The following is a 56,518-nucleotide window of genomic DNA, read 5'->3' as shown; positions in this document are numbered from 1 at the left end:
AAAGCCCCCCTCATCTTTTCTGCCAGCGTCTGTCCCAGCTCCACCGGCCGGTCAATGGGACCGCGGCAGCTGTCAATGGCAAAGTCGTCGCTGCCCTCACCGGCAAAAAGCCCGGTCAGGGTAATGATATCCCCCTTCACCGTAGCATAGGCCGCCACCGGTGAAGAACAGCCGCCATCCAGTGTCCGCACAAAGCTGCGCTCGCAGTCACAGACTACTTTGGCCAGCGGGTCGTGGGCTGCTCGTACCGGTGTCGCGTCAAAATCGCGCCGGGCCTGCACGGCCATCACCCCCTGACAGGCGGCCGGCAGTATCTGCGTGACCGAGTAGATATGGGCGATGCGCGCCTGTAGTCCCAGCCGCTTTATGCCCGCATAGGCCAGCACCAGCCCGCTATATTCGCCCCGGTCCAGCTTTTGCAGCCTGGTCAAAACATTGCCCCGCACCGGTTTCACCTGCATGTGCGGGTACAGCTTTTGCAGCTGTATGCGGCGGCGGGCGCTGGCACAGCCCAGCGGCAGCGCCGGGTCCAACTCTTTTGCCCCCAGGGGCAGTATCAGCACATCGCGGGGGTCTTCCCGCGGCGACACCGCCACCACTGGCAGCGCCGGGTCCTCCTCCATGGGCATGTCTTTGTAGCTGTGCACCGTCAGGTCGGCCCGCCCCTCCAGCAGCGCCTTGTCCAGTTCCTTCACAAACAGTCCTTTACCACCGATCTTGTCTAGCGTGCGGTCCAGTATCTTGTCACCGGTGGTCTTCATGGTCAAGAGCTCCAGCTCTATTTCTGGGTGCGCCGCTTTTATGGCCTCCATCACCAGCTGCGACTGGATGACTGCCAACCTGCTCTCTCTACTCGCTACCGTTATCTTCATGCCGTAATACCTCCCGGATCTTTGCCGCCGTGCGGGCCACCTGCCGGTGATCTCCGCCGCGCCCCACCAGCGCTGCCGTCTGTGTCTCCCCCAGCGCCAGCGCGGGAAAGTAAAAGTCGCACTGGTGCCGGTCGCCGGCGTTGTTTGCGAAAATGCCGCGATCCTGTGCACAATTGACGACCCATCTGTTTACTTCACTGCTGTCAGTGGCCGCCAGCACCATATCGCTCTGCCTCACGTCCGGCTCGGCAAAGCAGCGCTTACGCCAGCATATCGCCCCCTGCCCGGCCAGGTCTCGCAGATGTTTGCTCACCTGTGGCGCCACCACTGTCACCTGCTGCCAATCAAAGTGCAGCAGCGACTGCACGCGCCTGGTCGCCACCTGGCCGCCGCCCACCACCAGCACCCTCTTGTTCGCTGTTTGCACAAACAGTGGAAAGTAGCACCGCCGCGCCGCCGACACTTCCCATTCTTCTGGCAGCTGCCAAATCGCAGCAATGCGCCGCCACACCTCTGCCAGCGAAAGTCCCTGTTCGCTGGTGGGGCGGTCGATGACCACCACCTGGGCGCCGGCCATCTTTGCCCCCTGCAGCTTTTGCGCAAATCCACCCGCCGCGCCCGAGCTCTTGGTCAGCAGGTAGCGGCAACTGTATTGGCGCAAAAGTGCCGCATTCAGCTCGGCCGAAAACGGCCCCTGCATACACAGGATGTGCGCCCCCGCGAAACCCAGCGCCCGGCAGGCAGACAGGTTTTCTTCCAGTGGCAAAATGCGGGCGTAAACCCGCTTCCGGTAGTCCGGCAGCTGGCACAACTGCTCTAGCTGCTTGCTGCCGACGGTACATAAAATTCCGCCATCGGTATCCCGCAAGTAGTCTACTGCCGCCGCCATATCGGTGCAGTTTATCACCTCTTCGCCCGGCTGCTCGGGCCGCACCAACCGCAGGTAAGGTACCCGCCGCACCGCGCAGGCGGCGGCGATGTTGGCCGTGGCCCTATCGGCATAGGGGTGGGTGGCATCCACCACCAGCCGGTATGTCCCGCCGGCCAGCATCGCCGCTATCTGCCCCTCGTCCAGCCGCCCAGTATGTATCTTTCCGCCCAGCTCCTGCAGCTGGCTGCGGCCGTAATCGGTGGCCACCGCCGCCTCGGCGTCGATACCGCAGTTCAGAGCGCGGGCAAACAGCTCCCGCCCCTCGCTGGTGCCGGCAAACAGCAGCAGCTTACCGGGCGCCATCAGTGCAGTACCCCCGGGGCGTCACCATGCGATTGCCGATCTGCATAGTCTGGCTGTTGCCGATAAACACGGTGGTGAACATATCCGCCGGCATATCCCGCAGCTGTGCCAACGTGCACACCTGGCTCTGCTGCCCTGCGCGGCCGATGTTGCGCACCACACCGCAAACGGTAGCGGGCGATTGATGGCGCAGAACCTCATCGCAGGCCCTCTGCAGATAGTCGTGCCGCTTTTTGCTGGCCGGGTTATACAGGCAGATAACAAAATCCGCCTGTGCTGCCAGCTGCAGCCGCCTGGCGATCTTCTCCCACGGCGTCAGCAGGTCGCTCAGGCTGATCACGGCAAAGTCGTGGATGAGCGGCGCCCCCAGCACGGCCGCACCACTGCAGGCGGCGGTGATACCGGGCAGTATCTCCACCTGCACCGCCGGGTACTCCTGCGCCAGCTGCAACAAGACGCCGGCCATACCGTACACTCCGCTGTCGCCGCTGCACACCAGCGCTACCGTATGGCCGGCCGCCGCCTGTTCCAAAGCCAGCCGGCAGCGCTCCACCTCCCGCCTCATCGGGGTCGAGAGCACCGTTTTGCCCGCTGTCAGGTCAGCTACCAGCTCTACATACAGCGTGTAGCCCACCACCGTGTCGCTCTCTTCTATAGCCCGCAGTGCGTCACCGGTCATAAAACAGCTGTTGCCCGGGCCCAGGCCCACCGCATACAGTTTGCTCATTGCGCCACTACCTCCTCTCTGTATCGCCGCCACTTCTGTAGATCTGCATAGTGCCTTTCGATCAACCGGTCTATCTCCTCCAGCTGTCGGCGGTGGTCAGCGGCGATATCCTGCCCCGACAGCGTATCCACGTTATACAGGGTGATGCCCGGCAGTTGACCGATGCTGCGCTGAATATCCCGCGGCACCGCCAGATCGATGAGCAGCGCCGGCTGACGCTGCAGCTGTGTAAAGCCCTCCAGCTTTATCGTGTGGTGGGGGCTGGAAGTCGCGCTCACCACCGCGTCAAAGCGGGGCATCTGCTCGTAGCGCTGGCTGTAGTCAAAGGCCTGTGCGCCGCTCGGCAGCTCTACCTGGCTGTACTTGTACTGGCGCAGCGTCATGCTCACTCTGTAGCCGCTGTCTAAAAGCGCCTGCGCCACCAGCTTGCCCACTTCCCCGTTGCCGATCACCAGAACCTCTTCTACCGGCTGTCCAAAGCTTTTTACAGCCGCCAGCGTCTGTGCCGCTACCGAGTCCACCGCCCGCGAAAAGCGCACCTTGGTCTTTATATCCTTAGCCGCCGCGATCGCCGTGCGAAAAGTCACCTCTAAATAGCTGTCGATAGCCCCGCAGGCCCGGGCGTGTGCCTGGGCATTTTTCACCTGGGTGATGATCTGGTCCTCGCCCCATATCTGCGATTTGGCCCCGCAGGCCAGCCGGCACAGGTGCCAAAATGCCTCCCGGCCGCGGCGGCCGCGGTACATCTGCGCATACTGCGCCGCATCTTCGCCCATGGCCGCACACAGCAGCAAAAACGGGTCGGGCGCATGGTCCTCCGCACACGAGAGGTACACCTCGGTGCGGTTGCAGGTGCACAGAAGTACCGCCCCCAACACACCGCGCTGCTGCCGCAAACTGTCATACAGTTCCTGACAGCGCGACTTGGTAAATGAAAATTTTTCACGGATGTCAATGCCCGCCAAGCTGTGGTCGATGCCCGCCATACAGATATTCAAAAGCTACAACTCCAATCTGCCGCCGCCAGCGCCAGCGTCATGCCGTCGCACACCTGCTTCGATAAGATCAGCTCTCCGCCGGCAGCCACTGCGCTGCGCTCGCACACGTTGTCCGTCCCGGTGGTGCGCAGCACGAAATCCGATACGGCAAACCGTCCCGGCACCGCCTGCAACTGCGCGGCCGAATAGGTCCAAAAAGGCAGGCTGTACTTTTGCGCCAGCGCACAGATGGCCGGCTCCTCCCGCTTGAGGTCGATAGAGGCCAGCCCCCGCACCGCCAGCGGCGAAACGCCGGCCAGCTGCAGCGACTGTACAAAAAAGCGCTCCAATGCCTGTGCGTCGGTCCCCTTTTTGCAGCCGACGCCCACCGTCACGATGCGGGGGTACAGGTGCAGCGTAGTCGTAAAGGGCTGTCTTTTTCCATCCAGCGAGATGCACAGCCCCACCTGCGCCCCGGTTCCCGTCTCCAGGCCCGACGGCAGCTGTCCGCGCACCTCAAAATCACTGTACAGGCCCACCGTCTGGCCCCGCAAAAGCATGCCCGATACCGCCCGGATGCGGTCGATCTCACCGATGACACAGCCCGCCTTCTGGCTCCACAGGTCCACGGCAAATACGCCGTTCAGGTCGGTGGCCGTAGTCAGTACCGGGGTGGCTCCCAGCTGCCGGGCCAGTTTGGTGGCCAGCGCATTAGCGCCCCCCAAATGCCCCGACAAAATAGGGATGACGAACTGCCCCTTCTCGTCCAGCACCAGCACGGCCGGGTCGCGGTCTTTACGGCGCAGGTGCGGCGCGATAGCCCGCACCGCAATACCTGCCGCCCCCACGAACACCAGTCCCTCACAGTCGGGCATCCAGGTGGCAACGAACTCGTCCAGCGGCATATCGCGCGGGCGCAGCGTACAGCTGTAACCGGGCAGCTGGGCAATATATCGGGCCAGCGCCGCCCCCGCCGCGGTAAAGGCACACAGCGCTAACTTCACTGGCTGGCCTCGCGAAACAGGTGCGAAAACCCCGGGTCATAGAGCTTTGAGCGCTGGTATTCGTCGCCCAAAAACTCCCCCACCAAAATAAGGGCCGTCTTGTCTATCCCGTGGCTGGCTGCCGCCGCTGCCAACTCCCCCACTTTGGTGTGGACGATCTGCTGATCGGGCCAGCTGGCCCGATATACGATGGCCGCCGGCGTATCGGCCCGGTAGCCGCCCTCCAACAGCTGGCGCGATAGTTTTTTTAGCATACTGGCGCTCAAAAACACCACCATGCTGGCGCCATGGGCCGCCAGCGCCGGTATGCGCTCGGCCTCTGGCACCGGGGTGCGCCCCTCCAGGCGGGTCAGTATCACCGTCTGGCTCACTCCGGGCAGCGTGTACTCCGCTCCCACGGCCGCCGCCGCCCCGCAAAATGAGCTCACGCCCGGCACCACCTCGTAGGCGATGCCCAGCTGTTCTAACCGGTCCATCTGCTCGCGGATCGCACCGTACAGACAGGGGTCACCGGTGTGCAGGCGCACCGTGTTCTTGTGCTCCCGCTCTCCCCGCTGCATCACTGCCAATACCTCTTCCAGCGTCATGGCCGCGCTGTTATAGATCTCGCATCCCGGTCTGGTGCTCTTTAGCAGCTCAGGGTTCACCAGCGACCCGGCGTAGATAACGATGTCGGCGGCCGCCAGCTTCTGCTGGCCCCGCACAGTGATGAGGTCTGGTGCCCCCGGTCCCGCTCCCACAAAATCGATCACTGGCTCTCCTCCTTGGCGATCACTACTGTAAAATAGCTGGCGCTTTCATCTATCTGTTTTAGATCTTCATACAGCGCCTGTCCCGGCATCCCACAGCGCTCTACCGCCCGCGCGCGCAGTTGCGGCCTCGCCGCCAGCTGTTTTTTTATCTGCTGCAGGCTGCGCCCCGACTTCATCAGCACTTTGGTGCCGGGGTAATCCAGCGCCAGCTGGCTGTCCGGGTACGAAGCAGGTATCACATGCAGCATCTCGCCCCCCTCACACAACGGCATATCCAAAGCCGCCGCCGCCGCGCAAAACGACGGCACCCCCGGCACGATACGGGTGGGGTACCCCCGCTCTTTTAAAATGCGGTGCAAATACATCGGGGTGGCGTATACCGTGGGGTCTCCCAACGTCAAAAACGCCACATTCTCCCCCCGGTCCAAATAGCCGGCCAGCAGGTCGGCGTTTTGGGCAAATACCGCCTGCAGCTGCCCGCGGTCGCGGCTCATGGGGGCTGGGCAGTAGAGCAGCTCTTTGCCCTCCAGCAACGCCCCGGCAATGCGCGCTGCCGCGTTGTCCCCGGCACCGCTGGCCGGCAGTGCCACCACCCGGCAGCGCTTAATGGTGTCCACCGCCGCCAATGTCAGCAGCTGTGGGTCACCGGGGCCTACCCCCACGCTAATAAAAGTTCCCGTCATCTGTGTTCTCCTCTTATCTGCGCCGCCAGCGCCTGGGCGCCATCGGTCTGGGCCAGCAGCGTCTGCCCGCTGCCAAACAGCAGCACTTCTACTGCCAGTCGCCCTTTGGTGCGGTAGTCGATCTGTCGGCATATCCGCTCTAGCACCACAGCAAATACCGGTCCGGTCAGTGCGTGCCGGTCTAGCAGCTCCACCGCGCGGTCGGTGGTATTACAGCAGAGCAGCTGCTGTACCAGCGCACGCGGTGCCCCACAGGCAGCGGCGTGGGCAGCCAGTATCTCCATGCGGCAGTCAGCCACCGAAGAATGGGTGTTCATCACTCCGCCGGCCACCTTTACCAGCTTTCCCACATGTCCCACCAGCAGCGCCTGTTTAAAGCTCTTATACACCAGGTAATCCAACGTATCACCGATGAAATTCGAAAATTTAATGCTATTTTCCAGGTCTAGCCCCAGCTTTTCCAGGCAGTAATCACGCCCATAATTCCCCGGGGAAAGTACCACTCTCTCCGGGTTGCGCAGTTTGGCCCGGTCAACGAGCAGGTGGATGGTCTCGGTCAGAGCGCGTTCGCTCATGGGCTCCACGATACCAGTGGTCCCCAGAATAGAGATCCCCCCCGCAATGCCAAGCCGCGGATTAAAGGTCTCTCTGGCGATCTCGGCGCCGTTTTCAGCGCCGATGCGCACCTGCAGTCCACCGCTATACGCACAGGTATCGCACAGCCGCCGCAGGTTCTCCTCGATCATCCTGCGGGGCACCGGATTTATGGCCGGTTGGCCCACCGGCACCTGCAGCCCCGGCTGGGTCACTGTGCCCACCCCGGCCCCACCCAGCAGCTCTATGCCGGATGGGATACAGCGTACCTGGGCCGTAATGCCCATGCCGTGGGTCACATCGGGGTCGTCCCCGGCATCTTTAACCACCCGGGCCTCTGTGCAGTCTTGCTGCCAGCACACCTGGGCCGGCAGCTGGGCCGTCTGTCCGCCGGGCAGCGTGATCTGCACCTGGGTCAGGTTCTCCCCGCGCAGCAGCAGCCAAGCCGCGGCCACCGCAGCGGCGGCGGCACAGCTGCCGGTGGTGTAGCCCCGGCGCAGGGCCTGTCCATTTTTTATCACCTGCCGCACCGGTCTACACCCCCATACTCTCTCCCGCTGCCTGGCGGCACAAAAAAGCTCCCTGCCACCCTGTACCGCGCAGAGGGGGGCAGAGAGCCTATCGCCAAGTGCCTGCTGCACCCACAGTATCAAAGATCACACGGGCGCAGCGATCGCTCCAGTCGACGGCATTCCCTGTCCTCCGCAGCAAAATGACATCTCGAGCAGAGCAGGTCTTCTGGCTCAGCATCAGCGCGCCGCCCGGCCTTCCCGGCCCTTCAGGACCAGTGGCACACAGTGGGGGCGCTCCGCATCACAGCAACGGGATTGCGCAGGACTTGCACCTGACTTCCCTTTTCATCACCCAGCGGTGAACTCTCTCGTCTGTTCTCTATTATACGGCATGCAAAGCAGGGCTGTCAAACCGGCTCCTCCCCCCAACACACCGCCGCCACAGCTGTTGTTTCCGGTTTTAATGTGCTGGTTCTCGGCTCTCTGCGGTGCGCGATCCCATCACCAATAAACGCTCTCCCCATCAGCCCTACTTTATCCCAGCATACAAATACAGATGTTCGATTCGATGTCATTGCATCTTCCTCGCAATAACATCGCACCGCGCCAACAATATAAGCACCTGTCTGCGCCGGATCGACCGCCCTTCATCGGGCAAAGATCTGTTTTTGTATACCAAGCCCACCGGAGCAACTGTTGTGCCAATAATCCGGTCATGCGCTGTGGAGCCACAGCACAAAAGCTGCAAAATAAACGCAACCGCAATCGCATCATGTTCTCACGCTCTCTCCCGCCCACCGTCAAGTCGGTGGTCCCCTCCTGACCTGTTTCGCCCAGTCCACAGCACCCGGTCGCACCCACACCACACTACGAACCAATAGTCCACACCTGCGGCAGACCCATACCGCACAGCGGCCACCTCTTTATCTCCCCCATCCTGTCGGCGCTCGTTTGCCGCTCACCACCGCCCCCATAAAAATTCGATGGTACTCATCCTGGCCATCTGTTTGCGTGCCGCACGCCAAAAAAATTGCTCTTTCAGTAATCTCCGAAAAAGCGTCTAAACATCTCCGCGCCCCGCATTTTCGCTCAGCCCACTCCTCAAAATACTTTGCAGCACACAGAGCGCACATAAAAACACCCCGGCAGCGCAGTCGCCACCGGGGTGTCATATTCTCGAGATCTATGCCTTTCAGGCCGCCAGCCGCTCCCGAGCTGCCTGTTCCAGCGAGGCGATCTTTACCGCCAGGCAAAAGATCTCCATGGCTTTTTGCAGTTCTTCCAGGCTGGGGTAGGTAGGGGCAATACGGATGTTGGCGTCGTGCGGGTCCTTGCCGTACGGGTAGGTAGCTCCCACCGCAGTCAGCTTCACCCCACAGTCACCGCACAGCTGCTCCACCCGTTTGGCACAGCCATCCAGGGTGAAAAAGCTGATGAAATAGCCGCCATAGGGCTTGCTCCAACGGCCGATCTCGCGGCCGTCCAGGTGCCGGTGCAGCATCGTGTCCACCAGCTCAAACTTGGGGCGGATAATGGCGGCGTGCTTTTCCATGTGAGCCATAATGCCGTCCACATCTTTAAAAAATCGCACATGCCGCAGTTGGTTGATCTTGTCCGGGCCGATCGTCTGGGCCAAAATGCGCTTTTTCATATAGGCCATAGTGCGGCGGCTGCCGGCCATGATCGCCAGGCCCGAGCCGGGCAGCGATATCTTCGAAGTCGAGGTGAACACCAGCGGCATATCCTCACTGCCGTACTCAGCGCACACGTCCAAAATATTGGGTAAGCTGTCGCGGCGCTCTTTTTCCAGGTGGTGTACCATATAGGCATTATCCCACATCAGCACAAAATCAGGGGCCGCCGGCTTCATGGCCGCCAGGCGCCGCACCGTCTCCGCCGAGTAGGTCGTCCCCTCGGGGTTCGAGTACATCGGTACCGACCACATGCCCTTGATGCTGGCGTCCTGCGCCACCAGCGCCTCTACCGCATCCATATCCGGGCCATCTGGCAACATGTCCACATTGATCATCTCAATGCCCAGTTCCTCGCAGATCCCAAAATGGCGGTCATAACCCGGCACCGGGCAGATGAACTTCACTTTTTCCTCCCGGCACCAGGGGCGCTCGCTGCGGGCATTGCCCAGCAGCATAAACTTGGCCAGCGCGTCATACATCAGGTTCAGGCTGGAGTTGCCGCCTATAAACAGCTGCTCCTCCGGCACACCCATCAGCTCTCCAAACAGCCGCTTGGCTTCCGGTACACCGTCTAGGATCCCGTAATTGCGGCAGTCAAAACCGTCCTCACTAAAAAAGTCCCGGGTGTCTTCCAGCACCTTGTACATGCCCATGCTCAGATCCAGCTGCTGGGTGCAAGGCTTGCCGCGCGACATATCCAGTTTCAGGTCTTCGCCCTGATATATTTTATAGAGCTGGTAAAACTTCTCCAGCTTCCCCTTGATCTCCTCTGTCGACAATGCGCTGTATGGCTGCGCCATAAAACTCGACTCCCCTTCAAAAAATTTGCAAACCAGAAATTCAAATTCCTGCATTTTAGTGACTAACACACCACTTTGCTCCGGTCTCTCTCTTTAGTATATGCACTATTCTACACCCAAAAACACAGCTGTATCAACTGTTCAGAACATCTTTGGACAACGGCACAAAAATGCAAGTATCCAAAATCGTTTTTTGCAAAAACCACACAAAGTTTAGGGAAAAGTTCACCAAAACACAAGAAAAAAGAGCCTGCAAGCAAGCTCTTTTTTCGCGTTTTGTCTCTGTATCAAATACAGCCGTGTATTTGCAGAAAGCACATTTGTGATTTCGTCCAAAAGCAAACGTCACGCCTTATCAAAAACAGCAAAACCGCTGCCACTGGCCTTTGGCAATTTTGCCCTTTAAAACTCGGCCGAACCGGTGGTGCGGGGGAACGGCAGAACATCGCGGATATTCTGGATACCGGTGATATACATGATCAGCCGCTCAAAGCCCAACCCAAATCCGGCGTGCTTGGCACTGCCAAACCGGCGCAGGTCCATGTACCAGCTGTAGTCCTCTTCTTTAAGGCCCATCTCCTGCATCCGCTCGCGCAATACGTCCAGCCGCTCCTCGCGCTGGCTGCCGCCAATGATCTCACCAACACCGGGCACCAGCAGGTCGGTAGCAGCTACCGTTTTGCCGTCGTCGTTCAGGCGCATGTAAAAGGCCTTGATCTCTTTGGGGTAATCAGTCACGAACACCGGTTGGCCAAACACCTGTTCGGTCAGGTAGCGCTCGTGTTCGGTCTGCAGGTCACAGCCCCAGTATACCGGGTACTCAAAGCGGTCTTTTACCTTTTCCAGTATCTCCACCGCCTCGGTGTAGGTGCAGCGGCTAAACTCGGCGTTCACCAGCTTATTCAGCCGCTCCAGCAGACCCTTGTCCACAAACTGGTCAAAAAAGGCCAGCTCGTCCGGGCACTGCTCCAACACATACCCGATGACCGATTTGAGCATCGCCTCTGCCAGATCCATATCGTCCTGCAAGTCGGCAAAGGCGATCTCCGGCTCGATCATCCAAAACTCAGCTGCGTGGCGCGGCGTGTTGGAGTTCTCTGCCCGGAAGGTGGGCCCAAAGGTGTACACCTTGCCAAAAGCCAGCGCCATGCACTCGGCGTTGAGCTGGCCCGATACCGTCAGACTGGTCTCTTTGCCAAAAAAGTCCTGGCTGTAGTCGATGCTGCCGTCTTCGCTGCGGGGCGGGTCTTGCATGTCCAGGGTGGTCACCCGAAACATCTCCCCGGCCCCCTCACAGTCGCTGCCGGTGATCAGCGGCGTATGGGCGTACACAAAGCCGTTTTCATTAAAAAACTTGTGCAGCGCGTAGGCCGCTACCGAGCGCACCCGAAAAGCCGCACTGTACAGGTTGGTGCGGGGGCGCAGATGGGCGATAGTCCGCAAAAACTCCACCGAGTGGCGCTTTTTCTGCAGCGGATAGTCCGGGGTCGAGGGGCCCTCTACCTCAATGGCAGCCGCGTGCACCTCAAACGGCTGACGGGCGTCCGGGGTCAGCACCAGCGTTCCCTCTACCACCAGCGCACTGCCCACATTCAGCTTGGAGAGCTCTTTAAACCCCTCGACTTTGCCGTCCTCAAAAACGACCTGCAGATTCTTAAAGCAGCTGCCGTCGTTGAGCTCAATAAATCCCAGCGATTTCGAGGCGCGCAGCGTGCGCACCCAGCCACATACCTTTACCGGTCCCTCTTTCTGCTCGGCTGCGCGGTACAGCTGAGCAATAGTCTTTCTCTCCATGTCGTCTCTCCTCCAACAAAAATGCTATCCCCCGGCGGCAAACTACCGGTCACGGGGCAAACTACACAGTAATGTTATTAGTATAGTACAAAAACGCGGGTGTTACAAGGTGCGGCGGCAATATCGCCACCGCACTCCGCCTCACAAAAACAGCGCAAAAATATGCGGCGTTATGTATACCTCCACCGGCGCGGCGATCAGTAGCAGCGGCACCGCCACCGTCAAATACAGCCGCAGTGCATTCACAAACACCGCTGTAAACGGCACGCCCCGGCGCTGGCCCACCAATTTGCACACTAGCTCAAAGCACAAATAGGCCCCCAGCGCACACGACAGCACAATGGCCGGCAGTTCAAAGATCCCGTGGGGCAGTATCCCCATCAAATAGGTAAACAGCCCGGCGCCGTAACTGGTATAAGCCGCCCCCAGCACCCCCAGTATAGCGGCATTTACCCCCAGTGAAAAAAGCGGCAAAAACAAAAACGGCACCAGCCCCATCAGCGCCGTAGTGGCGGTGGCGCGAATGTTTCCAAAAAGCACTGCCACCAGCGATAAGCCGCCGTCCGCCCGGTACACGCCTTTGCTGGTAAAGGTGGCTGATATCGCCTCCAACAGCTGGCTCAGCAGTTGGGGGTTCCGGGCGATCACCACCCCCGTCACCAACGCCGCCCCAAAAAATAAAATACTGGCGCCCCAAAAATATCTCTGCAGCCGGTTTTTAAAAAAGTACCAGCTCAGCACATATTGCCGCTTTACAAAACGCATCTGCACCGCTCCTTTTTTGCCAATACTACACTATACTCTACACGTTGTGGCAAAAATGTCAATCACGCACCAAAACCGGCAGAGATTGGCGCCGATAACCGGTGCTCACCGGCAAAAACTACTGTTGGAGGTGAATTTTCATGGAGATGAAACAGCCCATCGATCTGTCATCCAGCACCTGCTTTGCCAAGCTGCCCACCTTTATTCAGGAGTCTATCCGGCAAAACGGGGTCAACTTTTACAGCGAGCAGGAGCTCGTACAGTGCGCCCAGAACATTCTCGACCAGATCTGAGTACCCACCAGGGGCCAAAAGCCCCTGTACATAACCGCCACCCGATATTCTGCCCGCTCTGTGTTGCCATAAGCTGGCAGTATGTGGTAACATGGTGAAAAACTGAAAGGCGGTGCCCCTGTGGCCTACAACGACAAAGTAAAGCTCGACAATTACTACCACTACGTCGAGCCCTGGTGGCAGGATGCCTACCGGGCCAGCCAGCTCACCTACGACTATAACCTCACCCGTATCACCGAGGTACAAAAGCGCGATGAGATCTTGCGCGATCTGTTTGCCAAAGTGGGAGAAAAGCCCCTCATCGAGCCCCCTTTTCACTGTGACCGCGGCTTTTTTACCACCATCGGCAACAATTTCTACGCCAATTTCGGTTTTACCCTGCTGGATTCGGGTGAAGTAGTCATCGGCGACGACGTGCAGATCGGCCCCAACGTCACCATCTGTACTGCCAGCCATCCGGTCCACCCCGAGGAGCGCATCCAGGGCGGCATCATCAATGAACCGGTACATATCGGCAACAACGTCTGGATCGGTGCTCATGTCTTTATCGGCCCGGGGGTGCACATCGGCGACAACGCGGTCATCGGCGCCGGCAGCATCGTCATCCGCGATATCCCAGCCAATACAGTGGCGGTGGGCAACCCCTGCCGCGTCCTGCGCCAGATCACCGATGCCGACCGCATGGACGAAAAGACCCGTCAAAACTACGTCGGCAACGCCGATCTGTAACACGGTGCGGCGCGCACATCGCCGGCAGTTATAAAAAGGAGTACAGCCATCATGCACTTTGACAAATTGACTGTTCGCATCCTGGTGCGAAAAAATTACGGCCAGTGTTTTGACTTCTACACTCAAAAACTCGGTCTCACTCCCGTTTGGGGCGACCGCAACGGCCCCTACACCTCCTTCGCCACAGCTCCGGGCCAGCCGCCCTGCTTCGCCATTTTTTCCGGTGCCAACATGCCCATGTTTCAGGGCTACCAGCCGCCTGTGGGCGCCCCACAGCAGCCCGATACAGTGGTCGCCATCCTCCCCACCAGCGATCTGGATGGCGACTATCAGCGCCTCCGCGCAGCCGGCGTGCAATTTTTGGGCGAGCCGCAGTACATCGCAGACTGGGGCATGCACTGCACCTATTTTCGCGACCCAGAGGGAAATCTCTTCGAACTCAGCGGCGGCGATATCTAGCGCCGAATGTCCGGTACCCAAACGCAATAAAGAGCGGGCGCTCCTCTCTCACAGGAGTGCCCGCTCTTTTTCTTTTTTCAGCTCCATGCACACCCGGCAGCCGCCGAATACACGGCCGCGTCTCGTGCGCCCATCCCGGTCAGGCCAGCCCCAAAAGCCTTGCGGTCGTAGCCACGATAAAGCAGATGACGATACCAAATAAAGTCGGCACCGCAAACGAGACCAGCGTCCACCGCAAGCTCTGGGTCTCCTTTTTTATGGTCATGCAGGTGGTGGAGCAGGGCCAATGCATCAGGCAAAACAGCATGGTACAAACAGCGGTCAGCCAGGTCCAGCCATTTTGTACCAGCAGCTCCTTCAGCTGTACCAAGCTGCTGAACTCCATTATACTACCTGCCGACATATAGGCCATGATCATGATAGGCACCACGATCTCGTTGGCGGGGAAGCCCAAAATAAACGCCAGCAAGATCACGCCATCCATGCCGATGAGATGGGCAAACGGGTCTAAAAATCCGGCGCAATGGGCCAGCAGGCTGACACCTCCCATCTGCACGTTGGCCATCAGCCAGATGATGAGCCCCGCCGGAGCTGCCACCGCTACCGCCCGCCCCAGTACGAACAGCGTCCGGTCAAAGATCGACCGCACGATCACCTTGCCGATCTGCGGCTTACGGTAGGGGGGCAGTTCCAGCGTAAAGCTCGATGGTATGCCCTTTAAGATGGTCTTTGACAAAAGCCGCGACACCAAAAAGGTCATGACCACTCCCAGCACAATCACCCCGGTCAGCAGCAGTGTCGATGAGACCGACTGCCAAGCCCCGGCAGCCGCCCCCACAAAAAACATCGAGATAATTGCAATAAGCGTCGGGAAACCGCCGCCGCACAAAGGTCAACTTCCACCACCGCCATTCTCCTGTCCGGTCTCGCCTCGGTAATAGACATACAGCTTTTCCCCATCCCAATCCATCCGCTGCACCACCGCCCGCACCAGCTGCCGCCGCTGCCGTCTATCCAGGTCCTCCAGCCAGCGCCGTCTCCTAAGCAGCCGGGCAGCCTCTCGCTTTACCGGTGCCGTCTCGGTCCTTTGTCCCTGCCCCTCCAACTGCCGCTGCCAGCAGAGCACCTGCCGGTCCAGCTGCTCTATCTGCCGGGCAATATGCCCAGCTATGGCCGGCGCATTGCCTGCCGACAGTGCCGCTACCAGATTTTGTATCTCCGTCTGGGCGCGCTGTATCTCGCGCTGTAGCTGGGTCGGCGACTGGGGCAGCTGCTGTATATATTCGCGCCGCAGCTGCCCCAGCGCCGTCTGCAGTTGCTCCGGCCGGGCACATAAATAGCCGCACAGGTGCTGCCATACTGCCTGGTCGGTCGCCGGTCCGGCCAAGTTCTGGCTGTCACAATGTCTGGTGCCGGCGGTCAATTTACTACTGCAGATATAGTCGTACTGCCCCTCCCGTTGAGGGCCGCTGCGCTTTTTAGCCAGCAGCTTTTGTCCGCAGCGGGTACAGAACATCAGCCCCGAAAGCATGGCGTAATCGTTGTGCTGCTTACCCGGCCGATCGGTGGCCGGTTGCTCCTCCCGCAAGATCTTTTGTACCCGCACCCACTGCCCACCGCAGATCAGTCCCGGGTGCCGCCCGGCGGCTACCACCCACTGCTCCACTTCCTGTCGTCTGCCGCCGGCGCCGCGCTTGTTGTATACCAGCAGCCCCCGGTCCGGCGCCTGCTGGGGGTCAAAGCACACCGCCGCTCCGCGCGCGGTAAAATAGCTGTGTGCCTCCGCGTCCGCCGCGCAGTACACCGGGTTTTGCAGCATGGCTTTCACGCCCATACGGGTAAACGGTACTCCCCGCCGGTTGCGCGCCCCCAGCATCTCCAGCGCCCGGTGTACCGCCGACAAACTGTGCTCCTGTATGTACACAGCATATAGCTGCCGCACCCACTGCAGTTCCTCCTCCACCGGCTGCAACTTACAGGCGGTCTTTACCCGTCCCTCCAGCACCAGTTCCCGCACCTGGACCGAGCGGTACCCGGTGGGCGTCGTGCCCCCCAGCCAACGGCCCGACCGCGCCAGCAGCAGTATATTGTCCCGCACGCGCTCGGCAATCGTCTCCCGCTCCAGTTGGGCAAATACACTGGCTATGTACATCATCGCCTTGCCCATGGGTTTCGCGGTGTCAAATTCTTCCCGCATACACACCAGCGCCGTCCCCTGCCGCGCCAGTTCCTCCACCAGCGCCGAAAAGTCGCTCACACTGCGACTGATACGGTCCAATCGGTAGCAGATCAGGTAGTCGGGCCGCTGCTCGTACAGGTCGCGCAGCATAAACTGAAACTGCGGCCGGTCGGTGTCCTTGGCCGAAAACCCCTCGTCTTCATACACCGCAATCTGGTGCTCCCCCCCGCCAAACTTTTCTGCAATATAGCGGCGGCACATCTCTACCTGATTTTCTACACTGTCCCCCCGCGCCGACCAGACCGACTTGCGGCTGTAAATAAAAAATCGCATCTTCGCCCCCCTGATTTCGCCCTGCTCCTACCTTATATATAGGCGTGCATACATCCATGCATGACCGCCCTCCATCCGGGTCAGCCCACACCACCCATACCAGCCGCCCATAAAATGAACCTATACCATCTCTCGCCCGGCGGCAAAACCTCTCCCGCGGCACCTTATAAAAAACACGCCGAAAAGCGCAGTCTCCACAGCCCTGGCGCCTCTCCCAAATATATCGCGGCCCCACACCGAATACGCTTCTTTCTCTCTCCACCATCTTTGCAGGTGTCCCCAAAGCGAATAGCGTTCCCAAGCACACATACCTCTCCATCACCACCTCGCACGTATCCCGTCCTCTGCTCCCCAACCGACGATTTTAGAGTTTTCTCCCCCGATCTCTGCAAATAAATGGCAGAAACCACAATTTTTTTGAAAAAGTCTGTCAGATTTGTTCTAAAGCCCTTTTCATCGGCGTAAGTATATGTTATATTATTAACAAGGTCTCGTGCCTATGCCTGCTAAGGGACTGCCGCAATTCGTACCAGCAGCCGACAGCGGGGTCATTTGCCCTGAGATTTTGTTTTTTGCACTATATCGATAAAAATATATCGATAGAAAAATGCCGATTGTACCTACTGCAACATTTACAAAATCTTGTCGAAATGCTATGATGCAAATGAGCGGATCTCCCCTTGCAGAGCCATATAGAAAGGAGTGCTTTCCATGGAGACTGGCGGCGTATCCAAACTCACGCTGGGTCGGTTGCCCACCTACCTCTCCTACCTCAAGTCGCTGTCTGAAGACAGCCTGCCCAACATCTCAGCTGCGGCCATCGCCGCTGCGTTGGGCCTGGGCGAGGTGCAGGTGCGCAAAGACCTGGCCGCAGTCAGCGACGCCGGCAAACCCAAGGTGGGCTACCTGGTGAGCGATCTCATCCGGGATCTGGAGCACTTCCTCGGCTACGGCACCCAAAACAGTGCCGTGCTGGTGGGGGTGGGCAATCTGGGTCTGGCGCTGCTGTCCTACACGGGCTTTGCCGAGTACGGTCTCGATATCGTGGCCGCGTTCGACAAAAACCAGGCCCTCATCGGCACCCCGGTCGATGGCACGCCCATCCTGCCGGCCGATCAGCTGCCCGATTTCTGCCGCACCCACGGCGTGCAGATCGGTATCCTCACCGTTCCGGCCGAGGTGGCGCAGTCCTGCTGCGACACGCTGGTGCAGGGCGGTGTGCGGGCCATCTGGAACTTCGCTCCGGTCCACCTGGTAGCGCCCGAAGGCGTGCTCATCCAGCGCGAGAACATGGCCAGCTCACTGGCTCTGCTCTCCTACCACCTCAAGGGGGCCAAATAGGCCACCGGCAACGAGTCGCAAACAAGTGAAAGTCAGCGGTCAAACCGCAAAAAAATTGGGAGGAACTACTATGGGTAAGAAAGTCACGATTATTGGAGCAGGTAGCGTTGGTTCTACCATCGCCTACACCATGGCCGTCAACGGCATCGCCACCGAGGTGGTGATGATCGACATCAACGAGTCCAAGTCCTTGGGCGAGGCGCTGGATATCCGTCAGGGCGTCTCCTTCTGCCCGCCGATCTCCATCTACGCCGGCAGCTACAAAGACGCGCAGGATTCCGACATCGTCATCCTCACCTCCGGTGTGGCCAGAAAGCCCGGTCAGTCCCGCCTGGAGCTGGCGCAGGTCAATGTGAACATCACCAAGTCCATCGCCCCCGAGATCGTCAAGTACGCGCCCAACGCCGTCTACATCATCGTCAGCAACCCCGTAGACATCCTCACCTACATCTTCAATAAGGTGTCCGGCCTGCCCGAGAAACAGATCATCGGCTCCGGCACCATTCTCGATACTGCCCGCCTGCGCGCCCGCCTGGCCGAGTACTACTCCATCAACCAGCAAAACGTACACGCCTACGTCTTCGGCGAGCACGGCGACACCTCCTTTGTCCCCTGGTCCATCGGCACCATCTCCAACATCGCTATCGACCGCTACAGCGAGTGCCTCACCGATAAAGAGGCGGTCAACCCGCAGTTGGTCCACGACGAGGTCGAGTCCTACATCCGCAAATCCGGCGGCAAGATCATCGAGCGCAAAGGCGCCACCTTCTACGCCGTGGCCGTATCGGTCTGCCACATCTGCAAATGCATCTTCTCCGGCGCCGACACCGCCCTCACCGTCTCCAGCATGATGCACGGCGAGTACGGCATCGACGATGTCTGCCTGAGCACTCTGTCCATCGTCGGGCAGGACGGCCTCGCCGGCAAGATCGTCGCCCCCCTCACCGACGAGGAGGTCGGCCTGCTGCACAGAAGTGCCGACAGCCTGAGAGCGGTCATCGACAACCTCGAGATCTAATCCCCCTCCACCGCGCCCGCAGCTGCTGCCTGTCACCGGCGGGCGGCAGCTCTCGGCGCCCCCATAAACCATAAAGATCACCCACTTTATCACAGAAAGAGAGTGTAGTAAAGTACGATGGAATACCGCATTGAGCACGACTCCATGGGCGAGGTAAAGGTCCCCGCCGACCGCTATTGGGCCGCCCAGACCGAGCGCAGCCACGAGAACTTCAAGATCGGCGTCGGCATCGAGACCATGCCCCGCGAGATCACCCACGCTTTCGGCATCCTCAAAAAGGCAGCTGCTATCGCCAACCACCAGTTAAAGCCCGAGAAGATGACCGACCAGAAGCTGGCCGCCATCTCTAAGGCCTGCGACGAGGTCATCAGCGGCAGTTTAAACGACCACTTCCCGCTGGTCGTCTGGCAGACCGGCAGCGGCACCCAGTCCAATATGAACGCCAACGAGGTCATCGCCAACCGCGGCAACGAGATCGCCGGCGAAAAGCTCTTGCACCCCAACGACGACATCAATATGAGCCAGTCCTCCAACGACACCTTCCCCACCGCCATGCACATCTCGGCAGTGCTGGCCATCGAGGATAAGCTCTTCCCCGCCATCGATATGCTCATCGATACCTTTAAGCGGCTGGAAAAAGAGCACGAAGGTATCGTCAAGAGCGGCCGCACCCATCTGCAAGACGCCACCCCCATCCAGTTCTCACAGGAGATCAGCGGCTGGCGCTCCTCTTTGGAAAAAGATAAAAAGATGCTACAGATCGCCCTGCCCGAGCTCAAAGAGCTGGCTCTGGGCGGTACCGCTGTCGGCACCGGGCTCAACGCCCCCGCCGGCTTCGACGCCAAGGTGGCCGAGGCAGTGTCCGAGATCACCGGCAAGCAGTTTTTCACCGCCCCCAACAAGTTCCACGCGCTCACCAGCAAAGACGAGCTGGTCTTTGCCCACGGCGCACTAAAGGCGCTGGCGGCCGATATGATGAAGATCGCCAACGACGTGCGCTGGCTGGCCAGCGGCCCCCGCGATGGTCTGGGCGAGATCTTTATCCCCGAAAACGAGCCCGGCTCCTCCATCATGCCCGGCAAGGTCAACCCCACCCAGTGTGAGGCCGTCACCATGGTGGCCGTCCAGGTCATGGGCAACGACGTGGCCGTGGGCATGGCCGCCTCGCAGGGCAATTTCGAGCTCAACGTGTTCATGCCGGTGTGCATCTACAACTTCCTGCAGTCCGCGCGCCTGCTGGCCGAGTCCATCGTCTCGTTCAACAACAACTGCGCCGTGGGCATCACCGCCAACCGCGAAAAAATGCACCACAACCTGCACAACTCGCTGATGCTGGTCACCGCCTTAAACCCTTATATCGGATACGAGAATGCGGCTAAGACCGCCAAAAAAGCCTATAAGGAGAACATCTCCCTCAAAGAGGCCTGCATCGCGCTGGGCTTCCTCACCGAGGAGAAGTTCGACGAGGTATTCCACCCCGAGCATATGGCCTAGCGCCCCGCAGCGGGTATATAAAATCAGCGCCTGGAGCACGATGCGCTTTCCAGGCTGCAGTTTCTGCGAAAGGAACGATAGAACCTATGATTTTTAGTTACTATCCTGGCTGTACCTTAAAAAACAAGGCCCAGGACCTGGACAGGTACGCCCGCCTCTCGGCTGAGGCACTGGGCTTTACGCTCGAAGAGCTCGACGAGTGGCAGTGCTGTGGCGGTGCCTACTCCATGGCTAAAGACGAGATCGCCAGCAAGCTGTCCTCGGTGCGGGCGCTAAACAGTGCCAAGGCCCAGGGCCGCGACCTGGTCACCCTGTGCTCGGCCTGCCACAACGTGCTCAAACAGGCGAACGCCGACATGGCCGGCGATGCCGAGTTCTCGCTGCACGCCAACAACTACATGCAGCTGGATGAGCCCTATCACGGCGAGACCAAGGTGCTGCACTACCTGGAGGTACTGCGCGATGTAGTGGGTTTCGACGCGCTCAAAGCAGCGGTCAAAAATCCTCTCACCGGCAAAAAAGTGGCCTCCTACTATGGCTGTCTCCTGTTGCGCCCGGGTAAAGTGATGCAGATGGATAACCCCGAGAACCCCCAGATCATGGAGGACTTCATCCGCGCGCTGGGCGCCACACCGGTGCTGTACCCCTACCGCAACGAGTGCTGTGGCGGCTATATCGCCATGGAGGACCCGGCTCTGGCACAGAAAAAGAGCACCGCCGTCATGGAGAGCGCAGCCGATATGCAGGCCGACTGCATGGTCACCGCCTGCCCCCTGTGCCTGTACAACCTGCAAAAAAATGCTGTGACCAACAGCCAGGTGCCGGTGCTCTACTTCACCGAGTTGCTGGCCGAGGCACTGGGCGTCAAGGGGTAAGAAGGGAGAGCGAACAATGAGCGATTTTGACAGAGAGCAGATCCTGCGCACCAGCGGCGTCGACGTGCTCAAATGCATGCGGTGCGGCAAGTGCTCAGCCACCTGCCCCTCTTACGACGAGATGGAATACCACCCCCACGAGTTCGTGTACATGGTGGAAAAAGGCCAGATCGATAAGCTGATGGCCTCCAAATCCATATATAAGTGTCTCTCCTGCTTTGCCTGTATCGAGCGCTGCCCCCGCGGGGTAGAGCCCGCCAGGCTGGTAGAGGCCGTGCGTCTGCAGGTCATCCGCCAGCAGGGCAAAAATCACCTGCGGGCCGACGATATCCCCGCGCTGCTGGACGACGATATGCCCCAGCAGGCCATCGTCACCGCCCTGCGCAAATACAGCAAGTAACAAGGAGGAGAAACCATGCAGAGAATTGGCGTATTCGTCTGTTGGTGCGGCAGCAACATCGCCGGTACCGTAGATGTAGCCGCGGTGGCCGAGGCCCTCTCCCACGAGCCCGGCGTCGTCTACTCCACCAACTACCAGTACATGTGCTCCGAGGCGGGGCAAAACATCATCAAAGACGCGATCAAAGAGCAGCAGCTCACCGGTGTGGTGATCTGTTCCTGCTCCCCCCGTATGCACGAGGCGACTTTCCGCAAAACAGCCGCCGCGGCCGGTCTCAACCCCTATATGGTCGAGATCGCCAACATCCGCGAGCAGTGCTCCTGGATCCATAAAGACATGCCCACCGCCACCGAAAAGGCCATCATCTTGGGTCGGGCGGCCATCGCCAAGGTGCAGCTCAACGCCCCGCTCATCGCCGGCGAGAGCCCGGTCACCAAGAGAGCGCTGGTCATCGGCGGCGGCATCGCCGGCATCCAGACTGCGCTGGATATCGCCGAGGCCGGCTTTGAAGTCGACATCGTTGAAAAGCAGCCCACCATCGGCGGCAAAATGACCCAGCTCGATAAGACCTTCCCCACCCTCGACTGTGCCGCCTGTATCCTGACCCCCAAAATGGTCGACTGCGCCCAGAACGAAAACATCAATATCTTCGCCTACAGCGAGGTGCAGGAAGTCAAGGGCTTCGTGGGCAACTTCACCGCCAAGATCAAGAAAAAAGCCCGCTTTGTCGACCCCAATAAGTGCACCGGCTGCGGTGAGTGTACCGAAAAGTGCCCCATGAAAAAGATCCCCAACGAGTTTAATCTGGGGATGGACAACCGCCGCGCTATCTATATTCCCTTCGCACAGGCAGTTCCCAAGATCGCCACCATCGATCCCGATCACTGCAACATGCTCAAAAACGGCAAATGCGGTCTGTGTGCCAAGGTCTGTGGCGCCGGCGCCATCGACTACAAGCAAAAAGACGAGATCGTCGAGCGCCAGTACGGTGCCATCGTGGTAGCTACCGGCTACAACCCCATCAAACTCGATAAATTCGACGAGTTCGGTTACTCGCTGAGCCCTGATGTGGTCACCTCGCTGGAGTTCGAGCGGCTCACCAACGCCGCCGGCCCCACCAGCGGTACCCTGCTGCGCCCCTCCGACGGCAAGCACCCCCACACGCTGGTATTTGTCCAGTGCGTCGGCTCCCGCGACACCTCCGGCTGCGGCAAGCCCTACTGCTCCAAGATCTGCTGTATGTACACCGCTAAACACGCCATGCTGGTGCGCGAAAAATACCCCGATACCGAGGTGTACGTGTTCTACATAGACGTGCGTACCCCCGGCAAAAACTTCGACGAGTTCTACCGCCGGGCGGTGGAGGAGTACGGCGTGCACTACATCAAAGGCATGGTCGGCAAAGTGGCGCCCCGCGCCGACGGCAAGCTGATGGTACAGGCATCCGACCTGATCTCCAATGAACAGCTGCACATCGAGGCCGACATGGTGGTGCTGGCCGCCGCCATCGAGCCCGATAAGACTGCCCGCTCGCTGGGCACCATGCTCACCGCCAGCATGGACACCAACGACTTCTTTACCGAGGCCCATCCCAAACTGCGCCCGGTCGAGAGCCCCACTGCCGGTATTTTCCTCTCCGGTGTCTGTCAGGGCCCCAAAGACATCCCCGAAACGGTGTCCCAGGCCAGTGCCGCCGCCGCCAAGGTCATCGGCCTGCTGGCCAAAAACAAGCTCACCGGCAACCCCTGTGTGGCAACTTCCGACGAGATGATGTGCAACGGTTGCTCCTCCTGCGAGAAGGTCTGCCCCTACGGCGCGATCACCTATCAGGATAAAGAGTTCCGTATGCCCGACCGCACGGTGGCTATCCGCCGGGTGGCCTCGGTCAACGAGGCAGTCTGTCAGGGCTGTGGTGCCTGCACCGTGGCCTGCCCGTCCGGCGCTATGGACCTGAAAGGATTTTCCAACAGCCAAATCATGGCGGAGGTCGATGCGATATGCAAGATGTAAAGACGACATTCAAACCCAAGATCGTGGCGTTTTGCTGCAACTGGTGCTCCTATGCGGGCGCCGACTTGGCCGGTACCAACCGCCTCAGCTACCCGGCCGACGTCAAGATCATCCGTGTTCCCTGCTCCTGCCGGGTCAACCCCATGTTCATCCTGCGGGCTTTCCAGCGCGGTGCTGACGGCGTCATCCTGTGCGGCTGCCACCCCGGCGACTGCCACTACACTTCCGGCAACTACTACGCCCGCCGCCGCATGACGCTGCTGTTCTCTATGCTCGACTATCTGGGCATCGAAAAAGAGCGCACCCGTGTGGAGTGGGTGTCGGCCGCTGAGGGCGCCAAATTCGCCGAGACCATGAACAGCTTCGTGGAGACGGTGCGCAGCCTGGGCGAGAACAAGAGACTGGAGGATCTGAGATGCAAAAAATAATGATCGCCAAAGCCAAAGAGCTGCTGCAGAGCGGCGCGGTCGATCGGGTCCTCGGCTGGAAGACCGGCGAGTTCGCCTACGACATCACCCCCGCCGTTTTCGAGACTATAGAGGAGCTCGAGCAGAGCTTCGTCTACGACGACTTCTGCGGCGCCAACCTCTCCAAGTACCTCATCAAGGCCTCACGCCTGGATGGCAAGACCCTGGTCTTTTTAAAGCCCTGCGACACCTACAGCTTTAACCAGCTCATCAAAGAGCACCGCATCCTGCGCGACAACGTCTATGTCGTCGGCGTCCCCTGTGAGGGAAAAACCGACGGCGAGACCCTCAAGCAGCACGGTATCAAAGGCATTCTGGGCATCGGGAGTCAGGGGGACGATTTTATCATCGACACCCTCTACGGCGAAAAGACCGTCAAAAGAGCTGACGTACTGCCCGAGCGCTGTCAAAACTGTAAGAGCAAGCAGCACGTGGTCTACGACGAACTGCTGGGCGAGGACGGTCAGGTGCTGGACAGCCACCGCTTTGACATGGTCGAGAAGATCGAGGCTATGACCCCCGACGAGCGCTTTGACTTCTGGCGCGGCGAGCTGTCGCGCTGCATCCGCTGCAACGCCTGCCGCAACGTCTGCCCGGCCTGCTCCTGCGAAAAATGTGTGTTCGATAACGACGCCTCCGGCATCGCCCAAAAAGCGGCCGCCGACAGCTTCGAGGAAAACATGTTCCACATCATCCGGGCCTTCCACGTAGCTGGCCGCTGCACCGACTGCGGCGAGTGTTCGCGGGTCTGTCCGCAGAATATTCCCCTGCACCTGCTCAACCGCAAATTCATCAAAGACATCAATGAGCTGTACGGCGATTTCCAGGCCGGCGCCGATACCGAGAGCCGCGCCCCGCTGACCAACTATCAGGAGAGCGACGTAGAGCCCAGCATCGTATATCACAAAGGGGGGAACCGCTGATGTTAAAACTCTCCCTCGATCGGTTAAACGACCTGTTTGCCGCCGTCGCGGCCGACCAGGTACTCTACATCCCCGCTGACGACGCCTCAGGCCAGGCCCGTTTCCAGCGCTGGCACGACGGTCTCGAGATGACCGGCGCACTGAACACGGTGCGCAGCGCCAAAGATTTCTTCTTCCCCCAGACCGAAAACCTGGTAGACTTTAAACTCAAGGGCAAAGAGATCGAGATCATCGATCCCCGCACCGAGCACGAGGACTTTGTCATCTTCGGCGTGCGCGCTTGCGACGCCCGCAGCTTTACCATTCTCGACAAAGTCTTTTTGGTCGACCCGGTCGACAGTTATTACCAGTCCCGCCGCGAGCACGGTACCGTGGTGACCATGGCCTGCACCCAGCCGGAGGAGACCTGTTTCTGTACCGCTTTTGGTATCGACGCCGCCGCTCCGGAAGGCGACTGCAGCTGCTGGATGGACGATACATCCCTGTACCTACAGCCGCAGACCGATAAGGGCCAGCGCCTGGTCGACCATCTCGGCGACCTGCTGCAGACGTGCGACGACAGCGCTGTCGCCGCCCAGCAGCAGAGCACCCGCGCGGTCCTCGAAAAGCTGCCTTTTGCCAATCTGTCGCTGGATGGATTTGACGGCGAGCACCTGCTGGAGCTGTTTGACTCCGAGAAGTGGGCCGAGCTGTCCGAGGCCTGCCTGGGCTGCGGCACCTGCACCTTTGTCTGTCCCACCTGCCAGTGCTACGACATCAAAGATTTCGATACCGGCAGCGGTATCCAGCGCTTTCGCTGCTGGGATTCCTGCATGTATTCCGATTTCACCAAAATGGCTCACGGCAACCCCCGCCTCACCCAGCTCGAGCGCTTTAGACAGCGCTTTATGCACAAACTGGTATACTTCCCCGCCAACAACGAGGGCGAGTACGGCTGTGTGGGCTGTGGCCGCTGTCTGTCCAAGTGCCCCATCTCGATGAACATCGTAAAAGTGGCCAAATCGCTGGGAGGAGAAAATCTATGAGTCCCGAGACACTAATACCCAAACTGGGTGTCGTCACCGACATCCGCATCGATACCCCCGATGTAAAGACCTTCCGCGTGGTGGGCCTGGACGGCAAAAAAGTATTTGAGCACATGCCCGGTCAGTGCGCCATGCTCTCTATCCCCGGCGTGGGCGAGGCGATGTTCTCCATCACCTCCTCCCCCACCAACACCGAATTCATGGAGTTCAGTATCAAAAAGTGCGGCTGTCTCACCAACTGGCTGCACGCCATGGATGTGGGCCAGCAGATCACCATCCGCGGCCCCTACGGCAACAGCTTTCCGGTAGAGGGGGCCCTCAAGGGGCAGGATCTGCTGTTCGTGGCCGGCGGTATCGGTCTGGCTCCGCTGCGCTCGGTCATCAACTATGTGCGCGACAACCGGCAGAACTACGGCAAGATCCAGATCGTCTACGGCTCCCGCTCTAAAGATGACCTGGTCGATTACAAGGAGATCCTCGACGAGTGGATGGCCGACGACGGTATCGAGGTCAACCTCACCATCGACCAGCCCCAGGAGGGCTGGGACGGCCACGTGGGCTTTGTCCCCAACTACGTCAAAGAGCTCGAGCCAGACCTCAACAAGACCGTTTTGATGTGTGGGCCGCCGATCATGATCAAATTCACTCTGGCCGGCCTCAAGGAGCTGGGCTTTAAAGAGACCCAGGTATACACGACCATGGAGCTGCGCATGAAATGCGGTGTGGGCAAATGCGGCCGGTGCAACATCGGCAGCAAATACGTCTGCAAAGACGGCCCCGTCTTCCGGTTTGACGAGCTCGACGAGCTCCCCAACGAGTACTGAGTAAGGAGAGTAAGCACAAATGGAGAATATGGTTCATGTTTTTCTGATGGGGAAACAATACGAAGTCCCCGCCAACTTGACCATCATGGGCGCTATGGAGTACGCGGGCTATCAGCTGGTCCGCGGCTGTGGCTGCCGCAACGGTTTTTGCGGTGCCTGCGCCACCATCTACCGCATCAAGGGCGACCGGGAGCTAAAAGTTTGTCTGGCCTGCCAGACCCAGGTAGAGGACAACATGTATGTGGCTACCCTCCCCTTCTTCCCGCTGGTCAAGCAGGTATACGACATTAACGAGATAAAACCCGAGCAGCAGGTCATGATGCAGCTGTACCCCGAGATCTACGCCTGCATCGGCTGTAACGCCTGCACCAAGAGCTGCACCCAGGAGCTCAATGTCATGCAGTATATCGCCTATGCGCAGCGCGGCGACTTTGAAAAATGTGCCGAGGAGTCTTTTGACTGCGTCATGTGCGGCGTCTGCTCCTCCCGCTGCCCCGCCGGCATCTCGCACCCGCAGGTGGCCATGCTGGCCCGCCGCTTAAACGGCAAGTACCTGGCCCCCAAATCGCAGCATCTGGAAAACCGGGTCAAAGAGATCAAAGACGGCGACTTCACCGAGCTCATCGAGAATCTCATGCAAAAACCCATTGAGGAACTGCAGGAGCTCTATAACCACCGCGAGATCGAGAAATAGGGAGGGATGCGCTGATGTACACAAACGAAATGGTCGAGTCCATGAAAAAAGTGGCGGCCGCAAGAGAGGCCAATGCCGACCTGGAGCCCCGCCGCATGACTGCCGAAGAAAAAGACACACTGCTCAAGACCTACCACCCCGACTACAAGCAGGGCGAGTTTGCCGAGCTGGCTGTCGGCCCCAACAAAGGCGGTAAAGTCCCCACCGAGCTGGCCGCGCTGCTGCAGGCAAATAGCCGTATCGATCCCGCCGATGTCGATCTGGCCCAGGTCGATTACGACACCGACGTTCTGATCATCGGTGGTGGCGGTGCCGGTGCCTCGGCCGCTATCGAGGCTGACAACGCCGGCGCCAAGGTAATGATCGTTACCAAGCTGCGCATGGGCGATGCCAACACTATGATGGCTGAGGGCGGTATCCAGGCTGCCGACAAGGAAAACGACTCCCCCGCTATCCACTACCTAGACGCTTTCGGCGGCGGCCACTTTGCCGCCAAGCCCGAGTTGCTGCGCACCTTGGTGACCGAGGCCCCCGAGGCCATCCAGTGGTTAAACGACCTGGGCGTCGAGTTCGATAAGGCCCCCGACGGTACCATGGTCACCACCCACGGCGGCGGCACCTCCCGCAAACGCATGCACGCGGCCAAAGACTACTCCGGCGCCGAGATCATGCGCACCCTGCGCGACGAAGTGCTCAACCGCCAGATCCCGGTAGTCGACTTTACCGCCGCCATCGAGCTCATCCTGGACGAAAACGGCAGGGCCGCCGGTGCAGTGCTCCTAAATATGGAGACCCACGAGATCCTCATCGCCCGCGCCAAGACCGTTATCATGGCTACCGGCGGTGCCGGCCGTCTGCACTACCAGGGCTTCCCCACCTCCAACCACTACGGCGCTACCGCCGACGGCCTCATCCTGGCCTATCGCGCCGGGGCCAAGCTGCTCTATCCCGACACGCTGCAGTACCACCCCACCGGTGCCGCCTACCCCGAGCAGATCTTCGGTGCTCTGGTCACCGAGAAAGTCCGCTCGCTGGGCGCCAAGCTCATCAACGTCGACGGCGAGGCCTTCATGCACCCCCTCGAGACCCGTGACGTAGCTGCCGCCTCCATCATCCGCGAGTGCTCTGATCACGGCAAAGGTGTCAAGACCGCCGACGGTATCGGCGTCTGGCTCGACACCCCCATGATCGAGCTGAAAAACGGCGAGGGAACGATCGAGAAACGCATTCCCGCTATGATGCGCATGTTCGGCAAATATGGTATCGACATCCGCAAAGAGCCCATTTTGGTCTACCCCACCCTGCACTACCAAAACGGCGGTATCGACATCGCCAAAAACTGTGAGAGCGGCGTCGAGAACCTGTTTGTGGCCGGTGAAGCAGTCGGCGGCATCCACGGTCGCAACCGTCTCATGGGCAACTCGCTGCTGGATATCATCGTTTTCGGCCGCAATGCCGGCAAAAATGCCGCCGCCAAAGCCGCCGATACCAGCGTGGGCGCGCTGTCGCTGCAGCACGTGACCGATTTTGCCAAGGAGCTGAGCGCAGCCGGCATCCACAGCGATGTGGTATCGCCCAAACTGCTTCCCGACTACCGGCGCAAAAAATAAGTTCGTCTTTACGGCAGCGCCGCCCGGCCTAAGAGGAGCCGGCAGTACCGCCACTTAAACAAATATTTTGGAGGAAAGTTACATGCCCCAGCTCGCAGAAATTTTTGAGACCATCATGATCTTGTGCTTTGGTCTTTCCTGGCCTATGTCCATCGTCCGCTCGGTCAAATCCCGCTCTACCCAAGGTAAAAGCCTTATGTTCATGTGCTTTATCGTATTTGGCTACATCTGCGGTATCATTTCCAAATGCATCACCCACACCTATAACCTGGCTTTTTGGTTCTACTTCCCCAACGTGATCATGGTCTCGGCAGATATCTGCCTGTATTTCCGCAACCGCTCGCTCGAGCGCAAAGCTGGTAAATAAGCTATCACACCACCGTAACCAATAATTTGGAGGAATGCATCATGACCATTACCGTCTGTCTGGGCAGTGCCTGCCACGTAAAAGGTTCCCACTATGTGCTCGAAGGGCTGCAGTCGCTCATCAAAGAGCACCACGTCGAGGGCGATGTCAAACTTGCCGGTACTTTCTGCACCGGCAACTGCCAAAAAGGTGTATGCGTGACCATCGGCGACACGCTGTACTCGCTCACCCCCGAAACCACTACTCAGTTTTTCGAGACCGAAGTGCTGGCCAAGCTGCACTAACTGAGCCACATGCATTCGCTGCACGTGTCAAAGTAAAAACGGTACATACTTAAAAAAGCCTGCGCACCTCTCCTCCGGGAGAATGCGCGGGCTTTTTTCTTTCGCAGCCACAATCTATCGAGTTCCTCCTATTACGCTCATAAACTTGCAGCCAGGTATCCGATACCGAGAGCACAGGTGCTCTCCCAGAGCAACATTTATGCGGCACGTCACCGTCTGTTACCCACTCCCCTGCTCTTTTGCGTGCCGATCTGTGCCTTTTTTACAAGAACTCAAAAGAACATGCGCCAAAATGCCCGAATTTACAATTTCGTAACATTTTATTTTCCGCCCCTATCTATCCCTATTTATATATCGCCATTAAAAAAAGAGCCCCTGTCAAGGCTCTCCGGTCTCTACCATACGCAGCATAGCCTCCACAATGGCCAGCCGCTGTTGGGGCGCATTGTGCTGCAGCTGCCGCCGTATATACTGCTGATACGCCTCTGCCACCTCCCGCTCGATCCGTGTTTTCTCGCCCTGCGGCCAGCAGTCTATCATTTCCTGCACCTCGTTTCTCTTCACCGGATATCCCCCCTGCTTACAGGATATGTACTGCATGGCCCGTCCTATACCGCCTTCAAATATCCGCACGGCAAAGCCATTTCTTGTATATACAGCTTCTCCTTGTTAAAGTTTCCCTTTGTCTGTCGGCGGGAAACGGCCGTTGCAGGGGACAAAATTGTTGGTGATGGTAGCGATGAGCCGTTCTCGGGGCGAATCGATGATGCGGCAGCCCACGATGCCGGCGGCATTACAGCCAAACCCCATGCACATGGTCAGCGCCTGCTTGCCACAGGCACAGGCTTTTTTAAACTGGTGGTCCAGGTTGAACGCCACCCGCGGCAGGTAGCCAAAATCCTCCAGCAGCGTAAACAGTGGAAAGAAGATCGCCATTGGTGGCAGCATCACCGACACTACCCACGCCAGCACCCGATATACCCCCAATATCAGCGCCCCGTGCAGCCAAGCCGGCGCATGCAGCCACATAAACAGGTCGGTCAGTCGGTCCTGTACCCAAAATAGTCCGTCGGCCAGCATCTGTGACGGGTAGTTGGCCCCGGTAATGGTCAGCCAAAACACCGCCGCCAGCAGAGCCAACATAATGGGGATACCGGTCCACTTACCGGTGAGGATCTTATCCAGCTTGCGGTCATAGCCGCCCGACCGTTTGGTGGTCGTGATACAGTCCCCGCAGATCTCCTCGGCCGCCAGCACGATGCACGATACCGTATTATCTAAAAACTTGTCGCGGTCGATCCCCTGCTCCTGCAGCTGCCGCCAGGCCCCGGTCACTGCCGTGCCGATTGCGCTGTCTGGACCTATGTCTACCTGCAAATGCCCGGCCAGCGTAGCGCAGAGCACCGGTTCCCCCTCCAGTAGCTTCAGCGCTACCCAGCGGCTCGAGAGATCTTTGAGATCGACCTGATCCAGCACTGGGCTCAGCTGCGCGATAGCCGCCTCGATAGGTGCTGTGTAGCGGATGGGGCGTGGCGCGGGGTGTATTTCTCTGTGCGAGACCTGTTCCACCACCCCCACCAATTCTTTAAGTCCCTTGCCGCTGCGGGCAGCAGCGCCCACCACCGGTAGACCCAGATTTTGCGACAGCTTTTTAAGGTCGATCTGCACCTTCTTTTTCTTGGCCTCATCCATCAAATTGGCGCATACCACTACGTTGGGCGTAATCTCAGCTGTCTGCAGTACCAGGTTCAAGTTGCGCTCTAAACAGGTGGCGTCGCACACTACTACCGCTGCATCCGCCCCGCCAAAGCAGATAAAATCACGGGCTACCTCCTCCTCGGCAGAGTGGGCCATCAGGGAATATGTACCCGGCAAATCTACAAACACATAGCTGTTTTTACCGTGTTGGTGGCGTCCCTGAGCGTTGGTCACTGTTTTTCCCGGCCAATTGCCGGTGTGCTGGTTGAGCCCCGTCAGTTCGTTAAACACTGTACTTTTACCCACATTGGGGTTGCCCGCCAGAGCGATGACTTTTTCTTCTGGGCTGGTGCGCTGTATCACCAGCCCCTGATCTACTGCACCGTGGCCGGTGGATTCGGCTGTTAGGCCCATATGGTATCCTCTCCTATCTGCTTTACCAGTATTTCTATGTAAAGCGCCTGCCTATGGGGCCTTTTTACAGGCCGCAGGCGCAAAGTTAAGCGGTGATAATGGTTCAGCTGAGTACCTTCTCCCGCCCCCGTTCAAAGCTGGTGGCCTCGACTAAGATGCGCTCACTGTCCTCTTGCCGCAGGGCGATCACCGCCCCGCGGATAAGGTAGGCGACGGGGTCGCCAGAAAAGCTCTTTTGCAGGCACTGTACCTCTGTGCCCTCGATAATGCCGATATCCTGCAAGCGGCGGCGCATGCTGCCGGCTGATTCTATGGCGTGGACTCTGCCCAATTGGCCCTCGTGCAGGTGATCGAGCGGTAGGTATCTATCTTTCACGGTAATCTCTCCTCTAGTCGCAGCGGCATAGGTATGCCGCCAAAATCATAAGTATGGTCTGTGGCACTGACCTACAAGACACGCGGTTGACCCGGCAGAAGCCGGAGAAATATTGATGATCTCCCCAAAAAGTTAGACTGGGGAAACTCTCACTTTCTGCTACAGTATATTCGCATACCCGTCAGGGTGACACAGAGGTAAAAATACGGAGGTACTGCCGTGCACAGCCAAGACCAATTTTACACACCCACCGGATATGACCGTCTCATCCACCGCGAATTGTCGGCGGCCATGGAAGATTATTTAGAAATGATCCTGCGCATGCAGCCACAGAGCGGCGAGATCGGGGTGAATGCGCTAGCGGCTCTCCTGCACGTACAGCCGTCCAGTGCGTCAAAAATGGTAGCTCGGTTGCGTCAAGAGGGCTTTATAGAGCCGGGGCGGTACGGGCCGATCTCTCTTACAGCTAAAGGCAGCGACTACGGCAGCTACCTGCTGCACCGCCACCAGGTGTTGTGTGAATTTTTTTGTGCCCTCAACCAGAGCGAGGATGAGCTGGAACAGGTGGAGCAGATCGAGCACTATATCACCCCTAAAACAGTGGCCAATATGCAGCGTCTGCTGCCCCTTATCAAACGATTTTCCCCTACCGAGTGACCAGCGTGCACCGGGGGACAAGATATGCTATAATAATTTATTATATAATCCGCGCGGGCCTTGGTCGCCCGCGAAACTCGTCACATGCGAAACTTTGCTGTTAAGGAGCCCCCATCGTGAAAAAATTTTTAAATATGCTGTTTAGTCGGGTGGTCATCATCAGCCTGTCTATTGCCATACAGGCCGCATTTTTGGTCCTCCTCATCTGGCGTTTTAACAACTATTACGTCTATGTGCACGCTGCCTGTGTACTGTTAAGCCTGGTCGTGACGCTGGGCATTATCGGCGGTCGTTCAAACCCCGGCTATAAGATCGCCTGGCTGGTACCTATTTTGCTGTTCCCCATTTTTGGCGGGCTGTTTTACCTGATGTTTGGGCGCAACCAACTCAGTGCCCGCGAGCGCAAGAAAATGGCCGAGATACAGCGCCACACCGAGAGCGTGGTGGACCTGAGTGGACAGATGTCGGACGAGCTGTACCAAATAGACGCCGATGCCGGCAGCATCTCCCGCTATATTGCCCGCAACGCGCTCTCACCACTGTATCAAAACACTGCCGCCACCTATTTTCCCATTGGCGAAGCCAAATTTGCCAGCCTGCTCGAAGAGTTACAAAAGGCTCAGCACTTTATTTTTATGGAGTATTTTATCATCCAAGAGGGAAAGATGTGGGACCCGATCTTGGAGATCTTGATCCAAAAGGCAAAGCAGGGTGTTGAAGTGCGGGTGATCTACGACGATGTTGGCTGCATCGATACGCTCCCCTACCACTACGACCGCGAACTGGAGAAACTGGGGATCGCCTGCTGCGCCTTTAACCCCTTTGTGCCGGTGCTCTCGGCGCGGCTCAATAACCGCGACCACCGCAAGATCGTAGTCATTGACGGACACACCGGCTTTACCGGGGGCATCAATCTGGCCGACGAGTACATCAACGCCTACCCCAAACACGGACACTGGAAAGACGCCGCTATCATGCTTAAAGGCGACGCCGTGTGGAGCCTGACGGTGATGTTTTTGAGCATGTGGAACTACCTGCGACACACCGACGAGGACTATACCCGCTACCGCAGCACTGGTACTACCGGCCATCAGCTGGCGGCGCCGGGCTATCTGCAGCCCTTTTCAGACAGCCCACTGGACCACGAGGCGGTGGGCGAAACAGTCTACATGCAGCTGATAAGCCGGGCCAAAAAATATGTGTACATCAATACCCCTTATCTGATCATCGACAACGAGATGGTCACTGCGCTGACCACTGCGGCCAAGTCGGGCGTGGACGTGCGCATTATTACCCCGCACATCGCCGATAAATGGTATGTGCATGCGGTGACCCGCGCCTACTATAAAATTCTGGTGGAGAGCGGGGTCAAGATCTTCGAGTACACCCCCGGTTTCGTTCATGCTAAGACCTTTGTAGTGGATGATATCTACGGTGTGGTGGGCACCATCAACTTAGACTACCGCAGCCTGTACCTGCACTTTGAGTGTGGAGTGTGGATGTATAAGACACCCTGCTTGACCGATATGAAGCGCGACTTTTTAGAGACGCAGCAAAAATGTCAGTCCATCACATTGCAGCAGTGCCAAAAGGTATCGCTGCCCACCCGTATATGACGCGCGCTGCTGCGGGTATTTGCACCGCTGATGTAAATGATAAACGAAACATACGCGTATTCGGGACGCACTTTAAATGTGAACAAATTGTAAAAACTATCGATAGAGTGAGCAAAAATGAGAGAAATACGGAAGAAAAGAGCAGTCGCAACGGCAACGAAAAATACAGATGGAGGTGATAAGGAGAAAAAATAGGAGGCATTTTCGTATGCAGATACCAGACCCAAACGCGATCTTTCCAAACGAGTATAAGACATCTTGTTTTATAAAAAATGTGATAACTGCTCCCAACATTCAAGTTGGCGACTATACCTATTATGACGATTCGGTAGACCCCACTGCTTTTGAGCGAAACAACGTGTTATTTAACTGGCCGGAGTTTGGCGACCGGCTGATCATTGGCAAATTTTGTGCTATAGCCAGCGGGACCACCTTTGTTATGGGCAGCGCCAATCACCGACTGGACAGTGTGAGCACCTACCCCTTCCACGTGTTTGGCGGTGCGTGGGCCCAGAACACGCCGCCCCACCTGACCCAGCTGCCCTTTAAAGGCGATACGGTGATTGGCAACGATGTGTGGATCGGGCGGGAGAGCGTGATCATGCCGGGGGTGAAGATCGGTGATGGGGCCATTGTCGCCGCTTGCTCGGTGGTGACAAAAGATGTAGCCCCCTATACGCTGGTGGGCGGCAATCCGGCCCGATCTATTCGCAAGCGCTTCGATGACTCACTGATCCGGCAGCTGTTGGATCTGCGCTGGTGGGATATGGAGCCCAACCGGCTCGCCGCCTTTTTGCCGGTGCTATGTAGCAGCGATCTGGCAGAGGTGCGCCGTGCGATCGAAACACATTTAGACACATAAAAATGTGCCGGCACCGGCGGCTAACAGGCCAGCAGTGCTTCATCAAAAATGTTATGACCGAGAGGGGGCCGGCAGCCGTATTTGGCTGTCGGCCCTCTCTTGGCGTAGAATTAAAGACGTTTTGTTTACAAACTGATGTGGGTGATGGGACAGTACGTTATCTATCGGTCTGTGGGGGCGCCAAATGAGCCCTATCTTTTAAAAAAGACGCAGCTGATCTCGCTCTTGATCCAGCGTGTGCAGATAGGTAAATATCTGCCGGTTGTCGTGCATGACACCGTGCGCTGCACACTGCTGATGAAAAAACTGCATGAGTTCTTTATTGCGTGGGCTCACTATACTATACTGGCCGCCATAGGTCTGGATATAGCGCTTCTTCAGGTGGGGAAACAGCTTATCGAGCTGTGCGTAAAAGTACTCGCGGCTCCCTTCGCGCAGGGTGAGCCCCATGCCAAAGCAGATGATACCGCGCACCTTGGCCTGCACGCAGTAATCCAGGATACCGGCGATATTTTGATGGTCGTCGTTTATAAAGGGCAGGATCGGACACAGCCACACCACAGTTGGTATACCTGCTGCACGCAGCGCTTGCAGGGCCGCAAATCGCCGGCTGGTAACGCTCACCCGGGGCTCCAGCTTTTGGCACAGCACATCGTCATAGGTGGTCAATGTCATCTGCACCACGCATTTTGTCTGCCGGTTTATTTTTTGCAGGAGATCGATATCGCGCAGCACCAGATCGGACTTGGTGATGAGAGTAAAACCGCAGCCGTACCGATAGGCGAGCTCCAGGGCTTGGCGAAGATGCTGCAGCTGCTGTTCGGGTGGAATATACGGATCGGTCATGGAGCCGGTGCTCAACATACAGGGGCGGCGTTTGCGGCGCAGTGCATCCTCTAGAAGCTCGATGGCATTTTGCTTGACCTCGATATCGGTAAAATCGTGGTCCATGTGGTAGCACCGGCTCCTGGAATCACAGTAGATACACCCGTGGGTGCATCCTCGGTATAAATTCATGCCGTTTTTAGCCGACAGTATCCCTTTTGTCTCTACAAAATGCATGGCTGCCCCTCCCCGCTCTTGATCCTGGCCCGTTTTGTGGTCTGTAACTGCAGTATAACAGATAGAACCTGACATCTGCCGTCAGGTTCTATCTGCTGTGCTATAAAATTATACGGAGCCCATATCGGGCAGTTTGCCAATATGCCGCCTTTCAAAAAACAGATCCCGGTTGCAGAGCACGATCGCCACAGCCGCCGCGGTGATCACGACCGTCTCGACACATTTGGTGAGCGGGGTCATGGCGATCTTTTCCTGAAAGAAATTTACAAACAGATGAAAGATGATACAGGCCAGCATACTGCGGCCATTTTTTACGTATACCCAGGTAGTGATAAAGCCCAGCGGCACCACACTAACCAAAAAATTGAGCGCATAGAGCGGTCCCAGCGCCCGCAGCCCGGCGTGGTAGGTACCGGGTACCCAAAACAGCGGCAGGTGCCACGCTGACCAGATAAGGCCAAAGAGGATAGACTCTTTAAACCAACTGTGGTATTGGGCGATCGCGTCCTCCCCATACCCGCGCCAGCCAAGCTCCTCGATGACCGCGGCCAGAAGGATCGTCAGCAGCGCAGAGCTGCCGCCGACTGAAAAAGAGAAATCGGCGGTGAGTGAAAATTGGGAGATCGGTTGCCCCACCAACAGCGACACCAGAATAGAGACCACTACAATAGCCGCAAACAGCGCCACTGCCGCCAGCAGATTGCCGGGGTGGATACAAGCTGCATGGAGCAGCTTGCGCCAAAGATCTGCCCGAAGTGCCCTGCTGCCTGAAAAGATGACAAAGCACACTGCGGTCACCGCCGGCACACACAGCCCCAAAAACATGAGTGGCAGTGCGGCCCGCCCGTTGGCGGTAAAAATGGCGGCGAACCAAAATGACCAGGTCAGCACAAAGACGAGCAGGTAAAAGAGCGCCGGGCGATACCGGTACCGCTGCGCCACGGCTATGCCTCTCCCCGACTGGCTGAGACACTGCTGATGATCAGTTCACTTTTGATCCCGTTGAGCTCCACGATATTCTCACAATTTTGCGCCGCCTCTCCCGAAAGGGAAAAATCGGCGGTGGGCTGTCCATCAAGCTGATAAAAAACCCGGTTGCGAATACCTTTTACCACCGCGATAAACGGCGTTTTGGCCGGTAGAGAGAGCTTGGAGGATGCCGATAGCTGGTTGATATCTAACCGCCCGGAAAGTGATCGGCACTGTATCTGCATATCGCGGTTGCAGTTGAGCTCGACATGGCCCACGCCCGGCTCCAACACTACCTGGCCAGCGCTGCCGGAATACTCGAGCCTATCGGCGCACAGCCCCTTTACCACGAGCTGTTCGGTATTGCCACTGAGCTCGATATCCTTTACATAGTGGAGGGGAAACTGGATGGACAGGCCCAGCACCTCTTTTGCCCTGGACTCGGTCAGGTCGCCAAAGCGGCGCACGTCGATATCGATGCGCTGTTTTACATCGTCGATCTTTACTTTCAGCAGTTTTTGTATATCGGGCAGTTGTTCGGAATAGAGACGCACCCGTATCTTCTCTCCGCTATAGCTGCTCAGCTCGGTCTGTTTGGCCCCGGCTATGGTGATATCGTAGCTCTTTAGGCGGTCGATATCGTATTCAGTGATGCTCTCGAACCGAGCGGTTTTGGACTCGGCCGGCGGGGTACTATTTCCCAGCAGCTCATCCACCGAGACAGCGAACAGCTGGGCGATGGCCCGCAGGTTCTCTATATCGGGCACACCGCCACCGGTCTCCCATTTGGTCACCGCCTGCCGTGACACGTGCAGCCGGTCGGCCAGCCCCTCTTGCGACAATTTGGCCTGCTTGCGCAGTGCTTTGATCTTTTCGGCGATCATACTCTCGTCCCTCCTGATTAAGTCGATAGCGCCAGCATAGCAGACTTAAGGCGGCAAGACAAGCAACCGCTGTTTGCAGCGGTGCATTTTTTGCTACGCTGCGTAGCAAATGCCCCCAAAAGGGCTTTATAGAGCCGATCTTCTTTAAAATGGGCGTTGCCTATAACATGCCAACTACCTGTCCTATTAAAAATGGCGGCGGTATAAAGGACAAAGGGCTCCGCCCGAGTGCCGCAAAAAAAGAGCAGTTGGGCAGCTCATTTTTTGGGCAGGCGCAGATCGGCGGCGGATACCGGTGGGAACCAGGGCGCTATATCGCCGCTGGGGAGCACAATCTTTTTAGATGGAGCACTCTGCTGCCGCATCTCGACCATGTTGTGCCAATAGCGCTTGGGCATATGCCCCATTTGACAGTGCAGATTTTGCCGTGGCACGATGTTGACGGCGGCACAAAAGCCTTTCCATAAACGCTGGTAGGTGCGCTCCTCATCCTCTTCGTCGGGCAGTTGTAAGTCCTGCATCGACACGATCTTAGAGCGGTGCGGCTGGTATACCAGGCCCATTTGATGGGATCGGTCGTAGATGAGGAACTGCTCTTCGTGATAGCGGTCGGTAAAGTGGTCCCTGATGAGGGGCAACACATAGTGCTTGGGGTCGATCACCGACACCAAACTGCCGCGGTAGTCGGCAAAACGGATGAACTGGATCATCTGCCCGGCCTCGTTTTGGGCGGCCCGGGCCAGCTGATGCAGTGCCGCTACCCGGTCGTCGGCCAGCATGTCGACCACGGCCGGCCCTACCCGGTACCCCAGCTGTAAAAAGGCACAGATCGTCAGCGCCTTCTCTTCGCCGCCGTATAAAAAGCAGGCGTGTACCAGCGCAGCGGCCCGGGGCCCCAGCTTTTTAGGGATCGAGCGCTCTACCCGGCGGGCCTTTTCCGGCTCGGTTGGGATCTTGTGCACCGCAAACAGGCTGGTCTGCCCCTGCTGGGGGGTGCAGATGTCGACCGGCAGCTGTTTTGCTGCTACGCTGTGAAACACACAGCACAGCAGCCCGGCATAGCTGCCGTCGTATTGGTACACTACATCTGCCCGGTCAGGCATTGGGTCACATCCTCTCTGGTGATGGGGGCCGTATCGAAAAGCGACAGCTGTTGGGGCGTATCCTGTGGCAGCATAGCGGCACTGCGGTCGCTGATCAGTGCCCGAAAAGCCGACTGAGGGGTAATCTTTAGGCCCGGGGTGATCTTGCCGCGACAGGTGATGAAGTACTGGGCCCGCTTGAGCACGACGCCGATCTTTTTGAGGCCGCTGTAGTCCAAATTGCCGGTACGGCGAGCGGCCACGATGCGCTGTGCGCTGTGCACGCCGATGCCCGGTACCCGCAGCAGCATTTCGATAGGGGCACGATTTATCTCGACCGGAAAGTGCTCCATATGGTGCAGCGCCCAGTTGCACTTGGGATCGAGATAGGGATTAAAGTAGGGGTGGCCATCATCGAGCAGCTCGGAGGCGTCGAAGCCGTAAAAGCGCAGCAGCCAATCGGCCTGATACAGCCGGTGTTCCCGCAACAGGGGCGGTTTGGTACCGATGGCCGGCAGCAGCCCTTCGTCGCGCACCACCGGCGTATAGGCCGAGAAAAACACCCGCTTTAGCCGGTACTTGCGGTACAGCCCCTGGGTGAGCTGCAGGATCTGGTAGTCGGTATCCGGGGTGGCGCCGATGATCATTTGGGTGCTCTGCCCGGCGGGGGCAAATTTTGGCGCCTGCCGGTAGCGCACCAGGTCGGTGCTGTTTTGCTGCACGCCCTGTTTGATCAGTCCCATGGGGCGCAGAATATCGGTCTTGGACTTTTGCGGAGCCAGCGCCTGCAAACTCTTTTGTGAGGGGAGCTCGATATTGACGCTGAGCCGGTCGGCCAGATAGCCCAGCCGGGTGATGAGCAGGTCGCTGGCGCCGGGGATGGCCTTGGCATGGATATAGCCGCCAAAGCGATATTCCTCCCGCAAAATGCGCAGCGTCTCGATCATCCGCTCACAGGTATGATCGGGATCTCTGATGATACCGGAGCTCAAAAACAGCCCCTCGATATAATTGCGGCGGTAAAACTGGATGGTCAGGTCGGCCAGCTCCCGCGGGGTAAAGGTGGCCCGGGGCACATCGTTAGAACAGCGGTTGACGCAGTACTTACAGTCGTAGGCACAGGCGTTTGACATGAGCACCTTGAGCAGTGAGATACAGCGCCCGTCGGCCGAAAAGGCGTGGCAGATGCCCGCCGCCACTGCGTTGCCGATGGTGCTGCCGGCACCGCTGCGCTGCACCCCCGAGGAAGTACAGGCCACATCGTACTTGGCCGCGTCGGATAATATTGAGAGTTTTTGATAGAGGTCCACTGCGATCGCCCCAAACTAAACATTTGTTTGTTTTAGTATAGTACAAGGAACTTGTTCTGTCAACCCAAAGTAAGCAGGCCCGCATCGCACTGCGGCAGCAAGAAAAAAGAGCAGCGGCTCAAAGCGCCACTGCTCTTTTTAGGTATTTACCTCACAGGTGTTTGCCCCGCAGCACATCGCGCTTGATCTTGCCGCTGATCGTTTTGGGCAGCGCGTCGACGAACTCGATGATACGGGGATATTTATAGGGGGCGGTCTGGTGCTTGACAAAATCCTGCAGCTCGGCGATGAGCTCATCGGAGGGCTGATACCCCTGGGTGAGCATGATGGTGGCCTTTACCACCTGCCCGCGGATGGGATCGGGGGCACCGGTGACGGCACACTCGAGCACGGCCGGGTGCTCCATGAGGACGCTCTCGATCTCGAACGGGCCGATGCGATAGCCCGAGGCCTTGATGACATCGTCGGTGCGGCCCACATACCACAGATATCCGTCCTCATCCTGCCAGGCGATATCGCGGGTGTGGTAGTAGCCGTCGTGCCAGATCTCCTCGGTGCGCTTATCGTCTTGATAGTAGCCGCAGAACAGTCCGGCCGGCACCCCGTCGCGGGTGTCAATGACGATCTCCCCCTCCTCACCGGGGTCGACGATATTGCCGTCCTCATCCATCAGCTGGATGCTGTACTGGGGCGAGGGCCGACCCATCGAACCCAGCCTGAGCGGCATGTTCTGGATGTTGCCGATGAGCAGGGTCGACTCGCTCTGGCCAAAGCCCTCGGTGAGATCGAGTCCGGTGTACTCTTTAAAGCGGCTGAATACCTCGGGGTTCAGCGCCTCGCCGGCGGTGGTGGCGTGCTGCAGTGAGGAGAGATCGAAGTCCTGCATCCCCTCTTTGATAAAAAAGCGGAAAATAGTCGGCGGGGCGCAAAAGGTGGTGATGCGGTACTTCTCGATCAGCGCCAGCAGGTCTTTGGGCTTAAACTTGTTGTAGTCGTAGACGAAGATACCGGCTCCCATAATCCACTGTCCGTAGATCTTGCCCCAACTGGCCTTGGCCCAACCAGTGTCGGCCACGGTGAGGTGCAGCCCGTCAGGGTCGACTTTGTGCCAGTACTTAGCGGTCACGATATGGCCCAGCGGGTAGCGAAAATCGTGCAGGACCATTTTGGGCATTCCGGTGGTGCCGGAGGTAAAGAAGATGAGCATGGGGTCGCCGGCGGCGGTGGGGATGCGCTCCAGTGTGCGGGGCATCTCGTGCAGGCGGGCGTGAAACGGCACCCACCCCTCTCTGGCGCCGCGGGCGATGATCTTGTGTTTTAAGCTGGGGCACTGTTTTTGAGCGGCATCGATATCGGCGGCGGTGTCGCCGTCGGCTGTACAGATAGCCGCCACTGCCTGACAGGCCTTGATGCGGTACACCAGGTCGGGCGTAGTGAGCATGTGGGTGGCCGGCACGGCGATGGCCCCAATCTTGTGCAGCGCCACGATGGTGAACCAGTACTCGTAATGGCGCTTCAAGATGACCAGCACCGGGTCGCCTTTTTTGATGCCCAGCTCTAAGAGCATGTTGGCCACCTGATTGGAGCGCTTGGAGATATCGGCAAAGGTGAAGCGGGAGGCACCGCCACGGTCGTCGGTCCAGACCAGAGCGCGGCGGCGGGGCTCGGCCGCGGCGATGCGGTCGACGATATCATAGCCAAAATTGAAGTTTTGGGGGCAGTGGACCGAAAAATTGGTGAGCGCACCGTCTTCGCCAAACTGCTCGGTGCAGAATTCCCGGTAAAAAGTATGGATATCAAAGGCTTTTTTCATCGTACAAACCTCGCTTTGCGCTTTATTGGGGTGCTTGTTTTGTGCCCTACTGAGCCAGCGCGTCTAGTGCCAGCTGGGCGTACAAGGCAACGCCGGTCTCGAAGGCGCTCTCATCGATGGTGAAGCGGTCGCTGTGCTGGGGCCACTCTCCGCCGCCGCCCAGACTAAAGAACCCGGCTTTGGTGTAGGAGGTGTACTCGGAGAAGTCCTCACCGCCCATCTGGGGCTCAAAATCGGCTACCATATCGGCATCGGTGATCTTGCGGGCGGCGGCCAGGCCCAGGTCGGTGGCCTCCTGGTCGCAGATGAGCACATCGGTGATCATGTCGTACTGTACCTCGGCCTCACAGCGGAAGGCAGCCGCGGTCATTTTGGCGATGCGCTCGACGACGCCGGGCAGCTGCTGATGGATGTCGCGGTTAAAGCTGCGGATGGTGCCCTCCAGTACCGCCTCGCCCGATACGATGTTGAAACGGCTGCCCGAGTGCATTTGGCCGATGGTCACGACCAGCGGCTCCATGGGAGAAAACTCGCGGCTGACCATGGTCTGCAGGTTCATGATGAGCGAACCGGCGGCCACGGTGGCGTCGATGCCGGTGTGAGGGGCGGCACCGTGGCACACCTTTCCTTTGATGGTGATCTTATACTGGTCGGTGGCGGCGTGGGTGGCGCCGGCGCGACCCATGATCTTACCCACCGGCTGCTGGGCGATGATGTGGATGCCGTAGGCGTAGTCGACATCCTGCATGGCTCCCTGCTCGATCATCAGCTTAGCCCCTTCGCAGACCTCTTCGGCGGGCTGGAACAAAAGGCGGACGGTGCCGCTATACTGGTCGCGGATCTCGCTGAGCAGCCGGGCCGCCCCCAGCAGCATGGCGCCGTGGGTGTCGTGGCCACAGGCGTGCATAAAGCCGTCGTTTATGCTCTTAAAGGGCAGATCGGTGTGCTCGGTCAGCGACAGCGCGTCGATATCTCCCCGCAGGGCGACACATTTGCCGGGGCCTTTACCCCCCTGTATCTCGGCGATAACACCGGTGGGCTCGGTACGGCGGTAGGAGATACCCAGCTTGTCGAGCTCCTCACAGATGCGGTCGGTGGTGCGAAACTCCTGCAGGCTGGCCTCGGGGTGCTGGTGGATGTCGCGGCGAAAAGTCACCACATAATCTTGCAGTTCGCGTGCTCTGTTTCTGATATCGTTCATTATACTCTTCCTCTCTCTACTCTCTACTGATACTGGTGTGTGGAACTATGGATTATCTGGTCTCCTATTTTTCTCCGCTGCCGCCGTGGATGACGATGGCCAGGAAGGTGCAATCCTGTCCGCCGACGGCGATCATCCCATGGGGGTAACTGGAGTCGTAGTAGATGCTGTCCCCCTCATTGAGAATAGTGGTGTGGCCGTCCACCTCGACTTTGAGCGAGCCCTTGAGCACGAAATCGAACTCCTGGCCCTTGTGGGTCGACATGGAGATGGGGCCGTCTTCGGTCCCCTCCTCGTAGGGGGCGGTGACGTAGAGCGGCTCTGAGAGCTTGGAGCGGAACAGGTGTGCCTTGTGCAGGTACTCAAAACCGCTGCGGCGCTCGATAGGCAGCCCTTTATCGCGCCGGACGATGGTGTAGATGTTGAGTTTGGGGCGCTCGCCGGTGAGCAGCTCGATGACATCTACCCCAAAGATGTCGGCGCATTTGTTGAGGAAGGTGACGGCGAAGTCCTCCTCCCCATCCTCCAGCCGGGCATATTCAACGGCTGTTTTGCCGGTCTTTTGGGCCATCTCCTCGATGGTGATCCCCAAAATCTCGCGCATCACCCGGATGCGCATTGCGATCTCTGCGATCTTGCTGTCCATACTTGCGACCTCCCAATCGAACTTAGCAACAAAAAAAGACCCGTCCCTCAAAAGGGACGAGCCGTAAATACAATTACTACCCGCGGTACCACCCAAATTGCACGTATAGCGTGCCACTTAGCAGGGTTCCAACAAACCCCGGACCCCTAACGCGGTCCATTCGGGAGTGACTTACTGGCCGCCAAAGCAGTGTTCTGCCCTCCAACTCGGGAGCGACTGATCGCTTTACCACCTGCCGGTTTTCACCAACCACCGGCTCTCTGTAAGGAGGCTTGGGAGCGACCCCTCTCCGTCACTGTCGTTGTGTTTATTATAGCGCAGTGATTTCGTTTGTCAACAGATTTTTTTGATCTATCGCCGGATATTGGAAAATCTCACACAGTTTTTGCTGTACGCGCTGCTATTTGTTGTGTAAAACGAATGGTTTTTAGTAAAAAATATACTGTAACACGACGGGGAGGCTTTCGGTGTCGACACCATAGATCTGCAAGAGGTCATCTTCTTTTCTGAAATAGCCGCGCTTTTGACGCAGGGAGAGCGCCGAGTCGACCAGTTGGGGGTAAAAGATATCTACTTCCAGGAGCTGTTCGCGCGTGGCCACATTGATGTTGAGGCGCCCGCGGCCATCTTGCAGCTGGGTGCTGGGGGGCACCGACTTGAGACGCGCCCCTTGCCAGATGAGCAGTGCCCCGGCTATAATGAGTACGAGCGACAAAAACAGGCGGATCTGCCTGGTCTCTCCGGGTAATTTCACGCCTGTCCCCCCTCATTATGATCGGCTAGTACCAGTGTAGCACAGTTGGGGGCAAATAGACAGCGCTATAAGCAGAGGAGGAACACAGATGTTTTTGCAAAAGTACCAGCTGCCCACCGGGCGGCACAGCTTTCACGACATCACCGCCACGGTGCGCCGGGCCATTGGCGAGAGCGGTGTACAGGAGGGGGTGGCGGTGATCTTTACCCCGCACACCACGGCCGGCATCACCATCAACGAAAATGCCGACCCGGACGTGCTGCACGACCTGGAGTACGGGCTGGACCACACCTTCCCCAACCTGCCCCAGTACCGCCACGCCGAGGAGAACTCCGACGCACACATGAAGTCGAGCCTGGTATCGGCTTCGCTCTCGGTCATCATTACCGGCGGTAAGCCCATTTTAGGTGTTTGGCAGGATATCTATTTTTGCGAATTCGACGGCCCGCGCCACCGCACCTACTACATAAAGGTGCTGGAGGGATAAGAAGAAAAAAGCGCTGCCGCTCCCCCGTAAAATGGGGGGTGGCAGCGCTTTTTTGCGCTCGTGTAGTTTGTGTAGTTATGACCAGGGCGGCCTATCATGGCGCCAGAGCCCCACTGTGCCGACCCGCTAAAGCTGAGCGGGCGGCGAGCTGTCGCCGGGGGTACCAAAAGGACTGGGCGCACAGCTTTTTTGCAGGTAGCGGGCGGCAGCCTGATCGCGGTAACCGCACTTTTGGTACAGAGCCTGCGCCGGGCTGTTGTAACCGGCTACCAGCAAGCGCAGGTCACAGCAGCCCTGTTTTTTTGCCCGCTGCTCGGCTTTTTTGAGCAGTGCGCTGGCTACGCCTTGGCGGCGGTTGTTGGGGCGCACCCACAGCTCGTCGACAAACAGGCTGCCCCGGCCCTGATAGCGCCCCAGCTTGGGCAAAAAGAGCAGCGTGCACCAGCCGATCATCCGCTGGTCCTCACAGGCGGCGTATACCCAGCAGCCGGGATACTGCAGCTGAGCCAACTGGGTGCGCCGGTCCTGGCGGTCTGCGGTGCGGCGCTCCTCCTCGGTGCGGGGGCGGCCGTTGGCGCGCTCGAACAGCATATCGCTGAACTGGGCATAGTTTTTTTCTGTTACCCGGACGATCTCCAAAAGCCGTCTCTCCCCTCTTTTTGACTTATTTACGGTTGCTGCCAGGTATTTAGGACTGCAGCGCGCGGATGAACACCTGCTCCACCTTTTCCAGTGTGGGGACGCCTTCGAGCACCTTTTCATTCCCCACAAAATAGGTGGGTACATACCAGTAGTTGAGGCCTTTTGTCTTTTCGGGCTCGCGGCTCTCCTCTACCGTCTCGATCTCGACCTGGCCGTACTCCGGGTGCTGGGCCACCAGCTGCTCCACCATAGAAAAGGCCTGCTGGCAGTAGGGACAACTCTCTAAATACATCATTTTTACCGGTCTTGCCACCGAAAATTCCTCCCCTCAAAATGTAAACGAATTGTAAATTCGAGCATTTTTCGGCCGATCGGCACCTGTTATGCCGGGCAGGTCCCCGCCGCAGGTGCTGTGGCCGCTCTCTTTATAAGTATGGCCTGCATGGGCGCCGCGTACCTATTTTGGCGGCTGGCGGTCCCCTTTTTTAGCGGCGTAGAGGGTGATAAAGTATGTGCCGCCCATAAACAGGAGCAAAATGCCCAGCGCCAGCGCGCCAAAGCGCAGGGCCGTCCACCGAAAGTACTGGAACACAAAGGACAACAGCAGCGCCAGCACGGCCAGCACCAATGTGCGCAGGCCCGACTTTTTGTAGGCGGCGCGATCGATGACCGCCCCGACCGCCGGCTGGGGCTGGGACTCGTTTGGGCGGGGCGGCGTACCGGCAGCGGCCCTGAAAAAGTGGCAGCCCTCGCCGCAGGAGGCCACGTACGCCCAGCCAGAGCGGGCAAAGCCGGAGACGTAGTCGCTCATGTCGGCGGCGCGGGGGCGCGCCACATCGTAGCAGTACACACAGTTTAGCGGCTGGCCCTGCTCGAGCACGAAGCCGCGGTCGCCAAAGCCGCGCAGGTGCCAGCCCTGAGCGGCATAGTAGGCCAGCATCTCCATCTCGTCATCTGCCCCTTCGGCGGGCAATTTGCCGGGCTGAAAGCTGCCGGAGGGGATCACTTTTTTGCTGTTCAATATCACTTGCTCCTTTTGCTGCCGAGATCACCGGCCATTACCGGAACTATAACACCTTTTACAGTAGCACAAAAGCACCGGCCCCGTCAAATAAAAAGGGCGGGCTCCCCGACGGGGAACCTGCCCTTTTTTGAAGGAAGTAAAATTACTTTTTGGCAATAGCCTCTTTGACCTTGTCGACGATGTTGGCAGCGCGCAGGCCAAAGATATCCAGCAGCTCGGCGGCGGGGCCGGACATGCCGAATTTGTCGTAGATACCCAGCTTGACGACCGGTACCGGGCACTCCTCGGTGACGACCTCGGACACGGCCGAGCCCAGTCCGCCGATGACGCTGTGCTCCTCGGCGGTGACGATGGCGCCGGTCTCTTTGGCGGCCTTGACGATGATGTCGCGGTCGATGGGCTTGATGGTGTGGATGTTGATGACCCGGGCGCTGATGCCGTCGGCTTTTAACAGCTCGGCAGCCTCGAGAGCCTCGGATACCATGAGACCGGTGGCGACGATGGTCACATCGCTGCCGTCGGCCAGCTGGATGCCTTTGCCGATCTCGAATTTATAGTCGGCACCGGTGTTGATGACCGGGGCGGCCAGACGGCCAAAACGCAGGTAGACCGGACCGTAGTAGTTGATAGCGGCCTCGACAGCGGCTTTGGCCTCGATATCGTCGGCGGGGTTGATGACCACCATACCGGGGATGGTGCGCATGAGGGCGATATCCTCGTTGCACTGGTGAGTGGCACCGTCTTCGCCCACGGTGATACCGGCATGGGTGGCGCCGATCTTCACGTTGAGGTGGGGGTAGCCCACGGCGTTGCGGACCTGCTCGTAAGCGCGGCCGGCTGCAAACATAGCAAAGGTACTGGCAAACGGGACCTTGCCGGTGGTGGCCAGACCGGCGGCGATGCCGATCATGTTGGCCTCGGCGATGCCGCAGTCGATAAAGCGGTCGGGATAAGCTTTTTTAAAGGTGCCGGTCTTGGTGGCGGCAGCCAAATCTGCGTCTAATACAACGACCTCGGGGTACTTCTCGGCCAGGTCTCTCAGGGCCTCGCCATAGCTCTCGCGCGTAGCCTTTTTCACTACATCTGCCATGTTACTGCACCTCCAGTTCTGCCAGGACAGCGCCCAGCTCTTTCATCGCGATCTCGTACTGCTCGTCGTTGGGGGCGGCACCGTGCCAGGAGACATTGTTCTCCATATAGGAGACGCCTTTGCCCTTGACGCTCTTCTGAACGATGGCGACGGGCTTGTCGGTGACGGCTCTGGCCTCGGCAAAGGCGGCCTCGATCTGGTCGAAGTCGTGGCCGTCGATCTCGATGACATGCCAGTTAAAGGCGGCAAATTTGGCGCCGATGGGGTAAGGCGAGCAGACTTCCTCGACGGTGCCGTCGATCTGCAGGTTGTTGTTGTCGACCACGACCGTTAAGTTGGTCAGCCCCTTGGCACCGGCAAACATGGCGGCCTCCCAGATCTGGCCCTCCTGGATCTCACCGTCGCCGCAGATGGCGTATACACGGTAGTCTTTGCCCGACATTTTAGCCGACAGAGCCATACCGCAGGCAACCGACAGCCCCTGACCCAGCGAGCCGGAGGACATGTCCACACCGGGGGTGCCCTTCATGTCGGGGTGGCCCTGCAGCATCGCGTGGGGCTTTCTGAGCTTTTTGAGCTCCTCGAGGGGGAAGTAGCCGCGGTTGGCCAGTGCAGAGTACAGAGCCGGAGCGGTGTGGCCCTTGGAGAGCACTAAGCGGTCGCGATCCTCCATCTTGGGGTTCTGGGGATCGATGTTCATCTCTTTAAAATAGAGATATGTCATTGTATCCGCGATAGAAAGAGAGCCACCCGGATGACCCGATTTTGCGTTGTAAACCGCCTCGATGGCACCCATACGCACTTTACATGCGGTAGCGGCAAGTTGCTTTTTTGTTGCCTGGTCCATAACTTTACCTCCTAATATTTTGTGCAAAAACGCCGCAGGGCGGCGAATCGACCTGATTTACAGCTGGGTGTAGTTGCGCTGCAGATAGCTCAAAAACTGGGCTACGCCCCCCTCGAGACAGGGGCCGGTCACCATGTCGGCCTCGACCTTAATGTCGTCGGGGGCCTCTTGCATGGCGACGGAAAAATGCGCGGCCCGCAGCATCTGCAGGTCGTTGTAGTAGTCCCCGATGGCGATGGTGCCGTCTTGACCCAGGCCCAGCAGACCGGCCAGGTCGTGCAGTGCCTCTCCTTTATCCACCCCTTCGGCCATCACCTCGAGGTAGTCCTCGCCGGTACGCACATAGTACACGCCGGGGATGTTTTGGGCCTGCAGGTGATCGCAGAGCGGCTGCACCTGGGCCGGCGGCAGACAAAACAGAATCTTATACCAGTTCTGGGGGATATTCTCTACATCCGTTACTATATATTTTAATCTATCTACGCTTGTATGTCTATGGGTAATCGCATTGTTTTTGACCACGTAAATCTTTTTTTCACACATGATCTCGGCCCCGATACCGCCAAAAGCGGCGATGGCCGCCGCCAACACCTGGCGGGCCGCCGGCTGGGGCAAAAAGCGCTCGCGCAGCGGTCGGTCGGCGGCGTAGTCGTAGATGAGCGCGCCGTTGTTGAGGATGGCCGGGGCCGAGATATCTACCTGGGAGAGGTAGCGCAGCGCCGAGGGGTGGTGCCGCCCGGTGGCGATGGTGAAACGGCCGCCGGCGGCGGCAAAATCGGCCACTGCCCGACGGTTCTCCTCCGGTACGCCGATACCGGCTTTGAGCAGGGTGCCGTCCATATCGGACACGACGATAAAGTCCTGTAAGTTGCGCTCCATAAAGAGGTCCTCCTGTACAAATGGTGGTGGTATGCCGACGGGCTCAGCGGCCGGCCCGGCAGAGTGCCAGCGCCCGGGTAAAGTAGGGCGGCAGCGGGCTCTCGAACGCCATATACGCGCCGCTGCCGGGGTGGATAAAGCCGATGAAAGCGGCGTGCAGACACTGACCCTGCAGACCCAGTGCCGGCTTTTTGGGGCCGTAGACCACATCGCCGGCCACCGGGTGGCCGGTGTGGGCCAGCTGCACCCGTATCTGATGGGTGCGGCCGGTGTAGAGCTTGAGCTTTAAATAGCTGTAGGGGCCCAGATGCTCGAGCACCTGCACATCGGTGCGGGCATAGCGCCCCCCCTCCCCGACTACCGCCATTTTTTTGCGGTCTTTGGGGCTGCGGGCGATCTGCCCCTCGAGTGTGAAGGCATCGCTTTGAAAGCCGCCGTGGCAGATGGCCCGGTACTCGCGGTCGAAGGTGTGGGCCTCTATCTGCTGCGCCAGCTGGCGGTGGGCGCAGTCGGTCTTGGCCACCAGTAAAAGGCCGCTGGTATCTTTGTCGATGCGGTGCAGGATACCCGGGCGCAGCGGCCCGTTTACCGACGACAGCCCCCCGCGCCCATAGCGGCTGAGCAGGGCGGCGGCCAGCGTGTCGCGCTCGCCGCCGGCACCCGGGTGCACGACCATGCCCCGCGGCTTGTCGACTACCGCCAGACAGTCATCTTCGTAGAGGATGTGCAGTGGGATATCGGCCGGGAGGAGCTCGGGCTCGGGCGGTCGATCGGGCAGCGCGAGCGCGACCTGCTGCCCGGGCTGCAGGCGGTACTTTTTATTTTGCTGGCAGGCGCCCTGGACAGACACACAGCCAGCGCCGATGAGCCGCTGGGCCTGGGCGCGGGAGGAGACCGGCGGCTGGGCGGCCAAAAACACATCGAGCCGGGCGGGCGCAGAGACAGTAAAGACATGTGTGGTGCCACTCACGAGGACTGCTCCTTTTTGGTGAAGGTGCGGTCGATAAACAGCACGTAGATGAGCATGCAGGCCACCCCGCAGCAAACCAGACAATCGGCCAGGTTAAAGACCGGAAAGTCAAAGGGCAAAAAGTGCAGATAATCTACCACGAAGCCCCGGCATACCCGGTCGATGAGGTTGCCGATGCCGCCGGCCATGACCACCAGCAGACAGCGGTTGATGACCCGATCTTGAAAGACGTTTTTGTAGAGCACCCAGCCGCCGATGACGATGATGGCGCTGGTGAGGACGACTAAAAACAGCACGTTGCCCTGAAAGATACCGAAAGCCGCCCCCCGGTTCTCGACATAGGTGAGCGAGAAGATACCGGGGATGAGCGGCACGCTGCCCACCGGCTGCAAAAAGGCCAGAACGGCCAGCTTGATGAGTTGGTCTGCGGCGATCAGCGCCGCGGCGCTGAGCACGATGGTCAAAAGCGACATAGTCCCTCCCGATAAACAGGCCCCATAATGGGGCCATTACAAAGAAAACAGCTAACCGACCGTTAGCTGTTTTTTCCACTGTGAAACACCGCTAGGCCTGTGCGCCCTCCTCGGTGTGGGTGCCAAAATCGAAGTTGCTCTCGAAGAGGCCGGGATCGATCTTGTTATCGACGGCGGGCTCTTCGCTCTCGGCGGCTGGGGCCTCGGCCTCGGCTGCCTCGGGCTGGGGAGCGGGTTCTTCGCTCTCGGCCGGCTCTTCGGCCGGGATCTGGCTGATGAGCTCGATATGGTCGCGGTACAGGGAGAGCATGGCATTTTTAAAGGCGCTGACCTCGGCCTTCATGCGCACCAGCTCCTCTTTGTAAAAGCCGATCTTATCCTCGGCTTTGGCCAGCATGCTGTCGCTTTTGATGGTGGCGTCGCGCAGGATGATCTCGGCTTTTTGCCGGGCCTCGCTGACCACCGAGTTGCCCAGCTTTTGAGCCCCCAGCAGCGCGGCGCGCAGGCTGTCTTCATCCTTGCGGTAGTCCTCCAGCTTTTCGGCCAAGATCTCTAATTTGGCCTCGGCGTCTTCTTTTTCGGACTGCAGTTTCTCTACCGTCTCGATGACGTTGTCGATAAAGTCGTCCACCGAGTCGGCTTTATAGCCCTTGAGGCCCGCACGCTCGAAGGTCGCATTTTTGATCTGGTCCAGTGTCAGCATGAAAATATCCTCCTGTATCTCGCACACAAGCGCCGCCGGTGAGCGGCAATTCAGATATAGCGTTTATAGACCGCCAACAGGCGTCCTTTTTTGGTGCTGCCCTCTACCCCGCAAAATATGTACTTGCCGCGGTGGCGCACCGACAACACATCACCCGGCGCCACCTGGGCGCTGGGCGAGAGCACCTCGCGGTGGTTGAGCGCCACCTGGCCGGACAGGATGATGGGCTTTAGACCGCTGCGGCTGCCGCCCAGCGCCCCAGCCAGCACACAGTCGAGCCGCGGGGCGGTGATCACGGCAGTAAAGGTCTCGGTCTTTTGGGTGAACAGGTCGGGGTCGCTCCCCTGCTGGGCGCGCACACCGACCCGGCCCACCTTTTGGAGCGAGAGCGCGATCTGGGCCGCATTTTGGTGCACCAGCACACAGGTCTTGCCCGCACCCACACAGATATCGCCCACCAGTGAGCGGGCGATCTGCTGCGCCATGAGACTGCCCAAAAAATCGCGGTGGGTGAGCACGTCTTTTTCGCGGTAGGTGTAGAGCACCGGCACGATGGGAAAGTCGCCGTCGTCGATGGGCACCCCAGTGCCGCTGATGCACAGCACCGTGCGCACCGCACCGCTGTAGCCGCCAAAAAAACGGTAGTCGCCGTCTTTTTGGGCGCGGAGCATCTCCTCGGCCAGCGCGCGCTGGTGTTCGTCTAAAAACTGGGTGGTCTTGAGCGCGCTGCGACCGGTACACAGCCGCAGCATATCCTGCACCGAGCGCAAAAAGAGCTGCTGACTATCTTGTGCCATGACAGCCTAGAAGAATACGCCGCTGGACTCCAGTTCGTCGATCAGCTCGCCCACCAGCGCCACGTTATAGGGGGTGATGATGAAGGTGGAGTTAGCCACTCGCTGGATCTGGCCGTTGTTGGCGTAGGCCACACCGCTGAGAAAATCGACTAAGCGGCGGGCGATATCTTTATTGGTGGACTCCAGATTGAGCACCACGGTGCGCTTGGCGTTGAGGTGATCGGCCACGGCCGAGGCGTCGTCGAACTTTTCGGGTTTGACCAGTACCACCTGCAGCTGGGCGGTAGCGTTGATGTTGACGACCTTGTTGCTGCGCTTGGAGGCCACCTCGTCGTAGCCGATCACCGTGTCGTCGGAGCGATCTTTGGCACTGCTGCCCGAGACCATCTCGACGTTCTCATCGTAGCTGTCGTCATAGCTCTCGTCGTAGTCGTCCTCGGACTCCATGCCCATAAAATCTTTGAATTTATCTACCAGTCCCATAGTGTTTTCCTCCTAAAATCTTATGTTAATCTCGGGCGCCAAAGAGGGTGCGCCCCAGCCGGACCTGCGTACTGCCACAGGCGATAGCGGCCTGAAAGTCGCCCGACATGCCCATTGACAGAGTTTCCATAAAGACATTATCTATTTTTTTATCTTTTATGTCAACAAAGAGTTTGTACATTTCATCAAAATAGTGCTTTTGCACGGCGATATCCTCTGAAATCGGGGGAATTGCCATCAAGCCGGCCACCCGCAGGCCCGAAAAACTGGATATTTCTGTTAAAAATTCCGTTAATTTCCCCGGCAATATACCGCCTTTGCTGGCCTCGCCGCCGATGTTCACCTCTATCAGGACATCCATTTTTTTGCCGATAGCCGCGCAGCGCTTGGAGATCTCGCGCGCCAGCTCCAGACTGTCGACGCTCTCGATCATGTGGACCTTGTCGACGATGTACTTGACCTTGTTGCGCTGCAGCTGGCCGATAAAATGGATCTCGAGCCCCTGCTTGTGGTAGGTGGGGTACTTGTCTAAAAATTCCTGTACCCGGTTTTCGCCGATCAGGTCGAGCCCGGCGTCGATATAGGCGTTGACCTTTTCGGCCGGCACCGTTTTGGTGACCCCCATCAGCCGCACCGCGCCGGGACCGCGGCCGGCGGCCGAAGCTGCCTGGGCCACCTGCGCACAGAGCTGCCTATAGCGGTCAACTGAGTAGTTTTCCATCGTAGATATCCTTCCCTTTGATGATGACCTCGTCGTATACCTTTAAGGCATTGGGGTCGGAGACCACCTCTTCCACCAGCAGGTAGCCGTTCTCCTGCAGCAGGATGTTGATCTCGCGGAACACCGCTTTGCCGCCCTTTTTTACGTATACGCCTTTTTTGTTGTCCTGTACCCGCAGCGCCTCTTCGGGCACCCGGATGCCTTTTTGCAATTTTTGACTGATCTGCACGTTTTGGATGCGCAGGTTGACCAAGTCTTTGGTGATCATATCGCAGCTGATGATGACCAGCATCTCGTCGCCGCTGGGCACCACCCGTAGGACCTGGCCGGGAATAGACTCGCTGGTGACGCCCAAAAAGTCCATATACAGCGTTTTTCCCTCGCTCACCCAGGTGTTGTCGCTGGGCAGCACACAGGCCAGATACCAGTCGAAATCGGCCACCAGACGGCCAAAATTGCCGTGTTCATCGGGGGTCTCTTCGCCGTTTATGATCTTCTTCACCTCGTCGGCGGTGAGCTGCTGCACCGTTTCGGGGGTGAGCTTTCCCTCGAACCCGTCGACGACGCTGGAAAAGTAGCCGGAGCTCTGGGCGTATTCGTAGGCTACCTGGCTGGGCGCCTGGGCCTGCAGCGCATCGAGCTCGGCCTGCAGGGCGGCGATCTGCCCCGAGAGGTCGACTACTTTGCCGGTGGCAGCCTGACGGCGGCTGATCTGGGTGATGAGCTGGTTTTTATAGGTGGCGGCACCGGTAAAGGTGTTTTGGTGGAACGCCCCCTGGGCGCTGGCGGCGGTATTCAGGATCTGGTTGCTGAGGCTCTCGGGGTCGCCGAAACTGGTCTCGGTATTTTGAAACTGGGTCATGGTTGCCAGCTCGCTGCGCACCTGTTCGGTGCGGGTGACCACCGCCGAATCTTCGGCGCTGCCGTACACCGAGGCCAGCAGCTGGCCGCCGGATACTTTGGAGCCGTCGGTGACCGCATAGCCGTAGTAGCCCTGATTTTGCGGAGTGAGCACCGACTCCTGCCGGATGATGACCGACTGGGCGGTGACCGAATCGGCCATGACGTAGCTGACGGCCACCTCGGTCTTGTAGCCGGTGGCGAAGATGGAGACCGCCTGTACCCCCAGGTACAGCACGGCCAGCCCCACCAGCGCCACGGTGCCGATAATCTTGAGTGCTTTAGACATGTGCTTTCCTCCCTGTGGGGCTGATGGGGCCAGCCAGATGCTCACGGCAGAGGGCTATGGCCTCCGCGGCGATCTGCGGCGGTGTTTTTTCGTCGGCGGTGATCCAGCAGATATCGGGATTGCGGCGAAACCAGGTGAGCTGCCGCTTGGCGTAGTTGCGGGTGCGCCTTTTCAGGTTCTCCAGACACTGCTGCAGCGTGTCCTCCCCGTCGAAGTAGTCGCGCAGCTCTTTGTAGCCGATGGCCTGCGCGGCGGTGCGGTACTCGCTCTGCTTGCTGTAAAAGTCGAGCGCCTCCCCCACCAGGCCGGTCTGGGCCATCTGGTCTACCCGGCGGTCGATGCGGTCGTACAACAGCTGGCGGTCGCGGTAGGCGATGCCGATATAGCGGCAGTCGTAGAGCGGCCGGCGCGACACCGCCTGCCGCTGCAGCTCGGTCATGCTTTTGCCCGACAGGATACAGCACTCCAGCGCCCGCAGCACCCGGCCGGTATTGTTGGGGTGCAATTTGACCGCCAGATCGGGGTCGAGGGCCATCAGCCGCTGATGCATGTGGGCCGGTCCCATCCGCGAGAGTTCCTCCTGCAGCTGCTTTTTGAGCGAGTCGTCGCCCAGAACAGCGTCAAAATCCATATTCTTGATGAGCGCATCTACGTACAGGCCGGTGCCGCCGGCCACGATAGGCAGCCTGCCCCGGCGGTGGATATCGGCGATGACCGCCTGTGCGTCGCGCACATAGTCGGCCACCGAATAGGCGCAGCAGGGCTCTAAAAAGCTGATGAGGTGGTGGGGTACGCCCTGCATCTCCTCGGCGGTGGGCTTGGCGGTGGCGATGTCCATCCCCTTATAGATCTGCATCGAATCGGCGCTGACCACCTCGCCGTCCAGCGCCTTGGCGATCTCGACAGCCAGGCCGGTCTTGCCCGAGGCGGTGGGGCCCACGACAGCTATGACTTTTATCATCTGCTCATCCATCTTGCATTTTCCTCGTTTTAACTGTTTTTTATCGCGGTGCGCTGCACGGACGCCCCCTTTGGGGCTTTTTACTGGCGGCCGAACTGCCGCTCAAAGTCGGTGCGGGTCATCTCGATGACGATGGGGCGGCCGTGTGGGCAGTACTTGATGATGCCGGTGCGGT

General features: G+C 58.7%; 59 protein-coding genes, 2 pseudogenes and 1 riboswitch (2 of these 62 cut by a window edge). Of the genes and pseudogenes, 21 read left to right on the top strand and 40 right to left on the bottom strand.

All coding sequences use genetic code 11. From position 1 onward, the window contains the following. From hemC to C6Y32_RS03805, 11 genes are all read right to left on the bottom strand, one after another. Nucleotides 1-872: the 5' portion of a hydroxymethylbilane synthase gene (gene hemC, locus C6Y32_RS03855; RefSeq protein WP_105203855.1), read on the bottom strand. The gene continues 16 nt to the left of window position 1, outside the view; 872 of the gene's 888 nt are visible here — the first part of the coding sequence; its start codon is at nt 870-872; the stop codon falls past the left edge of the window. Next, nucleotides 850-2,106, bottom strand: a complete 1,257-nt coding sequence (gene cobK, locus C6Y32_RS03850; RefSeq protein ID WP_105203853.1) for a precorrin-6A reductase — start codon at nt 2,104-2,106, stop codon at nt 850-852. The genes hemC and cobK overlap by 23 nt, the downstream gene beginning before the upstream one ends. Beyond that, entirely contained in the window at nt 2,093-2,833 is a 741-nt protein-coding gene (gene cobJ / locus C6Y32_RS03845; RefSeq protein ID WP_105203851.1) for a precorrin-3B C(17)-methyltransferase, read from the bottom strand. Before cobJ ends, cobK begins: the two co-directional genes overlap by 14 nt. Next, nucleotides 2,830-3,831: a glutamyl-tRNA reductase gene (locus tag C6Y32_RS03840; RefSeq protein ID WP_105203849.1), complete on the bottom strand. Its 1,002-nt coding sequence runs from the start codon at nt 3,829-3,831 to the stop codon at nt 2,830-2,832. The genes cobJ and C6Y32_RS03840 overlap by 4 nt, the downstream gene beginning before the upstream one ends. Continuing rightward, nucleotides 3,828-4,814, bottom strand: coding sequence for a cobalt-precorrin 5A hydrolase (locus C6Y32_RS03835; RefSeq protein ID WP_105203847.1), 987 nt, complete (start codon nt 4,812-4,814; stop codon nt 3,828-3,830). Before C6Y32_RS03835 ends, C6Y32_RS03840 begins: the two co-directional genes overlap by 4 nt. Then, complete coding sequence (cobM, locus tag C6Y32_RS03830) at nt 4,811-5,566, bottom strand: precorrin-4 C(11)-methyltransferase (protein WP_105203845.1); 756 nt, start codon at nt 5,564-5,566, stop codon at nt 4,811-4,813. Before cobM ends, C6Y32_RS03835 begins: the two co-directional genes overlap by 4 nt. Next, nucleotides 5,563-6,249, bottom strand: a complete 687-nt coding sequence (gene cobI / locus C6Y32_RS03825; RefSeq protein WP_164998126.1) for a precorrin-2 C(20)-methyltransferase — start codon at nt 6,247-6,249, stop codon at nt 5,563-5,565. Before cobI ends, cobM begins: the two co-directional genes overlap by 4 nt. Next, nucleotides 6,246-7,373: a cobalt-precorrin-5B (C(1))-methyltransferase CbiD gene (cbiD, locus tag C6Y32_RS03820; protein ID WP_164998125.1), complete on the bottom strand. Its 1,128-nt coding sequence runs from the start codon at nt 7,371-7,373 to the stop codon at nt 6,246-6,248. The genes cobI and cbiD overlap by 4 nt, the downstream gene beginning before the upstream one ends. Nucleotides 7,374-7,554: 181 nt before the next feature. Further along, a riboswitch (cobalamin riboswitch) is annotated at nt 7,555-7,738 on the bottom strand. 809 nt (nt 7,739-8,547) lie between these two features. After that, the gene (locus C6Y32_RS03815; protein WP_105204112.1) at nt 8,548-9,849 is read right to left on the bottom strand and encodes an aspartate aminotransferase type Ic; all 1,302 of its coding nucleotides are present in this window, start codon (nt 9,847-9,849) and stop codon (nt 8,548-8,550) included. Nucleotides 9,850-10,251: 402 nt separating this feature from the next. Beyond that, nucleotides 10,252-11,643 (bottom strand): asparagine--tRNA ligase, encoded by a 1,392-nt coding sequence (gene asnS, locus C6Y32_RS03810; protein WP_105203839.1) that lies wholly within the window; start codon nt 11,641-11,643, stop codon nt 10,252-10,254. 141 nt (nt 11,644-11,784) lie between these two features. Continuing rightward, nucleotides 11,785-12,408, bottom strand: coding sequence for a stage II sporulation protein M (locus C6Y32_RS03805; protein ID WP_105203838.1), 624 nt, complete (start codon nt 12,406-12,408; stop codon nt 11,785-11,787). 140 nt (nt 12,409-12,548) lie between these two features. Between C6Y32_RS03805 and C6Y32_RS15265 the strand changes: the two genes are divergently transcribed. From C6Y32_RS15265 to C6Y32_RS03795, 3 genes are all read left to right on the top strand, one after another. Beyond that, on the top strand, nt 12,549-12,701 hold the full coding sequence (locus C6Y32_RS15265) for a hypothetical protein (protein WP_164998124.1): 153 nt from the start codon (nt 12,549-12,551) through the stop codon (nt 12,699-12,701). Nucleotides 12,702-12,821: 120 nt separating this feature from the next. Beyond that, on the top strand, nt 12,822-13,430 hold the full coding sequence (locus C6Y32_RS03800; protein ID WP_105203837.1) for a sugar O-acetyltransferase: 609 nt from the start codon (nt 12,822-12,824) through the stop codon (nt 13,428-13,430). 51 nt (nt 13,431-13,481) lie between these two features. Further along, complete coding sequence (locus tag C6Y32_RS03795) at nt 13,482-13,889, top strand: VOC family protein (protein WP_105203836.1); 408 nt, start codon at nt 13,482-13,484, stop codon at nt 13,887-13,889. A 139-nt stretch (nt 13,890-14,028) separates the two neighbouring features. On the opposite strand, the pseudogene C6Y32_RS03790 reads toward C6Y32_RS03795, so the two are convergent. Then, nucleotides 14,029-14,775 (bottom strand): annotated as a pseudogene (locus C6Y32_RS03790) (nucleoside recognition domain-containing protein); the annotation flags it as partial. 6 nt (nt 14,776-14,781) lie between these two features. After that, nucleotides 14,782-16,401 (bottom strand): recombinase family protein, encoded by a 1,620-nt coding sequence (locus C6Y32_RS03785; protein WP_105203835.1) that lies wholly within the window; start codon nt 16,399-16,401, stop codon nt 14,782-14,784. 711 nt (nt 16,402-17,112) lie between these two features. Between C6Y32_RS03785 and C6Y32_RS03780 the strand changes: the two genes are divergently transcribed. From C6Y32_RS03780 to C6Y32_RS03715, 14 genes are all read left to right on the top strand, one after another. After that, nucleotides 17,113-17,742: a redox-sensing transcriptional repressor Rex gene (locus C6Y32_RS03780; protein WP_105203834.1), complete on the top strand. Its 630-nt coding sequence runs from the start codon at nt 17,113-17,115 to the stop codon at nt 17,740-17,742. A 70-nt stretch (nt 17,743-17,812) separates the two neighbouring features. Next, nucleotides 17,813-18,760, top strand: a complete 948-nt coding sequence (locus tag C6Y32_RS03775) for an L-lactate dehydrogenase (RefSeq protein ID WP_105203833.1) — start codon at nt 17,813-17,815, stop codon at nt 18,758-18,760. Between the two features lie 117 nt (nt 18,761-18,877). Further along, nucleotides 18,878-20,254, top strand: coding sequence for a class II fumarate hydratase (gene fumC / locus C6Y32_RS03770; protein ID WP_105203832.1), 1,377 nt, complete (start codon nt 18,878-18,880; stop codon nt 20,252-20,254). 86 nt (nt 20,255-20,340) lie between these two features. Continuing rightward, nucleotides 20,341-21,129: a CoB--CoM heterodisulfide reductase iron-sulfur subunit B family protein gene (locus C6Y32_RS03765; protein WP_105203831.1), complete on the top strand. Its 789-nt coding sequence runs from the start codon at nt 20,341-20,343 to the stop codon at nt 21,127-21,129. Between the two features lie 16 nt (nt 21,130-21,145). Next, entirely contained in the window at nt 21,146-21,529 is a 384-nt protein-coding gene (locus C6Y32_RS03760) for a 4Fe-4S dicluster domain-containing protein (RefSeq protein ID WP_105203830.1), read from the top strand. Between the two features lie 15 nt (nt 21,530-21,544). Then, a complete protein-coding gene (locus tag C6Y32_RS03755) occupies nt 21,545-23,539 on the top strand; it encodes a CoB--CoM heterodisulfide reductase iron-sulfur subunit A family protein (protein WP_105203829.1) in 1,995 nt (664 codons plus the stop codon). Next, a complete protein-coding gene (locus C6Y32_RS03750; RefSeq protein WP_105203828.1) occupies nt 23,527-23,967 on the top strand; it encodes a hydrogenase iron-sulfur subunit in 441 nt (146 codons plus the stop codon). Before C6Y32_RS03755 ends, C6Y32_RS03750 begins: the two co-directional genes overlap by 13 nt. Beyond that, complete coding sequence (locus tag C6Y32_RS03745) at nt 23,955-24,929, top strand: 4Fe-4S dicluster domain-containing protein (protein ID WP_105203827.1); 975 nt, start codon at nt 23,955-23,957, stop codon at nt 24,927-24,929. The genes C6Y32_RS03750 and C6Y32_RS03745 overlap by 13 nt, the downstream gene beginning before the upstream one ends. Then, nucleotides 24,929-25,954 (top strand): 4Fe-4S dicluster domain-containing protein, encoded by a 1,026-nt coding sequence (locus tag C6Y32_RS03740; protein ID WP_105203826.1) that lies wholly within the window; start codon nt 24,929-24,931, stop codon nt 25,952-25,954. The genes C6Y32_RS03745 and C6Y32_RS03740 overlap by 1 nt, the downstream gene beginning before the upstream one ends. Then, nucleotides 25,951-26,778, top strand: a complete 828-nt coding sequence (locus C6Y32_RS03735) for an FAD/NAD(P)-binding protein (RefSeq protein ID WP_105203825.1) — start codon at nt 25,951-25,953, stop codon at nt 26,776-26,778. The genes C6Y32_RS03740 and C6Y32_RS03735 overlap by 4 nt, the downstream gene beginning before the upstream one ends. Before the next feature lie 19 nt (nt 26,779-26,797). Further along, complete coding sequence (locus C6Y32_RS03730; RefSeq protein WP_105203824.1) at nt 26,798-27,472, top strand: 4Fe-4S dicluster domain-containing protein; 675 nt, start codon at nt 26,798-26,800, stop codon at nt 27,470-27,472. Between the two features lie 14 nt (nt 27,473-27,486). Further along, nucleotides 27,487-29,082: an FAD-dependent oxidoreductase gene (locus C6Y32_RS03725; protein ID WP_105203823.1), complete on the top strand. Its 1,596-nt coding sequence runs from the start codon at nt 27,487-27,489 to the stop codon at nt 29,080-29,082. 82 nt (nt 29,083-29,164) lie between these two features. Then, a complete protein-coding gene (locus C6Y32_RS03720) occupies nt 29,165-29,449 on the top strand; it encodes a hypothetical protein (RefSeq protein WP_243206599.1) in 285 nt (94 codons plus the stop codon). 41 nt (nt 29,450-29,490) lie between these two features. Then, the gene (locus C6Y32_RS03715) at nt 29,491-29,733 is read left to right on the top strand and encodes a (2Fe-2S) ferredoxin domain-containing protein (RefSeq protein ID WP_105203822.1); all 243 of its coding nucleotides are present in this window, start codon (nt 29,491-29,493) and stop codon (nt 29,731-29,733) included. Nucleotides 29,734-30,111: 378 nt separating this feature from the next. On the opposite strand, the gene C6Y32_RS03710 is transcribed toward C6Y32_RS03715, so the two are convergent. The 3 genes and pseudogenes from C6Y32_RS03710 to C6Y32_RS03700 all read right to left on the bottom strand — a co-directional run bounded on the left by C6Y32_RS03710 (nt 30,112) and on the right by C6Y32_RS03700 (nt 32,221). Then, nucleotides 30,112-30,297 (bottom strand): hypothetical protein, encoded by a 186-nt coding sequence (locus C6Y32_RS03710; protein ID WP_105203821.1) that lies wholly within the window; start codon nt 30,295-30,297, stop codon nt 30,112-30,114. Nucleotides 30,298-30,426: 129 nt separating this feature from the next. Beyond that, nucleotides 30,427-31,845: pseudogene (gene feoB, locus C6Y32_RS03705) on the bottom strand (ferrous iron transporter B); the annotation flags it as partial. Between the two features lie 103 nt (nt 31,846-31,948). Continuing rightward, nucleotides 31,949-32,221, bottom strand: coding sequence for a FeoA family protein (locus C6Y32_RS03700; RefSeq protein ID WP_105203819.1), 273 nt, complete (start codon nt 32,219-32,221; stop codon nt 31,949-31,951). A 219-nt stretch (nt 32,222-32,440) separates the two neighbouring features. Between C6Y32_RS03700 and C6Y32_RS03695 the strand changes: the two genes are divergently transcribed. The 3 genes from C6Y32_RS03695 (at nt 32,441) to C6Y32_RS03685 (ending at nt 35,356) form a co-directional block, all read left to right on the top strand. Continuing rightward, nucleotides 32,441-32,878, top strand: a complete 438-nt coding sequence (locus C6Y32_RS03695; RefSeq protein WP_243562506.1) for a metal-dependent transcriptional regulator — start codon at nt 32,441-32,443, stop codon at nt 32,876-32,878. 116 nt (nt 32,879-32,994) lie between these two features. Further along, a complete protein-coding gene (cls, locus tag C6Y32_RS03690) occupies nt 32,995-34,494 on the top strand; it encodes a cardiolipin synthase (protein WP_243562504.1) in 1,500 nt (499 codons plus the stop codon). A gap of 208 nt (nt 34,495-34,702) precedes the next feature. Then, nucleotides 34,703-35,356 (top strand): CatB-related O-acetyltransferase, encoded by a 654-nt coding sequence (locus C6Y32_RS03685; RefSeq protein ID WP_105203818.1) that lies wholly within the window; start codon nt 34,703-34,705, stop codon nt 35,354-35,356. Between the two features lie 198 nt (nt 35,357-35,554). Here the strand turns inward: C6Y32_RS03685 and C6Y32_RS03680 are convergent, their stop codons facing one another. From C6Y32_RS03680 to C6Y32_RS03640, 9 genes are all read right to left on the bottom strand, one after another. Continuing rightward, nucleotides 35,555-36,418 (bottom strand): SPL family radical SAM protein, encoded by an 864-nt coding sequence (locus tag C6Y32_RS03680; RefSeq protein WP_105203817.1) that lies wholly within the window; start codon nt 36,416-36,418, stop codon nt 35,555-35,557. A 108-nt stretch (nt 36,419-36,526) separates the two neighbouring features. Next, the gene (locus C6Y32_RS03675; protein ID WP_105203816.1) at nt 36,527-37,360 is read right to left on the bottom strand and encodes a CPBP family intramembrane glutamic endopeptidase; all 834 of its coding nucleotides are present in this window, start codon (nt 37,358-37,360) and stop codon (nt 36,527-36,529) included. 2 nt (nt 37,361-37,362) lie between these two features. Then, nucleotides 37,363-38,271, bottom strand: a complete 909-nt coding sequence (locus C6Y32_RS03670) for a helix-turn-helix domain-containing protein (protein WP_105203815.1) — start codon at nt 38,269-38,271, stop codon at nt 37,363-37,365. 257 nt (nt 38,272-38,528) lie between these two features. Next, nucleotides 38,529-39,374: a TIGR03915 family putative DNA repair protein gene (locus C6Y32_RS03665; RefSeq protein ID WP_105203814.1), complete on the bottom strand. Its 846-nt coding sequence runs from the start codon at nt 39,372-39,374 to the stop codon at nt 38,529-38,531. Then, on the bottom strand, nt 39,353-40,663 hold the full coding sequence (locus tag C6Y32_RS03660; protein WP_105203813.1) for a putative DNA modification/repair radical SAM protein: 1,311 nt from the start codon (nt 40,661-40,663) through the stop codon (nt 39,353-39,355). Before C6Y32_RS03660 ends, C6Y32_RS03665 begins: the two co-directional genes overlap by 22 nt. Before the next feature lie 151 nt (nt 40,664-40,814). Continuing rightward, the gene (locus C6Y32_RS03655; protein WP_105203812.1) at nt 40,815-42,476 is read right to left on the bottom strand and encodes an AMP-binding protein; all 1,662 of its coding nucleotides are present in this window, start codon (nt 42,474-42,476) and stop codon (nt 40,815-40,817) included. A gap of 46 nt (nt 42,477-42,522) precedes the next feature. Continuing rightward, a complete protein-coding gene (locus tag C6Y32_RS03650) occupies nt 42,523-43,677 on the bottom strand; it encodes a M20 metallopeptidase family protein (protein WP_105203811.1) in 1,155 nt (384 codons plus the stop codon). 64 nt (nt 43,678-43,741) lie between these two features. Continuing rightward, complete coding sequence (locus C6Y32_RS03645; protein ID WP_105203810.1) at nt 43,742-44,323, bottom strand: helix-turn-helix domain-containing protein; 582 nt, start codon at nt 44,321-44,323, stop codon at nt 43,742-43,744. Nucleotides 44,324-44,750: 427 nt separating this feature from the next. After that, a complete protein-coding gene (locus C6Y32_RS03640; RefSeq protein ID WP_105203809.1) occupies nt 44,751-45,077 on the bottom strand; it encodes a ComEA family DNA-binding protein in 327 nt (108 codons plus the stop codon). A gap of 88 nt (nt 45,078-45,165) precedes the next feature. Here C6Y32_RS03640 and C6Y32_RS03635 point away from each other — a divergent pair, with 88 nt between their 5' ends. Beyond that, a complete protein-coding gene (locus C6Y32_RS03635; RefSeq protein ID WP_105203808.1) occupies nt 45,166-45,564 on the top strand; it encodes a secondary thiamine-phosphate synthase enzyme YjbQ in 399 nt (132 codons plus the stop codon). Between the two features lie 126 nt (nt 45,565-45,690). On the opposite strand, the gene C6Y32_RS03630 is transcribed toward C6Y32_RS03635, so the two are convergent. The 15 genes from C6Y32_RS03630 to mutL form a co-directional block, all read right to left on the bottom strand. Beyond that, the gene (locus tag C6Y32_RS03630; RefSeq protein ID WP_164998123.1) at nt 45,691-46,203 is read right to left on the bottom strand and encodes a GNAT family N-acetyltransferase; all 513 of its coding nucleotides are present in this window, start codon (nt 46,201-46,203) and stop codon (nt 45,691-45,693) included. A 49-nt stretch (nt 46,204-46,252) separates the two neighbouring features. After that, nucleotides 46,253-46,519 (bottom strand): thioredoxin family protein, encoded by a 267-nt coding sequence (locus C6Y32_RS03625; RefSeq protein WP_243562499.1) that lies wholly within the window; start codon nt 46,517-46,519, stop codon nt 46,253-46,255. A gap of 144 nt (nt 46,520-46,663) precedes the next feature. Continuing rightward, nucleotides 46,664-47,227 (bottom strand): DUF2812 domain-containing protein, encoded by a 564-nt coding sequence (locus C6Y32_RS03620; RefSeq protein WP_105203806.1) that lies wholly within the window; start codon nt 47,225-47,227, stop codon nt 46,664-46,666. Between the two features lie 145 nt (nt 47,228-47,372). Further along, entirely contained in the window at nt 47,373-48,320 is a 948-nt protein-coding gene (locus C6Y32_RS03615) for a transketolase family protein (RefSeq protein ID WP_105203805.1), read from the bottom strand. A gap of 1 nt (nt 48,321) precedes the next feature. After that, nucleotides 48,322-49,167: a transketolase gene (locus tag C6Y32_RS03610; RefSeq protein ID WP_105203804.1), complete on the bottom strand. Its 846-nt coding sequence runs from the start codon at nt 49,165-49,167 to the stop codon at nt 48,322-48,324. Between the two features lie 57 nt (nt 49,168-49,224). Further along, the gene (locus C6Y32_RS03605) at nt 49,225-50,046 is read right to left on the bottom strand and encodes a Cof-type HAD-IIB family hydrolase (RefSeq protein WP_105203803.1); all 822 of its coding nucleotides are present in this window, start codon (nt 50,044-50,046) and stop codon (nt 49,225-49,227) included. A gap of 43 nt (nt 50,047-50,089) precedes the next feature. Next, a complete protein-coding gene (locus C6Y32_RS03600; protein ID WP_105203802.1) occupies nt 50,090-51,016 on the bottom strand; it encodes an RluA family pseudouridine synthase in 927 nt (308 codons plus the stop codon). Next, a complete protein-coding gene (lspA, locus tag C6Y32_RS03595) occupies nt 51,013-51,489 on the bottom strand; it encodes a signal peptidase II (RefSeq protein ID WP_105203801.1) in 477 nt (158 codons plus the stop codon). The genes C6Y32_RS03600 and lspA overlap by 4 nt, the downstream gene beginning before the upstream one ends. Nucleotides 51,490-51,580: 91 nt before the next feature. Beyond that, entirely contained in the window at nt 51,581-52,192 is a 612-nt protein-coding gene (locus C6Y32_RS03590) for a DivIVA domain-containing protein (RefSeq protein WP_105203800.1), read from the bottom strand. Nucleotides 52,193-52,242: 50 nt separating this feature from the next. Next, nucleotides 52,243-52,989 (bottom strand): YlmH/Sll1252 family protein, encoded by a 747-nt coding sequence (locus C6Y32_RS03585; RefSeq protein ID WP_105203799.1) that lies wholly within the window; start codon nt 52,987-52,989, stop codon nt 52,243-52,245. Between the two features lie 6 nt (nt 52,990-52,995). Then, the gene (locus C6Y32_RS03580; RefSeq protein WP_105203798.1) at nt 52,996-53,472 is read right to left on the bottom strand and encodes a cell division protein SepF; all 477 of its coding nucleotides are present in this window, start codon (nt 53,470-53,472) and stop codon (nt 52,996-52,998) included. Between the two features lie 25 nt (nt 53,473-53,497). Beyond that, nucleotides 53,498-54,193, bottom strand: coding sequence for a YggS family pyridoxal phosphate-dependent enzyme (locus C6Y32_RS03575; protein ID WP_105203797.1), 696 nt, complete (start codon nt 54,191-54,193; stop codon nt 53,498-53,500). After that, nucleotides 54,174-55,382, bottom strand: coding sequence for a biotin/lipoyl attachment domain-containing protein (locus tag C6Y32_RS03570; RefSeq protein WP_105203796.1), 1,209 nt, complete (start codon nt 55,380-55,382; stop codon nt 54,174-54,176). The genes C6Y32_RS03575 and C6Y32_RS03570 overlap by 20 nt, the downstream gene beginning before the upstream one ends. After that, nucleotides 55,375-56,355: a tRNA (adenosine(37)-N6)-dimethylallyltransferase MiaA gene (miaA, locus tag C6Y32_RS03565; RefSeq protein ID WP_105203795.1), complete on the bottom strand. Its 981-nt coding sequence runs from the start codon at nt 56,353-56,355 to the stop codon at nt 55,375-55,377. The genes C6Y32_RS03570 and miaA overlap by 8 nt, the downstream gene beginning before the upstream one ends. A 68-nt stretch (nt 56,356-56,423) precedes the next feature. Further along, nucleotides 56,424-56,518: the final stretch of a DNA mismatch repair endonuclease MutL gene (gene mutL, locus C6Y32_RS15260; RefSeq protein WP_105203794.1), read on the bottom strand. The gene runs 2,017 nt beyond the window's last position; the window shows 95 of its 2,112 coding nt (coding positions 2,018-2,112); the start codon falls outside the window, past its right edge; the stop codon is at nt 56,424-56,426.

This window comes from Neobittarella massiliensis (ex Bilen et al. 2018), from assembly GCF_900289145.1.
Taxonomy (GTDB): domain Bacteria; phylum Bacillota; class Clostridia; order Oscillospirales; family Ruminococcaceae; genus Neobittarella; species Neobittarella massiliensis.
Note: the sequence above shows the minus strand (reverse complement) of the source record. Positions and strands in the feature narration are given on the sequence as shown.

What these genes read in the sequence shown, in the direction of transcription:
- cobK (WP_105203853.1), bottom strand. Translation starts at nt 2,106, where the DNA reads ATGGCGCCCGGTAAGCTGCTGCTGTTTGCCGGCACCAGCGAGGGGCGG.
- cobJ (WP_105203851.1), bottom strand. Translation starts at nt 2,833, where the DNA reads ATGAGCAAACTGTATGCGGTGGGCCTGGGCCCGGGCAACAGCTGTTTT.
- cobI (WP_164998126.1), bottom strand. Translation starts at nt 6,249, where the DNA reads ATGACGGGAACTTTTATTAGCGTGGGGGTAGGCCCCGGTGACCCACAG.
- C6Y32_RS03815 (WP_105204112.1), bottom strand. Translation starts at nt 9,849, where the DNA reads ATGGCGCAGCCATACAGCGCATTGTCGACAGAGGAGATCAAGGGGAAG.
- asnS (WP_105203839.1), bottom strand. Translation starts at nt 11,643, where the DNA reads ATGGAGAGAAAGACTATTGCTCAGCTGTACCGCGCAGCCGAGCAGAAA.
- C6Y32_RS03805 (WP_105203838.1), bottom strand. Translation starts at nt 12,408, where the DNA reads ATGCGTTTTGTAAAGCGGCAATATGTGCTGAGCTGGTACTTTTTTAAA.
- C6Y32_RS15265 (WP_164998124.1), top strand. Translation starts at nt 12,549, where the DNA reads ATGGAGATGAAACAGCCCATCGATCTGTCATCCAGCACCTGCTTTGCC.
- C6Y32_RS03795 (WP_105203836.1), top strand. Translation starts at nt 13,482, where the DNA reads ATGCACTTTGACAAATTGACTGTTCGCATCCTGGTGCGAAAAAATTAC.
- C6Y32_RS03785 (WP_105203835.1), bottom strand. Translation starts at nt 16,401, where the DNA reads ATGCGATTTTTTATTTACAGCCGCAAGTCGGTCTGGTCGGCGCGGGGG.
- C6Y32_RS03780 (WP_105203834.1), top strand. Translation starts at nt 17,113, where the DNA reads ATGGAGACTGGCGGCGTATCCAAACTCACGCTGGGTCGGTTGCCCACC.
- C6Y32_RS03775 (WP_105203833.1), top strand. Translation starts at nt 17,813, where the DNA reads ATGGGTAAGAAAGTCACGATTATTGGAGCAGGTAGCGTTGGTTCTACC.
- fumC (WP_105203832.1), top strand. Translation starts at nt 18,878, where the DNA reads ATGGAATACCGCATTGAGCACGACTCCATGGGCGAGGTAAAGGTCCCC.
- C6Y32_RS03765 (WP_105203831.1), top strand. Translation starts at nt 20,341, where the DNA reads ATGATTTTTAGTTACTATCCTGGCTGTACCTTAAAAAACAAGGCCCAG.
- C6Y32_RS03760 (WP_105203830.1), top strand. Translation starts at nt 21,146, where the DNA reads ATGAGCGATTTTGACAGAGAGCAGATCCTGCGCACCAGCGGCGTCGAC.
- C6Y32_RS03755 (WP_105203829.1), top strand. Translation starts at nt 21,545, where the DNA reads ATGCAGAGAATTGGCGTATTCGTCTGTTGGTGCGGCAGCAACATCGCC.
- C6Y32_RS03750 (WP_105203828.1), top strand. Translation starts at nt 23,527, where the DNA reads ATGCAAGATGTAAAGACGACATTCAAACCCAAGATCGTGGCGTTTTGC.
- C6Y32_RS03745 (WP_105203827.1), top strand. Translation starts at nt 23,955, where the DNA reads ATGCAAAAAATAATGATCGCCAAAGCCAAAGAGCTGCTGCAGAGCGGC.
- C6Y32_RS03740 (WP_105203826.1), top strand. Translation starts at nt 24,929, where the DNA reads ATGTTAAAACTCTCCCTCGATCGGTTAAACGACCTGTTTGCCGCCGTC.
- C6Y32_RS03735 (WP_105203825.1), top strand. Translation starts at nt 25,951, where the DNA reads ATGAGTCCCGAGACACTAATACCCAAACTGGGTGTCGTCACCGACATC.
- C6Y32_RS03730 (WP_105203824.1), top strand. Translation starts at nt 26,798, where the DNA reads ATGGAGAATATGGTTCATGTTTTTCTGATGGGGAAACAATACGAAGTC.
- C6Y32_RS03725 (WP_105203823.1), top strand. Translation starts at nt 27,487, where the DNA reads ATGTACACAAACGAAATGGTCGAGTCCATGAAAAAAGTGGCGGCCGCA.
- C6Y32_RS03720 (WP_243206599.1), top strand. Translation starts at nt 29,165, where the DNA reads ATGCCCCAGCTCGCAGAAATTTTTGAGACCATCATGATCTTGTGCTTT.
- C6Y32_RS03715 (WP_105203822.1), top strand. Translation starts at nt 29,491, where the DNA reads ATGACCATTACCGTCTGTCTGGGCAGTGCCTGCCACGTAAAAGGTTCC.
- C6Y32_RS03685 (WP_105203818.1), top strand. Translation starts at nt 34,703, where the DNA reads ATGCAGATACCAGACCCAAACGCGATCTTTCCAAACGAGTATAAGACA.
- C6Y32_RS03680 (WP_105203817.1), bottom strand. Translation starts at nt 36,418, where the DNA reads ATGCATTTTGTAGAGACAAAAGGGATACTGTCGGCTAAAAACGGCATG.
- C6Y32_RS03670 (WP_105203815.1), bottom strand. Translation starts at nt 38,271, where the DNA reads ATGATCGCCGAAAAGATCAAAGCACTGCGCAAGCAGGCCAAATTGTCG.
- C6Y32_RS03665 (WP_105203814.1), bottom strand. Translation starts at nt 39,374, where the DNA reads ATGCCTGACCGGGCAGATGTAGTGTACCAATACGACGGCAGCTATGCC.
- C6Y32_RS03655 (WP_105203812.1), bottom strand. Translation starts at nt 42,476, where the DNA reads ATGAAAAAAGCCTTTGATATCCATACTTTTTACCGGGAATTCTGCACC.
- C6Y32_RS03650 (WP_105203811.1), bottom strand. Translation starts at nt 43,677, where the DNA reads ATGAACGATATCAGAAACAGAGCACGCGAACTGCAAGATTATGTGGTG.
- C6Y32_RS03645 (WP_105203810.1), bottom strand. Translation starts at nt 44,323, where the DNA reads ATGGACAGCAAGATCGCAGAGATCGCAATGCGCATCCGGGTGATGCGC.
- C6Y32_RS03635 (WP_105203808.1), top strand. Translation starts at nt 45,166, where the DNA reads ATGTTTTTGCAAAAGTACCAGCTGCCCACCGGGCGGCACAGCTTTCAC.
- C6Y32_RS03615 (WP_105203805.1), bottom strand. Translation starts at nt 48,320, where the DNA reads ATGGCAGATGTAGTGAAAAAGGCTACGCGCGAGAGCTATGGCGAGGCC.
- C6Y32_RS03610 (WP_105203804.1), bottom strand. Translation starts at nt 49,167, where the DNA reads ATGGACCAGGCAACAAAAAAGCAACTTGCCGCTACCGCATGTAAAGTG.
- C6Y32_RS03605 (WP_105203803.1), bottom strand. Translation starts at nt 50,046, where the DNA reads ATGGAGCGCAACTTACAGGACTTTATCGTCGTGTCCGATATGGACGGC.
- lspA (WP_105203801.1), bottom strand. Translation starts at nt 51,489, where the DNA reads ATGTCGCTTTTGACCATCGTGCTCAGCGCCGCGGCGCTGATCGCCGCA.
- C6Y32_RS03590 (WP_105203800.1), bottom strand. Translation starts at nt 52,192, where the DNA reads ATGCTGACACTGGACCAGATCAAAAATGCGACCTTCGAGCGTGCGGGC.
- C6Y32_RS03585 (WP_105203799.1), bottom strand. Translation starts at nt 52,989, where the DNA reads ATGGCACAAGATAGTCAGCAGCTCTTTTTGCGCTCGGTGCAGGATATG.
- C6Y32_RS03580 (WP_105203798.1), bottom strand. Translation starts at nt 53,472, where the DNA reads ATGGGACTGGTAGATAAATTCAAAGATTTTATGGGCATGGAGTCCGAG.
- C6Y32_RS03575 (WP_105203797.1), bottom strand. Translation starts at nt 54,193, where the DNA reads ATGGAAAACTACTCAGTTGACCGCTATAGGCAGCTCTGTGCGCAGGTG.
- C6Y32_RS03570 (WP_105203796.1), bottom strand. Translation starts at nt 55,382, where the DNA reads ATGTCTAAAGCACTCAAGATTATCGGCACCGTGGCGCTGGTGGGGCTG.
- miaA (WP_105203795.1), bottom strand. Translation starts at nt 56,355, where the DNA reads ATGGATGAGCAGATGATAAAAGTCATAGCTGTCGTGGGCCCCACCGCC.